Origin of the sequence: Paracoccus beibuensis (assembly GCF_026162625.1) — a bacterium.
In the GTDB taxonomy this organism is placed as follows: Bacteria; Pseudomonadota; Alphaproteobacteria; order Rhodobacterales; family Rhodobacteraceae; genus Paracoccus; species Paracoccus beibuensis.
Genome location: NZ_JAOTBD010000002.1, coordinates 165,904 through 215,517, shown reverse-complemented (window position 1 = coordinate 215,517; position 49,614 = coordinate 165,904). Strand labels below are relative to the sequence as shown.

Below are 49,614 nucleotides of genomic sequence, written 5' to 3'. Positions count from 1 at the left end.
ATTCGCGCCGCCGTGCTTAACGGCTACACGGCGCTCGGCATACCTGTCACAGAGCTCGTGGGATAAGTCCGCCCGGGGAAAGGGGAAGTCCGGCCTTCAAGCTCTTTGCGCAACAAAGCTGGTCCGTATCCGTCCCGCTGCTACCATTGGAACATCACCGGTCGTCTCTCTCCACGCCGGAAAAGCATCAGCTTTTCCGAACAGTCCAGGCTTGTCTCTGAAAAGGACCCGGCCGCCATTCCTCTCTCGCGACCGGGTCCCCTCCGGCCAATAGCCCCTGCATGCCCGGAGTATTCCCATGTCCAGCATCCCGTTAATCGAGGCCCGCTCCATCCATCCGAACGAAGGTCGGGTCGACCCCGATCTGATCACAGGGGCACGTTGCCAATGAACATCCTGATCACCGCCGACCTGCACCTGGATCTCTGGGCCGACGCCGGGCGCGATCCGTTCGCCGGCATCCTGCCGGTGTTGCGCGACCTCGACGCGCTGATCTTCGCCGGGGATCTTGCTAATGATCCGCAGCGGAACTGGCCCCGGGCGCTCGCGCGGCTTGATCGATTGGTCTCGCCCGCACGGATCTGGGTCATTCCCGGCAACCATGACTATTATGGTGCCACGCTCGACGACGGTGTTCTGGCCCAGATCACAACGGAAACCGGGGCGCACCTTGCCCAGAAGTCGGTTCTGACCTTCGGCAGCTGCCGCCTCCTGTGCTGCACGCTCTGGACGCATTTTGCGCTGCTCGGCGATCCGGGGGCAGCTATGGAGCGCGCCGTGATGGCGATGGCGGATTACGGCCGGATCCGCCGGGAGGATGGGGATCCCGTCCTGCCCGAGGATACCGCAGCGATTCATCGTGATCATCTCGACTGGTTGACCCACGAGATCGCAAAGCCTTGGCGGGGACAAACCATTGTCGTCACCCATCATGCCCCGAGCGCGGCGGTGGCCGGTCAGATGTCTAGCCTCAGCCCGGCCTTTGCCTCGGATCTTGATGGCTGGATCGACGCACACCGGCCGGATTCCTGGTTCTTCGGCCATACCCACCGGCCTCTCTCAACCCGCATCCGCGGCGCGCCATTTGTCAACGTGTCGCTCGGCTATCCCGATGAGGTGCCCGACGGCGGTGAGGCCGAAGCGATGCTGCGCGGCCTGATCTTCACCGACGCCTGATCCCCATCCCCCAACGATTCTAATCCGGCGGGGTTATCCCGGCCGACGGTCCCCTCATGCCCGGAGTATTCCCATGTCCAGCACCATCGCCGTCATCGAGGCCCGCTTCTTCAGCGCAAGCGAGGGCCGAATTGAAATCGAAACTCGCTTCATGCGGCATTTGCGCAAGCTGCGCTGCAGGAGGATCCCTCCAGACCGTGTGGCCCCGCCCGACGGGATCGACGCACTAGGCGAGATGTCGGACACGGATCTGATGGGGATCATCAGGTTCACGCCACTCCGTCCTTTGGTCGCTTCAATCTGCCATTGAACGGGTTTAGAAGCACATGAACGGGCAGCTTCATTGTCCTGATATCCAATCCTGACCCAGAGGCGCATCTCATGGCCGACGATCTGCTGAACAGCTTCACCTCCGGTCCCGATGAACAGGGACGCTTCGGCATCTATGGCGGCCGCTTCGTCAGCGAAACGCTCATGCCGCTGATCCTGGACCTCGAGGCCGAATACGAACGCGCCAAGACCGATCCTGAGTTCTGGGCCCAGATGGATGACCTTTGGACGCATTATGTCGGGCGCCCCAGCCCGCTCTATTTCGCGGAGCGCCTGACGCAGCACCTTGGCGGCGCCAAGATCTACATGAAGCGCGACGAGTTGAACCATACCGGCGCCCACAAGATCAACAACGTGCTGGGCCAGATCCTGCTGGCGATCCGCATGGGCAAGACCCGCATCATCGCGGAAACCGGCGCGGGCCAGCACGGCGTGGCCACCGCAACGGTCTGCGCGCGATTCGGCCTGAAATGCATCGTCTACATGGGCGCGCATGACGTGGAACGCCAGGCCCCCAACGTCTTCCGCATGCGCCTGCTGGGGGCCGAGGTCGTGCCGGTGACGTCCGGCCGCGGCACATTGAAGGATGCGATGAACGACGCGCTGCGCGACTGGGTCACTAACGTCCGCGACACGTTCTATTGCATCGGGACGGTCGCGGGGCCGCATCCTTATCCGGCGATGGTACGCGACTTCCAGTCGATCATCGGAAAAGAGGTGCGCGAACAGATCATGCCGCGCGAGGGTCGACTGCCAGACACGATCGTCGCGGCCATCGGCGGCGGATCGAACGCGATGGGGCTGTTCTATCCCTTCCTCGACGACAAGGAGGTCCGCATCATCGGCGTCGAGGCCGGGGGCAAGGGCGTCGACGACCGCATGCAGCATTGCGCCAGCCTCTCGGGCGGTCGCGCTGGTGTGCTTCACGGCAACCGGACCTATCTGCTGCAGGACGATGACGGCCAGATCCTTGAAGGGCACTCGATCAGCGCGGGCCTGGATTATCCCGGCATCGGGCCGGAACACGCCTGGCTGAAGGACATGGGCCGGGCCGAGTATGTCAGCATCACCGATGCGGAGGCGCTTGAGGCGTTCCAGCTGTGCTGCGCCACCGAAGGCATCATCCCCGCGCTGGAACCCAGCCACGCGCTGGCCCACGTGATGAAGATCGCCCCGAACCTGCCCGCCGACCACATCATCGTGATGAACATGTGCGGGCGCGGCGACAAGGACATCTTCACCGTGGCCAAGCACCTCGGCTTCGACATCAAGACCTGATCAGCGGCTGAGAAGCAGCAGGTTCATCTCGGATTCGAGGACCGGCAGGGGCAGCAGGATGCGCGCCCTTGCCGGGCTGACCACCTCGACGGCTCCGACCTCTGGGACCAGTTGCGGGATCGCCGTCGGGTCGATCTCATCGGGAAGCTGGGCGTAGGGCAGGGGCTCTTGCCCGGCGACGTATCCGGTCCCCAGATAGACCTCGCGTCCCTTGATGACCCCGATCGTGCCTGTCATCCGCTGTGAGCCGGTCAGCTTTTCGAAGCTGCCGTCAGCGCCGATCCGGCAGCGGAACGGTTGATAGATCACCAGGGGCAGGTTCCGTCCCAGCTTCAGCATCCGGCACGACCAGTTGCCGGGCAGGATCGAGGCCGCCTCGCCCAAAGGCAGGGGCGTCCCCCGTAGCCCCTGGACCAGCACGTCGACATCGGCCGGATCGGCCAGCGCCGCGGCGCCGCGCAGCGTGCGGCCCGAAACCTCGTCCAGCTGCTCCAGCCGGACACGGTCGTCGTCGCGAATCATGCTGTCGATCCTGGGTCCGAAGGCCGCCGCGGGGGTCGGGATCAGCGCGACCAGCGCCAGAAGCTTAGTCCGCATCCGTCGTCGCATGGCGCTTGAGAAGGTCGAGCGGCACGATGTCCATGGCCCGCTGGTGCGTCGCCTCAAGCACGACCTTGGGCGCCGCGAATTCCTGGGTCGCTTGCAGGAAGCGGCCGGCGCAGAGGCACCAGCGGTCGCCGGCCTTCAGGCCGGGAAAGCCGAACTCGGGCCGCGGCGTGGTCAGGTCGTTGCCCAGGTATCGAGACATTGCGAGGAATTCGTCCGTCACGATCACGCAGATGGTGTGGCTGCCGCGGTCGTCGGGGCCGGTGTCGCAGCATCCGTTGCGATAGAACCCGGTCATCGGCCTTGTCGAACAGGCCTGCAAGACACCGCCGAGCACGTTGATCGACTGTTCCATCCTCAATCCTCCGCTTGCCGGTCCAGCCTATGCAACGCGGCAGCAGGTGGAAAGGGGGCAGGCGGTCACAACTGGCGGGGCTGCCAGTCGATCCAGCGGCCGTGAAAATCGGCGCGGCCAAGTGACCAGCACCGCTCGTCGCCGTCCCAGAACGTCAGGCGCAGCGCGGCGCCGTGGCCGCCATCGGCCTCCATCCCGAAATGCGCGACGGGGGCGTCGGGCGTTGCGCGGGCGCCGGCGCGGGCCAATGCCGCCTCGCAGGCCGCGACGGTCGCGCGGGGGAAATACTGCGCGGCGATGGTGTGGAAGACGGTGGTCAGGCAGCCGGGCTCTGGCCTCAGCAGCTGTTCCGACAGCCAGGCGGCGGCATCGCAGCGGTCGACGTGGGGCGGGTCAGATTGCGCGATTGTCAGGGCGGCACGCAGCCGTGACAGCCGCGCATCCTGATCCGCCCAGCAATAGGCCATCAGGCGCAGCGCATCGCGCCGGGGGTCCAGCGGATTGAGGTCCACGCCGCGCCGGCTGACGACGCGGAACGGCCCCTGCGGCACCTGGCCCGTCCATTCCGGGGTCAGCGACACCCCTTGAGGTCCGGAGCCAAGGCGATAGAGGTCGAAGTTCAGGTTCAGCCCCGCCGAAGCGCCGAGTTCGAGGAGCCGCAGCGGCAGGGGAGACAGGTCCGCCAGGAATCGTCCCGCGCCGATCAGCGCGGCAGAACGGGCGACCTCGTTCGTCTGCGGCGGGCTCTTCAGCCAGTCGAGGATCGTGGCTTCGTGGTCCTGAAGCGTCCCGATCAGCAAGTCCGCCGGCACCTCGCGGCGCGCATAGGCTTGGGCCAAATCCGGAGCATCGCCCGTCAGGACCAGCGCGTGCAGTGCCCCGCAAAGCCGCAGCGGCACGGAGTCGGCGCGGCTTGCGGGATCGCCGGGCCAACCCAGCACGCGGGCCGCGACGGCGCCCTGCGATGCCTCCAGCGCCTCGGCCAGCGTCTCGCACAGCTGCGCCGTCAGGGGCGAGCCGAGGTCGCGGCACGACCGCGCCTGGTCGCGGAAGGCCTCGCGGACCGCTTCGATCACTTGAACCGGTCCGTCAACGCGCGCAGCCGCTCCGAAAAGCTTGCAGGCTCTGCCGGCTCCGGGGCGGGCGCGGGCTTCGGTGCGGGTTTCGGCGGCGCCTCGGTGCCGCTGTTTCGGGCAGGGGCGGTGCGGGTCGCCACGGCGTTCTGGAACCGCCCGCCATCGCCCGCCGCCAGCGCCGCCGCCCCGTCCGAGATCCCCCGCAGCAAGTCGTCCAGCCAATCCTGGTCCGCCTTGGCAAAATCGGACAGCACATACGGCGCGACCTTGTCCTTGTGCCCCGGATGGCCGATCCCAAGCCGCACCCGTCCGTAATCCGGCCCGATATGCTGGTGGATCGACCGCAGCCCGTTATGCCCCGCATGGCCGCCGCCCTGCTTGACGCGGCACTTGCCCGGCGCCAGGTCCAGTTCGTCATGAAGCACGATCACGTCGGCAGGCGTCAGCTTCAGATAGCGCATCGCCTCACCGACCGACTGGCCCGAAAGGTTCATGAAGGTCTGCGGCTTCAGCAGCGTCACCCGCGTGTCGCCAAGCCGCCCTTCCGCGGTCTGGCCCTGAAAACGCGCCCGCCACGGCCCCAGATCGTGGTCCTCTGCGATGCGATCCAGCGCCATGAAGCCGATATTGTGGCGGTTCGCGGCATATTTGGTGCCCGGATTGCCCAGTCCGACGATCAGTTTCAAAAGGCTCTCCCCTATCGCCGCGCGCGGTCGCGCGGGTCGATTTGCGTTCCATCCCTTGCGGCTGACCTTGCCCGTTACTAAGACTCTGTCAACCTATCGCGGCTAAGACAGGGGTTCACGCCCGGACGAATCGCGGGGACCAGGGACAGACAGCAAGGACAGACGATGAGCGATCCGGCAGAATTCTACATGAACACCCTCGTTCCCATGGTGGTCGAACAGACCTCTCGCGGGGAACGGGCCTATGACATCTTCTCGCGCCTGCTCAAGGAACGCATCATCTTCGTCTCGGGCCCTGTCCATGACGGAATGTCAACGCTGATCTGCGCGCAGCTCTTGTTCCTCGAGGCGGAGAACCCGTCCAAGGACATCAGCATGTACATCAACAGCCCCGGCGGCGTCGTGACTTCGGGCCTGTCCATCTATGACACGATGCAGTACATCCGCCCGCGCGTGTCGACGCTGGTGGTGGGGCAGGCGGCCTCGATGGGCTCGCTGCTTCTGGCGGCGGGCGAAAAGGGCCTGCGCTATTCCCTGCCCAACAGCCGCGTGATGGTGCACCAGCCGTCCGGCGGCTATCAGGGCCAGGCGACAGACATCCTGATCCACGCGCGCGAGACCGAGAAGCTGAAGCGCCGCCTGAACGAGATCTATGTCAAGCACACCGGCCGCACCCTGGACGAGGTCGAGCAGGCGCTGGAGCGCGACCGCTTCATGTCGCCCGAAGAGGCGCAGGACTGGGGTTTGATCGACGAGGTCGTCGCGCCGCGCGGCAAGGCGGAACCCGAGAAGAAATAGACCTGTTGGGGATTGTGACGGGCCGGGCTCGTCCTTAACATGGAATGGAATACCTGCGGCGGCCGATCCGGCGCAGGCGACCCGAAGATGCGGCGCGCGGAGAGGAACCCGTCGTCGCCCGTGGCGCAACGACGCGACGGCAGCGAAGGAAATGGACGATGGCGAACCAGTCCGGCAATGACAGCAAGAACACGCTCTATTGCAGCTTCTGCGGCAAGAGCCAGCATGAGGTGCGAAAGCTGATCGCGGGTCCGACCGTGTTCATCTGCGACGAGTGCGTCGAACTGTGCATGGACATCATCCGCGAGGAGACGAAGTCGAGCGGACTGAAATCCGGCGATGGCGTGCCGACGCCGCGCGAGATCTGCGGCGTTCTTGACGATTATGTGATCGGACAGGAACACGCGAAGCGGGTTCTCTCGGTGGCCGTCCACAACCACTACAAGCGGCTTAATCACGGCTCGAAGACCGATATCGAGCTGGCGAAATCGAACATCCTGCTGATCGGGCCGACCGGCTGCGGCAAGACGCTGCTGGCGCAGACGCTGGCACGCATCCTGGACGTTCCGTTCACGATGGCCGACGCCACCACGCTGACCGAGGCCGGGTATGTTGGCGAGGACGTCGAGAACATCATCCTGAAGCTGCTTCAGTCCAGCGAGTACAACGTCGAGCGTGCGCAGCGCGGCATCGTCTATATTGACGAGGTCGACAAGATCACGCGCAAGTCCGACAACCCCTCGATCACGCGCGACGTGTCGGGCGAGGGCGTGCAGCAGGCGCTGCTGAAGATCATGGAAGGCACGGTCGCAAGCGTGCCTCCGCAGGGCGGCCGCAAGCATCCCCAGCAGGAGTTTCTGCAGGTCGACACGACGAACATCCTGTTCATATGCGGCGGCGCGTTCGCGGGCCTCGACCGGATCATTGCGCAGCGCAACAAAGGCACCGCGATGGGCTTCGGCGCCTCGGTGAAGGAAAACACGGACAAGGGCGTGGGCGAGACCTTCAAGGAGTTGGAACCCGAGGATCTGCTGAAATTCGGCCTGATCCCGGAATTCGTCGGCCGTCTGCCGGTGATCGCCACCTTGACTGACCTCGACGAGGAAGCGCTGATCATCATCCTGACCAAGCCGAAGAACGCGCTGGTCAAGCAGTACCAGCGGCTCTTCGATCTTGAGGGGGTCCAGCTGACCTTCACCGAGGACGCTCTGACGGCCATCGCCAAGCGCGCCATCAAGCGCAAGACCGGCGCGCGGGGCCTGCGTTCGATCATGGAGGAGATCCTGCTGGACACCATGTTCGAGCTTCCGGGCCTGGACAGTGTTCAAGAGGTGGTCGTCAACGAGGATGCAGTCGAAAATGCGTCGGCCAAGCCCCTGCTGATCCACGTCGACTCCAAGAAGGAAAGCGCCTCTGCCGGATGATCTGGCAGTTCCCCGGCAAGGCTGGACCTCGCCGGGGAACTGAGGCATATGCTTTGCGACACTGAACGTTGGGGAACTTGTCGATGTCGGTCATGCTGCGCCTTCTCACCTGGTGGAACAGCCAGACGCTGAACACTCAGTTCTGGACCTGGCGCAATGGCGCCAAGGTGGGCGAGGATGCCCTCGGCAATGTCTTCTACCAGACCAAGGACGGCAAGCGTCGTTGGGTGATCTACAAGGCCGAGGCCGAGGCCAGCCAGATCAGCCCCGAATGGCATGGCTGGTTGCACCACACCTGGAACGAGCCGCCGACCCAGGTTCCCCTGCCGCACAAGGCGTGGGAACAGCCGCACAAGCCGAACCTGTCCGGCACAGGGGAAGCCTATGTCCCCGCGGGATCGCTCTATCGCGCGCAGCCGGCCGTGCGCAGCGACTATGACGCGTGGCAACCGGAATAGCATGACGTCTCGGGCAGGTCTGGCTGAAGCGCGGGCTGAACTTGTTGCCGGTGCCCTTGTGGTTCTGATGGCGCTCCTCTTTCTTGCCTGGGCAGCACAGGATCGCCTGGACGGACGCAGCGGCTATGAGGTGTCCGCGTCGTTTCCCGATGTCGATGGGGTCGCCGTGGGAACCGAGGTGCGTCTGGCAGGGGTCCGGATCGGGCGCGTCAGCGAGATCCGCCTCAACCCTCAGACCTACATGGCGGATGCGGTCCTGACGATCCCCGATGATGTCGTCCTACCCGCAGACAGCGCGGCGCTGATCCAGTCGGACGGCTTGCTGGGCGGGGCCTATATCCAGCTGCAGCCCGGCGGCAGCCTCGACAACCTAGCTCCCGGCGACGAGATCGAGGATGTTCAGGGCGCCGTAAGCCTCCTGCAGCTGATGCTGAAATTCGTCGACAGCCAGTCCGACGACAGCCCCGAGGACGGCAAAGAATGAAGGCATTGATCTTCTGCCTGTTTTTCGCCTCGCAAGCGCTCGCGCAAGAGACGATGCGCGCAGATGGGGCGATGCTTCGCGGGCTCGACAAGGTCTCGGGCCAGACGACGGACCTGCCGCTGCAGGTCGGGGAAGCAGTCCGCTATGGCCGGCTTGAGGTCAGGCTGGGAGAGTGCCGATATCCTACGGGCGATCCCAGTTCGGACGCCTTCGCGCAACTGACGATTACGGACCTGCGCCAGAACGCGACGGTGTTCAGCGGCTGGATGATCGCAAGCTCACCCGCCTTGTCGGCGCTCGACGATGCGCGCTACGATGTCTGGCTGATGTCCTGCCAAAGCTGATGCGCCGAAGGCAGGAGGTGGGCGGTGAAGTCCGCCTTCCTGCGCAGGGCCGCCGCAAGCCGCACGCGATAGGCTGACCGCGGCAGTTCGGTGCCGCCCATGCGGGCCAGGTGTGGTGTCAGAAACTGCGTGTCGAACAGGGTGAAGCCGCAGCGCCTCAGGTGGTGTGACGCCCAGAGCAGCGCCATCTTCGACCCGCTCGTGCGCTGCGACACCATGGATTCGCCGAAGAAGGCAGACCCCAATGTCACGCCGAAGATGCCTCCGGCAAGATGTCCGTCGTGGAGGATGCTGATGGCGTGGGCGTGACCTGCCTCGTGCAACTTATAGTAAAGATCGGTCAGTTCGGCGTTGATCCAGGTCGTCTCGCGGTCAGCACAGGCGGCGACGACAGCGTGAAAGCCATCGGTATGTGCGGACCAGCCGCCGCGCTTCAGGTCGCGCAGCAGGGACCGCGATGCGTGGACGCCGCCCACCGGCAGAACACCGCGCAGCGGCGGGTCGAACCAGTAGAGGCGGTCGTCATCTGCGCTTTCAGCCATGGGAAAGACGCCACGCGCATAGCCTTTCAACAGTTGCGCGGGCGTCAGCACTGGCGCCTCAGCTGTAGTGTCTGTCCAGCCACCGCTCGAGCCAGTGGATCGAGTAGTTTCCGGCTTGGATGTCCGGTTCTTCCAGCAGCGCACGGAACAGCGGAACCGTCGTATCTACGCCGTCGACGATCAGCTCTCCCAAGGCGCGCGACAAGCGGGCAAGGGCCTCGGTCCGGTCGCGCCCGTGAACGATCAGCTTGCCGATCAGGCTGTCGTAGTAGGGCGGGATCGAATAGCCTTGGTAGAGGGCCGAGTCCATGCGCACGCCCAGACCACCCGGGGCGTGGTATTGCGTGATCCTGCCCGGGCAGGGAGAGAAGCTCGGCACCTTCTCCGCGTTGATGCGGACCTCGATCGAGTGGCCGTTGATGACTAGCTCGTCCTGGTGGAACTCCATCGGCAGGCCGGCTGCAACCCGGATCTGCTGGCGCACCAGATCGATGCCGAAGATCGCCTCGGTCACCGGATGTTCGACCTGCAGACGGGTGTTCATCTCGATGAAGTAGAACTCTCCGTCCTCGTAGAGGAACTCGATGGTGCCGGCACCCGCGTAGCCGATCCTGGCCACGGCATTGGCGCAGACCGCGCCGATGCGGGCCCGCTCTTCCGCGGTGATCGCCGGGCCGGGGGCTTCCTCCAACACCTTCTGGTGGCGGCGCTGCAGGGAACAGTCACGCTCGCCCAGGTGGACGGCGCGCCCCTTGCCGTCGCCGAAGACCTGGATCTCGATATGGCGGGGCCGCTGAAGATACTTCTCGATATAGACGTCGGGGTTGCCGAAGGCGGCCTTTGCCTCGGACCTGGCGGTGCGGAACGCCACCTCCAGGCCCGTCTCGTCCTGCGCGACCTTCATTCCGCGTCCGCCGCCACCGGCGGTCGCCTTGATGATCACGGGATAGCCGATGGCCGCCGCGACGCGCCTGGCATCGTCGACGTCGTTCACGCCGCCGTCACTGCCCGGCACGCAGGGCACGCCCAATGCCTTCATCGTGTCCTTGGCGGTAATCTTGTCGCCCATGATGCGGATATGTTCCGCACGTGGTCCGATGAAGGTGATGCCGTGATCTTCCAGCATCTGCACGAAGCCCGCATTTTCGGACAGGAAGCCGTAGCCGGGGTGGATCGCCTGCGCGCCGGTGATTTCGCAGGCCGAGATCAGCGCGGGCATCGACAGATAGCTCTGCGACGACGAGGGCGGACCGATGCAGACCGATTCGTCGGCCATGCGGACGTGCATCGCGTCGGCGTCGGCGGTCGAATGCACCGCGACGCTGGCGATGCCCATCTCTCGGCAGGCGCGGATCACGCGCAGCGCAATCTCGCCGCGGTTGGCGATGAGGATCTTGTCGAACATGGATGTCACTCGACGATCATCAGTGGTGCGCCGAATTCGACGGGGGTGCCGTCGTCGACCAGGATGCGACGCACGATGCCGGCGCGGGGCGCGGGAATGTGGTTCATGGTCTTCATGGCTTCGACGATCATCAGCGTGTCGCCCTCGGCCACGGACTGGCCGACGGTGACGAAGGGGGCGGTGCCGGGTTCGGCGGCCAGGTAGGCGGTCCCCACCATGGGCGAGGTCACGGCGCCGGGCAGGCTGGCCGGATCATCGTTGGCAGCGGGCGCAGCCGCGGCAACCGGCGCAGGTGCCGAAGCCGCAGCCGAGACCGGAGCTGCCGACGGGGCGGCGGCGGCATAGTGCACCTGCTTGCTCTGCTTGGTCAGGCTGACGGTCAGGCGGTCATGCTCTCCGTATTCGCGCTTGACCTGGATCTCGTTCAGTTCGCTTGCGTTCAGCAGCTCGGCCAGCGACCGGATGAAGGCCACGTCGCCATCGTGATGCTTGCCGTCTTGGGATTCGTTGCTCATGCCGTCCTCTGCCATGTTCTGGTCGGGCCGCGTCTTCGCGCGGCGATTGCGGGGCTTATAGACCCTGTGTCAGCCCAAGGGGAAGGGTCCTGTGGCTTCAGCGTCGTTCAACGGTCGCGGGATGCCTTTTCCTGGATCCCCGAAAGACCCTCGCGCCTTGCAAGTTCGCCTTCGACGTCCTGCAGCGTCACGTCGCGGGCGGCCAGCATCACCAGCAGGTGATAGATCACGTCCGCAGCCTCCGAGGTCAGGCGGTCGCGGTCGCCCTTCACCGCCTCGATGATGGCCTCGACGGCCTCTTCGCCGAATTTTTCGGCGCATTTCTCGGGGCCCTTCGCCAGAAGCTTGGCGGTCCAGCTGCCGTCGGGATCGGCCCCTTTGCGGGATTGGATCGTGGCGGCAAGACGCTCCAGCGTGGTCATGTCAGCCTCATCGGAATACCGGCCGCGGCCATGTGGGCCTTGGCCTCGGTGACGGTGAAGGTGCCGAAGTGGAAGATGCTGGCGGCAAGAACGGCGCTCGCATGGCCCTCGGTCACACCCTCGACCAGGTGGTCGAGCGTGCCGACGCCGCCCGAGGCGATGACCGGGATGTTGACGGCATCCGCGATGGCGCGCGTCAGCGGCAGGTTGAACCCAGCGCGGGTGCCGTCGCGGTCCATCGAGGTCAGCAGGATCTCTCCCGCGCCTTTGGCCTCGACGGTGCGGGCGAACTCGACCGCGTCGATGCCGGTCGGCTTGCGGCCGCCATGGGTGAAGATTTCCCACCGGCCGTCCGCGACGGTCTTGGCGTCGATGGCGACGACGATGCACTGGCTGCCGAAGCGGTCGGCAGCCGCCGCCACGACATCCGGGTCGGCCACGGCGGCCGAGTTGAAGCTGACCTTGTCGGCACCTGCCAGCAGAAGGGCGCGCACGTCGTCATGGCTGCGCACGCCGCCACCCACGGTCAGGGGCACGAAGCACTGCTCGGCCGTGCGGGTCACAAGGTCGAACATGGTGCCGCGGTTTTCATGCGTCGCATGAATGTCGAGAAAGCAGATTTCGTCGGCGCCCGCCGCGTCATAGGCGCGCGCGGCCTCGACCGGGTCGCCCGCATCCTGGAGGTCCACAAAGTTCACGCCCTTGACGACGCGGCCATCGGCGACGTCGAGGCAGGGGATGATCCGAGTCTTGAGCATCGTTTGGTGCCTTTGCTGCTGCAGTGGCGTTCTAGCGCGCGTCTTCAAGGGCGGCCAGCCCCGCCGCGAACTCTCTGCAGGGCTGGCCCTCAGGCAAGCGCGGCAAGCGCCGTCCCGAGGTCGATGGCGCCGTCATAGAGGGCACGCCCCGAGATGGCGCCGGCGATGACCCCGGTATCGGCCAGCGCGGTCAGGTCGGCCAGCGACGAGACGCCGCCGGATGCGATCACGGGAATGGTCACGGCCCGGGCCAGCGCCTCGGTGGCGGCGATGTTCGGACCGCCCATCGCGCCGTCACGGTCGATGTCGGTATAGATGATCGCCGCGACGCCCGCGTCCTGGAAGCGCCGCGCCAGGTCGGTGGCGTCGATGTCGGTTTCGGTGGCCCAGCCCCGCGTGGCGACCCGTCCGCCGCGGGCGTCGATGCCGACGGCGATGCGGCCGGGAAATGCCTCGGCCGCGTGGCGCACGAGGTCGGGGTCTTCGACGGCCACGGTGCCCAGGATCACCCGCGTCAGCCCGCGGTCGAGCCAGCTCTCGATCGTCGCCATGTCGCGGATGCCGCCGCCAAGCTGCGTGGGAATGTTCGTCGCGGCCAGGATCGCCTCGACCGCGCCGGCATTGACGGGCTTGCCTTCGAAGGCGCCGTTCAGGTCGACCAGGTGCAGCCACTGGGCACCGGCGTCCTGAAAGGCCCGTGCCTGCGCCGCCGGGTCGGTGCCGAAGACGGTCGCCGCCTCCATGTCGCCGCGCAGCAGGCGGACGCAGTTGCCGTCCTTGAGGTCGATGGCGGGGTAGAGGATCATGTTGGCGCTCCGGTCTGCGTATCGCGCTTCCTTTGCCATGAGGAGTGCGGTGACGTAAAGGCCGGGACCTCACGTCATGCTTGCGCGGATCGCCGCCGCCCGCGCAATCTCCGGCTGTCCTGAGGAGGAGACATCATGCGCCAAACCATTCTTGCCGCCGCCATGACCCTGCTGGCGGGTGCAGCCGCCGCCGACCCGATCGAGGGCGTCTGGCAGACCCAGCCTGACGAGGGCGCCTTTGCCCATGTCACCATCGCACCGTGCGGGACCGCCTTCTGCGGCACCATCAGCCAGACGTTCAAGGACGAAGCGCCGTTCCAGTCGCCGAACATCGGGCGGCAGATCGTCATCGACATGGCCCCGCGGGGAGAGGGGGCCTATGCAGGGCAGGTCTGGAGGCCCGCGAACGACAAGATCTACGCGGGCAAGGCCGAGCTTGCAGGAAACCGAATGAGCCTGTCCGGTTGCGTCGCCGGCGGGCTCTTGTGCAAGAGCCAGACCTGGGTGCGCGTGCAGTGACGCCAGCGGGAATGTGATTGGCGGCGGGTAGAGGGCGCCCGCCGACCGGCGTTCATCGACAGATAGTCAAAGAACGCAACATGCCGACCATCAAGACCGCGGACGGTGCTGAACTCGATGTAAAGGACCGGGGACAGGAGCGGCATGTTGTCCTGAAACCACGGCTGGCCGCTGAACGTGGACCACCGAGAGCAACAGGCGCTTGGCCGTCCGACGCAGCGCATCGCGTCTTAATGACCGCTGGGGCTTCGGCTGGTCGAGGCAGCCGCGGGACGAATACCACAATGACGTCACAGCCGAGGAGCTGTCCGCGTTATCGAGGGGCGCGGGCTGCAAGAGACCGCCATCATCGGCTTCTCGATGCGCGGCGGCGAGGTGGCGCTACATGTCGTGACACCACGGTCGGAACGTGCTTCGTGTCGACTGTCGCTCTGGGATGCTGAACTGCAACAAAAACTTGACGGGGCGCCTGTGCGCCCGTTCAACGGGTTGCGCAAGGACCGCCAAACAATCCTGGCGAACCTCTTCAAGGAGTTCTTCCCCCAGTGTACGTCGAAAAGGCGATGTCAGCGATGAGGTGCTGGACTGAGCCTGTGGAACGGCCACAGTTCAGCCCGCGCGACGCTGGAATGCGTCACCGCTTTCGGGACAGCCGACTTCACCGGCGGCGTGGCGCAGATCAAGGCGGCGAGCCTGGTGATCCAGGGGACGGGCGACAAGATCGTGCCGATCGAACCTTCAGCAGAACGGCTGGTTGATCTGGTCCCACAGACCAAGCTGATCGAGTACGACGGCGCGCCGCACGCGCTGTCGACCACTGTCGTCTGGATAACCTTAAGATGTTTCTTGCCTGAAGGTGCGGTGCCGGATGACCGGTATCCGCGCGCTTATTCGGCTGCGGCCGCCGCGCGCCACTGCGACACGCAGGGGATCTTGTTGCGGTCGCAGCGGTCGGCGTATTTCCGGGCAATCCCCTCGACCTCGGCCAGAAGCCCGTCGGCCAGCTTGATCGGCTGAAGGCCGAGACCCAGGAAGCGGTCGTTGACGACGTGCAGGTCGTTCTCGTCGGCTTCGTTGCGGGGGTTCTTGAGGAACGCGACCTCGGCGCCCGTCCGGTCGGCGATCATCTGCGCCAGGTCGCGGACGCGGTGCGTCTCGGTCATCTGGTTGAGAATCTGGACCCGTTCTCCCCGTGTCGGCGGGTTGATCAGCGCCAGTTCTACGCAGCGGCAGGTGTCCTGAATATGGATGAAGGCGCGGGTCTGCCCACCGGTGCCGTGCACGGTCAGCGGATAGTCGACGGCGGCCTGCATCAGGAAGCGGTTCAGCACCGTGCCGAAGTCGCCGTCATAGTCGAAGCGGTTGATCAGGCGCTCGTCCATGCGGGTCTCTTCGGTCTGGGTGCCCCAGACGATGCCCTGGTGCAGGTCGGTGATCCGCAGCGCGTCGTTCTTGTTGTAGTAGAAGAAGAACAGCTGATCCTGCGTCTTCGTCATGTGGTAGATGCTGCCCGGGTTCGCGGGATAGAGGATCTGCTGGCGGTGCGGCCCGTTTTCGGTGTCGACGGTCACGTCCAGATACCCCTCGGGGATCTTCATGCCGGCGGTGCCATAGCCATAGACGCCCATCGTGCCAAGGTGCACCAGGTGGATGTCCTGCCCGGATTCGACGATAGCGGCCAGGATGTCGTTCGTGGCGTTCAGGTTGTTGTTGACCGTATAGCGCTTGTGGCGGCTGGACTTCATCGAATAGGGGGCGGCGCGCTGCTCGGCGAAGTGGACGACGGCATCGGGACGTTCGCTCTGCAGCAGTGCCAGAAGGCGGTCATAGTCCTGCCCGACGGTCAGATCCTCGACCTGGATGTGCCGACCCGTGATCTCGTGCCAGGCACGTACCCGTTCTCCCAATGGGCGAATCGGGGTCAGCGACGCGACCTCCAGTTCCACGTCGATCTTGCGACGCGAGAGGTTGTCAACGATGACGACGTCGTGGCCGCGGGCCGACAGGTGCAGGGCGGTGGGCCAGCCGCAGAAACCGTCTCCGCCCAGAACGATGATCTTCATGCTTCGCCTTCGATGAAAATAGCTGTCATCGCTGTGTAATGCGGCACAGGCGGGCGCGCCAGAGTTGCCGCATCAGCGACACAATTCCGTCATGGGGGTGGCGATATTCAGCCGGTCTGCTGCTGCGCCACTCGCATGTTGGCCATGTGCATCTGAATCGCGTCTTCGATATTGTCGAAGAATGTCAGCCTGCCGCGTTCAAGAACGGCGCCCATGTGGCAGATCTGGCGCAGAAGCGGCATCGAATGGGCTACCACGATGGCGCCGGCATTCGACATGCGTTCGTTGAAGACGCGGTTCGACTTGGCCTTGAAGGCGGCATCGCCAACGGCCGAAACCTCATCGACAAGATAGGTGTCGAAGGGCACGGCCATCGACAGCCCGAAGGCCAGCCGCGACCGCATGCCCGACGAATAGGTGCGGATGGGCAGGCGGAAGTGGTCGCCAAGCTCGGCGAAGTCCTCGACGAAATGCAGCAGCTCGTCCGTGTTGACGCCATAGATGCGTGCGACGAAGCGGCAGTTCTGCTCTCCGGTCAACTCGCCACTGAACGACCCGGCAAAGCCCACGGGCCAGCTGATCGTGCCGGTCGACAGGATCTTGCCCGAGGTCGGCAGCATCGCCCCCGAGATCATGCGCAGAAGCGATGACTTGCCCGCACCGTTCCGCCCCAGCAACGCCACCGAGACCCCGGACGGAAAGGTGGCGGTGATGTCGTCGGCCACCACCTTCTGCTTGCCGTTCAGCCTATAGATCTTGGACAGGTTCTGAAGGTGGATCATCGCCGGTCGCGCAAGCTGTAGAAGATCAGGCTGCCGATGATCCAGATGACGGTCAGAAAGCCTGCGATCATCAACATGAGCTTCGCCCGCTGCGGGAACTCTGCCTCTTGAGCCAGGGTGGGGCGGATGTAAGGTGCAAGGTAACGCGACTGCCGGACGGCTTCCGCGCGCGCGGCCTCGTAGCTGGCAAGCGCGGCGGTATAGCTCGTCTCGGCGAAATGGCGGTCCACGGCCAAAATCTCATACTGCCCAACGACATCGGACAGCGCGACCTCGTCGCTGTTGGAACCGAACTTCTGACGCTCGACCTCGATCTGTTCGCGGATGATCTGGACGCGCAGTTCGGTCTGCGAGATGCGGGGGTCTTCGGGCTGAGCGTTGGCCCGCAGCAGGCCGAGCGAGACGAGCTGTTCCGCCAGCTGCTGTTGAAGCGAGCTGACGACGCCGACCTGCCCCTGCACGTCGGCCGTCGGATCGACCAGCTGATAGCGGTTGCGGAATTCGGTGACCTCCTGCCGTGCTTCGCGCAGACGTTCCTGCGCGCGCTCCAGCTCGTCACGGGAATAGCGCAGCGCGTCTTCGCGGGCGATGTCGTTCAACTGGTTGATCAGCTGTCCGCCCTCGTCGAGAATCGCCTCGGTGATGTTCTGGGCATCGACCGGGTCGAATGCCAGGACGCGCAGATCGATCATTCCGGTGTCATAGTGGATCCGGACCTTCCGCTCCCACTCGTCTACCAGGTCTTCGACCGAATTGCCGCCGCGGAACGAGAAGATCGGATCCCCGGGGGCCTTCGACCAGATTTCGCGCAGGCCCAGCCGGGCATCCACGCGTTCGACCAGATCGCGGCTCTGGATGAACTTGTAGAGGACGTCGGTGTCGGTGGTCGAGCTTGCCCCCACCAGCGACCCCAGGCCGCCCAGCATGTCGACCGGCATGGACGAGGTTTCGCTGCGCACCGAAAAGCCGACATAGGAGGCATACTGATCCGCCGCCCGAGTATAGAGGTAGGACGCGCTGAGGATGACGGGCAGCACCACGAGCAGCACGAAGCTGATACCCATGCCATAGTGCCGCCGCTCGAGCTTGGCGGGGCTTGCCGGCGGAAGAACCGGGGCCTGCATCGCAGCGTCGATGCGGGCCTGCATCTGCGGGTTCGGTGCAGCCGGTCCGGGCTGGCCGGTCCGCATTCCGGGGCCTTGGCCGGGGCCGCCCGGGCGCTGACCGGCGTGGCCCTGTCCGGGCCGCTGACCAGAGTTCTGATCGGCCTGCCCTCCCTGGGCTTGGGGCTTTGCCGCCGGCGCCTGGCCCGCACCGCCGCCGTGGTTCGGACCCTTGGCGGCAGAACCCGCAGGGGAAGCGGCTGGTGCGGCGCCTTGGGCTTCGGGGGTGGCTGCGGGTTTCGGAGGCTGGGCCGCTGCGCCGGCCTGCGATCCGAGTTTCTGGTCCTGGGCGGACATGCGCTTACCCCGCCTGTCATGTTGATCTTATGCAGGCTCTCATACATAAGCGCCGTGAACAGTTCCAGCACCGATCCCGTGCCGGTTTCGTGAACGACGCAAAGGCGCTCCCGGGCACGATCCTGTTCATGGAGACGCGGACGGACCGGCAGATGGACCTGATCGCAATCTGCTTCATCATGGTCGTCGTCACCGCGTCGGCCATTGGAATGATGAACTGGTTCATGTTCGCCGCGTTTTCGTGGCGGCAGCCAAGGTGGTGCATCCTGATGCGGCCGATCTTCCCGGGTTCTTCATCTTCGACAACATTCCTCAGCCCTACCACGGCTGGCTGTGGTGGAACCCGTTGGTCCACGTCGTCGGGCAGATGCGGCGCGCGTTCCATCCCAGTCATGTCGGCGATTACGTCAGCTATGCCTGTGTCTTCGACATGCGCCTCGGGCTCATTGCGCTGGGGCTGACGCTGCTGATCCAGTATCGCCGCGACCTGCAGAACAGCCGACCGCGTCAGCCGCGCGGGTCGATCAGTCGCGCCAGGACCGCCTCGCGCGTGACGCGTCTGCCGCCTTCAACCGGCAGGGCCGGGCGGTCGGCCAGAAGGTCCATGACCTTTCGCACCGGCATGTCCCGCGGCACGGGCGTCCCCTCGGCCGCGCCGGGCTCGGCCACGTCCTCGGCCGTCAGGACCCCAAGCGGGTTCATGTGCGCCACGAAGTCGGCGACGTATTCGTTCACAGGCTTTGCGATGATCTGCCGCGCGGTGCCGACCTGGACAATCCGCCCGCCCTCCATCAGCGCGATCCGGTTGCCCAGCTTGAAGGCCTCGTCGAGGTCGTGGCTCACGAAGATGATCGTCCGCCCGGTCCTGGCCTGAAGCTCCAGCAATTCGTCCTGCAGCCTTGCGCGGATCAGCGGGTCGAGCGCGCTGAACGGCTCGTCCATCAGCAGGATCGGCGCTTCGGTCGCAAAGGCCCGCGCCAGGCCCACGCGTTGCTGCATGCCGCCCGAGAGCTCACCCACCTTGCGGTCCGCCCACTCGACCAGGCCCACGGTATCGAGGTGCTTCTCGACCTTTGCACCTCGTTCGGCGGGGGACATGCCCGCCAGCTCCAGCCCCAGGCCCACGTTTTCGCGGACGGTGCGCCAGGGCAGCAGGCCGAACTGCTGGAAGACCATCGCGACGTCGCGCAGGCGGATGTCACGCAGCTTGCGCGTGTCCGCGCCCGTGACGCTGACCATCTGGTCGCCCCTGCGGATGCGGACCTCTCCGCGGCAGACGTGGTTCAGCGCGTTGACCGCCCGCAGCAGCGTGGACTTGCCGGACCCGGAGAGACCCATGAGGACCAGGATCTCTCCATCCGCGACCGATAGGGTGCAGTCGTGGACGCCCAGAACCTGGCCGGTCTCGTCCTTGATCGGACCACGTTCAAGGCCTTCATCCATCAGCGGCAGAGCGCGTTCGGGATGATCGCCGAAGACGATGCAGACGTTGTCGAACTCGACGGCATTGGTCATTTCGGGCCCTCCATGCGCAGCATCCGGTCCAGAAGAATGGCAACCACCACGATGACGAAGCCCGATTCGAATCCCAGCGCCGTGTTCACGCTGTTCAGCGCCCTGACAACCGGCACCCCCAGGCCAGATGCGCCGACAAGCGCGGCGATCACCACCATCGACAGCGACAGCATGATTGTCTGGTTCAGGCCCGCCATGATCTGCGGCAGCGCACTTGGAAGTTCCACCTTCCACAGAAGCTGGCGTGGCGTTGCGCCGAAGGCCGTTGCGGCCTCGACCAGCGACGGCGGGGTCGAGGCGATGCCCAGCTGCGTCAGCCGGATGGGCGCGGGCAGCACGAAGATGACCGTCGCCAGCAATCCCGGCACCATGCCGATGCCGAAGAAGACAATGGCCGGGATCAGGTAGACGAAGGTCGGCAGGGTCTGCATCAGGTCCAGCACCGGTCGCATCCAAGCGTAAAGCTTCGGCCTGTGGGCGGCGGCGATGCCGACCGGCACGCCCACCGCCATGCAGACGATGCAGGCCGACAGGACCAGGGTCAGCGACTGCAGCATTTCCTCCCAATAGCCCTGGTTCAGCACGAACAACAGTCCGGCCGCCATCAGCAGGCAGACCGACAGCCGCCGCTGCAGCGCCCACGTCAGCGCCATGGCCAGCGCGATGAACAGGAAAGGGTGCGGCGCCTCAAGGGCCGCAAGGATACCGCCGATCAGCGCCTCCATCCCGACCGAGATCGTGTCGAAGACGCCCGAGGCGTTTGCGGTCAGCCAGTCGAAGGCCGACCTGGCCGAACTTCCGACCGGGATCTTGTTGTCGGTGACCCATGCGGTCAGATGTTCCATTCCTGTTCCCCTGCCTGCCCTGGTTGATCCGTGCGCGCGACGATCAGCCCGCCAGCGCCTGTTTCAGCGCCGTTTCGGGATCGTTGCCGTCGACCGTGGTGACACCTGACAGCCAGGGCGTCGCGGCATCCGCGTTGTCCGACAGCCATTCACGCGCCGCGTTCATTGGCGCCATGCCGTCGTTCAGGATCTTGCCCATGACCTCGTTTTCCATCGGCAGCGTGAATTCGAGGTTCTGCAGGAACTGGCCGACATTCGGGCATTCCTCGACGTAACCGGTGCGGGTGTTCGTGCGGACCTCGGCACCGCCGAGGTTCGGACCGAAGATCTCGTCGCCGCCGGTCAGGTAGGTCATGTCGAACTGCGCGTTCATGGGATGCGGCTCCCATCCCAGGAAGACAACCGGCTGTTCGCGACCGACGGCGCGGCCGACCTGTGCCAGCATTCCCTGTTCCGAAGATTCGACGACTTCGAAGGTGCCAAGCCCGAACTTGTCCATGGCAACCATCTCCAGCAGCAGGCGGTTGCCGTCGTTGCCGGGCTCGATCCCGTAGATCTTGCCGTCAAGGGCGTCCTTGTTCGGAGCGATGTCCGAGAAGTCCGCGATGCCCAGGTCGGCCCCGGCCTGATTCGTGGCCAGCGTGTATTTCGCGCCCGTCAGGTTGGTGCGCACCGTGTCCACCGTGCCTTCCTCGCGATAGGGCGCGATATCGGCCTCCATCGTTGGCATCCAGTTGCCCAGGAACACGTCGACATCGTCGGTCGACAGCGCGGTATAGGTTACCGGAACCGACAGGATCCGCGTCTCGGTCTCATAACCCAGGGCCTGAAGGACGGTTGTCGCCAGGGCCGTGGTCGCCGTGATGTCGGACCAGCCGACATCGGAAAAGACCACCGTCCGGCATTCCTCGGGTTCGGCTGCGGCGGCGGGCATGGCCGTGGCGGCGGCGATCGCGAAGGATGCAGCGATGCGGGAAAGGGTCATGTCAGGCTCCCTGTTCTTGATTGGTCACTCAATTAACGTTACACCAGCTCGGCAAGGCAACCATTTTTCCATGGGCAGGACGGACATGCCGAAACTTGGCGCAGAGCCTATCCGAAAAGCCGCGTTAATCAACGCCGCCATCTTCGAGGTCGGCCGGGCAGGCTCTCTGGACGTCACCGTTGCGCAGATCGCCCGGCGGGCAGGGATGTCGCCGGCCCTGGCGCATCATTATTTCGGGTCGAAAGAGCAGATCTTTCTGGCCGCCATGCGCTATATCCTGCGGACCTACGGTCAGTCCGTCCGTGATGCTCTGCCGGGGCGGGGCCCGCGGGGGCGGCTGGACGCCATCGTCCGGGCCAGCTTTGCCCCTCAGAACTTCCAACGAGAGACCGTCAGCGCCTGGCTGAACTTCTATGCCCTGTCATTCGTCAGCTCGGATGCGGCGCGGCTGCTGCGGATCTATCACTGCCGGCTGCGGTCGAACCTGATCGTCGCCCTGCGCGGTCTGAGCGATCATCCGGAGCAGACCGCCGACACGCTCGGCGCGCTGATTGACGGGGTCTACCTGCGCACGGTGCTGACACCGGGTCCGACCGATGCCGACGCTGCCTTGACTACCGTCCTGTCCTACCTCGAGGAGGCCCTGTCATGAGCCTGTCAGCCCAACCGCCTGCAAGCCTGTTCATCGGCGGGATGCCGGTCGAAGGTCAGGGTGCGGAACTTTCCGTCCGCTATCCCTTCACGGGCGAGGAAATCGCCACCCTCCGCGAAGCGTCGGCGGATCAGGTCGCCACCGCCTGCGCCGTCGCCCGCGCCGCGCAACCCGCATGGGCCGCCCTTGCCCCGGTCGAGCGGGGGCGGATCCTTGGCCGCGCCGCGGCGATCATCCTGTCCCGCAATGAGGACCTCGCGCGGCTGGAAACTCTGGACACCGGCAAGCCGATCCAGGAAACGCGCGTCGCAGACTGGCCGTCGGGGGCGGCGGCGCTGGAGTATTTCGCGGGACTGGCGGCCACGCTGACGGGCCAGATGATCCCGCTGGGTCAGGATTGGGCCTATACCCGTCGCGAGCCGCTAGGGGTTTGCGCTGGCATCGGGGCCTGGAACTATCCCAGCCAGATCGCCTGCTGGAAAGCCGCGCCCGCGCTGGTCATGGGCAACACGATGGTCTTCAAGCCGTCCGAGGAAACGCCCTTGGGTGCGTTGAAACTGGCCGAAATCTTCATCGAGGCCGGGATGCCGCCGGGGGTCTTCAACGTGGTCCAGGGCCGGGGCGAGGTCGGGGCCGCGCTGGTCACCAATCCCGACGTCGCCAAGGTATCGCTGACCGGCTCGGTCCCCACGGGCCGCCGCGTCTATGCCGCCGCAGCCGAGGGCATGCGCCACGTCACGATGGAACTGGGCGGCAAGTCGCCGCTGATCGTCTTCGACGATGCGAACCTGGAAGATGCCGTCGGCGCCGCGATCCTGGCAAACTTCTACAGTTCAGGGCAGATCTGCTCGAACGGGACGCGGGTGTTTCTGCAAGAGGGCATCAAGGAGGACTTCCTGGCCCGCCTGGCCGAACGGGCGAAGTCCGTCCGAATGGGCGATCCGCTGGACCCCGGCATCAACCACGGGCCGATCATCAGCCCCGCACAGGCCGCGAAGATCCGGTCCGCGATCAAGGCCGGACAGGCAGCGGGGGCGCGGCTGGTCTGCGGCGGTCCGGGCGAGGGGGCCTTCATCCCGCCGACCGTCTTTGCGGACGCAACCGACGACATGAGCATCGCCACGGACGAGATCTTCGGTCCGGTGATGACCGCGCTCAGCTTCGTCGACGAGGCCGAGGTCATCAGTCGGGCGAACGGCACCGGATTCGGGCTGGCGGCGGGTGTCTTCACGCAGGATCTTGCGCGGGCGCACCGGGTCGTCGCCGCGCTGGAGGCCGGAACCTGCTGGATCAACGCCTATAACCTGACGCCGGTCGAGATGCCTTTCGGCGGCGTGAAGCTGTCCGGGCTGGGACGAGAGAATTCGGCCGCCGCCATTGAACATTATTCGCAACTGAAGTCCGTCTATGTCGGAATGGGAGGCGTCGATGCCCCCTACTGAACGCGGCGCCGCGCCGTCCGACTATGTCATCGTCGGGGCAGGCAGTGCCGGCTGTGCGCTGGCCTACCGTCTGACCGAGGCCGGTCGGACGGTGACGCTGATCGAATACGGCGGCAGCGACGCGGGTGTCTATATCCAGATGCCCGGGGCGCTGTCCTATCCGATGAACATGCCGCGTTATGACTGGGGATTTTCCAGCCAACCAGAGCCGCATCTGGGCGGGCGACGACTGGTGACGCCGCGGGGCAAGGTGCTGGGCGGGTCGTCCTCGATCAACGGGATGGTATTCGTACGCGGCAACCCGATGGACTTCCAGCACTGGGCCGACAGCGGGGCGACGGGCTGGGACTATGCCGGCGTCCTGCCCTATTTCAAGCGGATGGAGACCTGGCACGGCGATCCGACCGGCGCGCAGACCTCGCCCTGGCGGGGCAGCGATGGACCGCTGCACGTCACCCGCGGCAAGCGCAAGAACCCGCTCTTCAACACCTTCATCGAGGCGGGCCAGCAGGCCGGCTGGCCCCGCAACGACGACTATAACGGAGAGCGTCAGGAAGGCTTCGGCCCGATGGAGGCCACGATCTGGAAAGGCCGCCGCTGGTCGGCCGCCAACGCCTATCTGCGCCCTGCCCGCAAGAGCGGCCGCCTGACGCTGGTCCACGGCCTTGCGCAGCGTATCCTGTTTCAAGGAAACCGGGCCTACGGCGTTGAGGTGGCGACAAAACGGGGAATTGTGACGGTCGAGGCAACGCGCGAGGTGATCGTCTCGGCCAGCTCGATCAACACGCCGAAGTTGCTGATGCTGTCGGGGATCGGTCCATCGGATCACCTGCGCCAGCACGGGATCACGCCCCAGGTCGACAGACCCGGCGTCGGTGCGAACCTGCAGGATCACCTGGAAATCTACATGCAGTACAAGTCGCTGAAGCCGGTGACGCTCTACACCTACTACAACCTTTTGGGGAAGGGGCGGGTGGGCCTGGAATGGCTGCTGCAGAAGACCGGCTTGGGCGCGTCGAACCAGTTCGAAAGCTGCGGGTTCATCCGGTCGTCCGACAGCGTGGCCTATCCCGACATCCAATACCACTTCCTGCCGTTGGCAGTGCGATACGATGGCAAGGCGGCGGCGCAGGGGCACGGGTTCCAGGCGCATGTCGGCCCGATGCGGTCCAAATCGCGCGGCACGGTGCGGCTGGCCAGTGCCGATCCGGCGGCGGCGCCCCTGATCCGCTTCAACTACATGTCGCACGAGGACGACTGGAGGGAGTTTCGGGCCTGCGTCCGCCATACCCGCCGCATCTTCGATGCGCCCGCCTTCAAGGACTATCGCGGCGACGAGATCCAGCCCGGCAATGCTGTCAAGACGGACGCGCAGATCGACGCCTTCATCCGGGAACATGCCGAATCCGCCTATCACCCCTGCGGGACGGCGCGGATGGGTTCGGCGCGCGATCCCATGGCGGTGGTCGACCCCGAACTGCGGGTGATCGGGGTCGAGGGGCTGCGGGTGGCCGACAGCTCGATCTTCCCGCGCATCACCAACGGCAACCTGAACGGGCCCTCGATCATGACCGGCGAAAAGGCCGCCGATCACATCCTGGGCCGCCAGATGCTGCGCGAGAACCCCGCCTGAGGGCTAGGCGGCGTCCGACGCCGCCTCTTTCCGGATATAGTTCAGCACCGGGGCCAACCAGCGCTCCGTCTCGGCCAAGGTCATGCCCTTCCTCGCGGCATAGTCACGGGCCTGGTCTTCCTCGATCCGGGCGACGCCGAAATAATAGCTGTCGGGATGGCCGATATAGAGACCCGAAACCGACGAGCCCGGCCACATCGCCATGCTTTCGGTCAGTTGCACCCCTGTCGCAGCTTCCGCGTTCAGCAGCTTGAAAAGCGTCGTCTTTTCGGTGTGATCTGGCTGCGCCGGATAGCCAGGCGCGGGGCGGATGCCCTTGTAGGGTTCGGCGATCAGCTGCTCTGGCGTGAATGTCTCGTCGGCGGCATAGCCCCAGAACTCGCGCCGGACGCGTTCGTGCAGCATCTCGGCCATGGCCTCGGCGATGCGGTCCGCCAGCGCCTTGACCATGATCGCGCCATAGTCGTCATTCGCACGCTCGTATCGGGCCGAAATCTCGGCCTCTTCGGGGCCGGCTGTCACGACGAATCCGCCGACATGGTCGGGAATGCCCCCGGGTGCCACGAAGTCCGACAGGGCCACATTCGGGCGACCGTTCCGCTTGGTGACCTGCTGGCGCAGCGTGTGCAGCATCGCCAGTTCCTTGCCCCGATCGGGACCCGTGAACAGGCGGATGTCGTCGCCCACGGCATTCGCAGGCCAGAAGCCCACGACCGCGCGCGGCTTGAACCACTGGCCGTCGATGATCCAGGCCAGCATCTCCTGCGCCTCGGCGAACAATTGGCGCGCGGCCTCGCCCTGCTTTTCGTCGTCCAGGATGCGCGGATAGACGCCCTTCAGCTCCCATGTCTGGAAGAACGGCGTCCAGTCGATATAGCGCGCGATCTGCGCCAGGTCCCAATCCTCGATGACCCGCGCGCCGGTAAAGCTGGGCGCGGTGGGGGCATAGGCGGACCAGTCGATCTTGAGCGCATTGGCGCGGGCGGCGGCAAGGGGCAGGCGCGTCTTGGCGGCCTCGGCCCGCTCGTGCCGCTCGGCCACCTCGGCATATTCGGCGCGGATGCCCTCGACATAGGCGGTCTTCTGGCTGGCGCTCAGCAGCGACGAGGCGACGCCGACCGCGCGGCTGGCATCCGTGACATAGACCGCCTGCCCACGCACGAACCGGGGCGAGATCTTCACCGCCGTGTGGATCTTCGAGGTCGTGGCACCCCCGATCAGCAGCGGGATGTCAAAACCCTCGCGCTCCATCTCCGAGGCGACATGCACCATCTCGTCCAGGGAAGGGGTGATCAGGCCGGACAAGCCGATGATGTCGACGTTTTCGTCGCGGGCCACCTGCAGGATCTTCTGTGCGGGCACCATGACGCCCAGGTCGATGACCTCGAAATTGTTGCAGGCCAGCACGACGCCGACGATGTTCTTCCCGATGTCGTGGACGTCGCCCTTGACGGTGGCCATCAGGATCTTGCCCGCCGTTTCACGCTCTGTCCCGCCATTCAGGCGCTTTTCCTCTTCCATATAGGGCAGAAGGACGGCCACGGCCTGCTTCATCACGCGGGCGGATTTCACCACCTGCGGCAGGAACATCTTGCCCGCGCCGAACAGGTCGCCCACCACGTTCATCCCTGCCATGAGCGGCCCTTCGATCACGTGCAGCGGGCGTTCGGCAGCCTGACGCGCCTCTTCGGTGTCGGCCTCGATGAACTCAGTGATGCCGTTGACCAGCGCATGTTCCAAGCGCTTGTCCAGCGGCCATTCGCGCCAGGACAGGTCCTTTTCGCGTTTCGCGCCCTGGCCGTCGCCCCGGAACCGCTCGGCGATCTCCAGCAGGCGCTCCGTGGCGTCGGGGCGGCGGTTCAGGACGACATCCTCGCAGGCCTCGCGCAGGTCCGGGTCGATTTGGTCATAGAGCGCCAGCTGCCCTGCGTTGACGATGCCCATGTCCATTCCCGCCTGAATGGCGTGGTAAAGGAACACGGCATGCATCGCCTCGCGCACGGGTTCGTTGCCGCGAAAGGAGAAGGACAGGTTCGACACGCCGCCGGACACGTGGGCGTGCGGCAGGTTCTGGCGGATCCAGCGCGTCGCCTCGATGAAGTCGACGCCGTAGTTGTTGTGCTCCTCGATCCCCGTGGCGACGGCGAAAATGTTGGGATCGAAGATGATGTCCTCGGGCGGAAAGCCGACCTCGTCCACCAGGATGCGATAGGCGCGCTCGCAGATCTGGATCTTGCGCGCGGCGGTGTCGGCCTGGCCCTGTTCGTCGAAGGCCATCACGACCACGGCGGCGCCATAGGCCAGGCACAGCCGCGCCTGGTGGCGGAACTGGTCTTCGCCCTCTTTCATGCTGATCGAATTCACCACCGGCTTGCCCTGCACGCATTTCAGCCCGGCTTCGATCACTTCCCATTTGGAGCTGTCGATCATCACCGGCACGCGGGCGATGTCGGGCTCGGCCGCCAGCAGGTTCAGGAACTCGACCATGGCGGCGCGGCTGTCGATCAGCCCCTCGTCCATGTTGATGTCGATGATCTGCGCGCCGTTCTCCACCTGGTCGCGGGCGACCTCCAGCGCGGCGGCGTAATCGCGGTTCTTGATCAGCTTGCGAAAGCGCGCGCTGCCCGTGACGTTCGTGCGCTCGCCCACGTTCACGAAGGGGATGTCGGGGGTCAGGACGAAGGGTTCCAGCCCCGACAGGCGCAGGTAACGATCAGGCATAGGCGGGCACCTTTCTGGGGGCGAAACCTTTGACGGCATCGGCGATTGCGCGGATATGGTCGGGCGTCGTGCCGCAACAGCCGCCGACGACATTCACCAGCCCCTCGCGCGCGAAATCGGCGACCTGGGGGGCGGTGTCGTTCGGGCCTTCGTCATACTGCCCGAAGGCGTTGGGCAGGCCCGCATTGGGATAGGCGCAGACCAGCGTGTCCGCGACCGACGACAGCTCGGCCAGGTGCGGGCGCATCGCCGCCGCGCCAAGCGCGCAGTTCAGCCCGATGGTCCAAGGGTTCGCATGGCGGACCGAGTGCCAGAAGGCCGTGGGCGTCTGCCCTGAGAGCGTGCGTCCCGAGGCATCCGTGATCGTCCCCGAGATCATCATCGGCAGGCGCTGGCCATGATCCTCCATTGCCTGGATGCAGGCAAAGATCGCGGCCTTGGCGTTCAGCGTGTCGAAGATCGTCTCGATCAGCAGAATGTCGGCCCCGCCTTCGATCAGGCCCCGCGCCTGCTGGTGATAGGCGGCGCGCAGATCCTCGAAGGTCACGGCGCGATAGCCGGGGTCGTTCACGTCCGGGCTCATGGAGGCCGTGCGGTTCGTCGGGCCGATCGCGCCCGCGACGAAACGGGGGCGGCCGTCTTGCGCAGTGGCGCGGTCCAGCGCGCGGCGCACGACGCGGGCACCCTCGAAGTTCAGGTCGTGGACGGCCTGCTGCATCCCGTAATCCGCCTGCGCGATGGTCGTGGCCGAAAACGTGTTCGTCTCGACGATGTCGGCCCCGGCGATGGCATAGCGGTAATGGATTTCCTCGACCGCTTCGGGTTGGGTCAGGATCAGCAGGTCGTTGTTGCCCGTCTGCGGATGGTCGGAATGGTGACGGCAGACATGGCCCGAACCGTGACCGGTGTAGTCGTCCTCACCCAGGCCCAGCTGCTGGATCTGCGTGCCCATCGCCCCGTCCAGGATCAGGATGCGTTCGGCGGCGGCGTCGTTCAGCGCCGCGAAGGCGGCAGAGGGGGGCAGGGGCATGGGCAGGCCTTTCCGTTGAAGCCCGTGATATAGACGCCCCGGCCCTTGGCAGCAAATTCATAGTTCGGGACAAGATCATGAATCCCGCACAAGTTCAGAGCGGAACGCCGCGTTCGTCCTTCAGCGTCTTCAGGACGATTTCCGAACGCACCTGCGCCACCTGCGGATGCGGCAGCAGGTGGCGGTGCACGAAATCTGCAAAGCCCTCCAGGTCGCGTGCGCGGATGTCCAGCACGTAGTCGGCGTCACCCGACACCGAGAATGCGGACCGGATCATCGGCTGGCTTGCGACGAAGCGGGCGAAGTCCTCCTCGCGCCCCTGGCCGTGGTCGCGCAGGTTCACGCGGATGATCGCGCGGAAGCCATAGCCCAGCCTGGTGGGTGACAGATGCGCCGAATAGCCCTCGATGATGCTCGCATCCTCCAGCGCGGCCCGCCGACGCGAGATCTGCGAGGCGGAAAGGCCCACGACCTCTGCCAGCGCGGCGTTGGTCTGGGCGCCGTCGCGCTGCAATGCGCTCAGGATGGCGGTATCGAAGCGATCCATGCGTGTTCCGTGCATAAAACCACACAAGCTGCGGCGTCGTTGCGATCATGACGGCCCGGCGACAGTTTTTGCAACCTCATTGCGGCGCAATAGGCGGACAATCAACGCAGCGAACAGGAGGAGAGACCATGGGACCGTTCCCGCACGACGCGCCGAAGGCCACGATCAGCGACGCCAACCCCGCCGGAACCGACGGGTTCGAGTTCGTGGAATACGCCCATCCCGATCCGCAGGTGCTTGACCGCATCTTCAGGCAGATGGGCTTCACGCCGGTGGCGAAGCACAAGACCAAGGACATCACGGTCTATCGCCAGGGCGACATCAATTATCTGCTGAACGCCGAAGGGGGCAGCCACGCCGCGGGTTTCGTGGCGAAACACGGACCCTGCGCCCCGTCAATGGCCTGGCGGGTCGTCGATGCGCAATCGGCGTTGAAGCGGGCGCTGGACCTGGGGGCGACGGAGTATACCGGCAGCGGCAAATCCGTCGAGGCACCTGCCGTGGTCGGGATCGGCGGTTCGCTGCTCTATTTCATCGACCGCTATGGCGACGCCGGCAGCGCATATGACGCCGATTTCGATTGGCTGGGCGAGGAGAACCCGCGACCCGAAGGCTTCGGTTTCTTCTACCTCGACCACCTGACCCACAACGTGATCCGCGGCAACATGGACACGTGGTACAAGTTCTACCACGACACGTTCAACTTTCGCGAAATCAAGTATTTCGACATCAAGGGCAAGCAAACGGGGCTGGTCAGCCGCGCGCTTACCTCGCCCGACGGCAAGATCCGCATCCCGATCAACGAGTCGACCGACGACCACAGCCAGATCGAGGAATACCTGCGCGAATACAAGGGCGAGGGCATCCAGCACATCGCCATTGCCAGCAACGACATCTATGCCGGCACCGACCAGATCGCGGCTGCCGGGATGGACTTCATGCCCGGCCCGCCCGACACCTATTACGAGATGTCGCATCGCCGCGTGAAGGGCCACGAGGAGCCGATCGACCGCATGAAGGCGCGCGGCATCCTGATCGACGGCGAAGGCGTCGTGGGCGGAGGAGAAACCCGGATTCTCTTGCAGATATTTTCGAAGACCGTGATCGGGCCGATCTTCTTCGAGTTCATCCAGCGCAAGGGCGACGACGGCTTCGGCGAAGGCAACTTCCGCGCCCTGTTCGAATCGATCGAGGAAGACCAGATCCGGCGCGGCGTGTTGTCCGCCGCCCCTGCCCAATAAGGAGGCCGCCGCGCCGATCATCATGGCCTGGACCGACTACAGCAGCGCGCCCGCCCTCGGGACGCGCATCTGCCGCGCCGCCGAGGTGACCGGCGTTCACCCGATGACCGTCCAGACCGAGCGCGGCGAGTTCCCCCTGATCCTGGTGCGCGACCGCGACGTCATCTGCGCCTTCGTGAACGCCTGCCCGCACCAGTACCTGCCGCTGGACTATCGCGGCACGACGCTGCTGTCGGCGGATGGGACGAAGCTTCTTTGCACCGCGCACGGTGCCAGCTTCGACAAGGCGACCGGTGACGTCATCGCAGGCGCCGACTGCGGCCTCGACCCGGTTCCGGTAGTGCAAGAGGGCGACCACATCGTGATCGCCCCCTGAGGTCTCGCCACAAGTCGATCGGGCGGTGCGGGATCAGAACCCGGCCTTGATCTTTTCGAACTCGGCCAGCTGGCGCTGGCGCTGCTCGGGGTCGTTGGGCGTCTGCGCCAGCACCGGCACGTCGATCTCGGACAGGCCTTCCGCGACGGCGGGTTCGTCGGCGATGGTGGCCATCGCTTCGGTCGAGGTGTGGCCATAGCCGATCGTGTCCAGCAGCGCCTTGCCGGCCGACGGCTCCAGCCAGGCGTTGATGAAATCATACGCCTTGTCTTCGCTGCCCGGACTGTCCTTGACGTTTACGAAGCCGCAGAAGAACGTCGACGATCCCTCCTCGGCCTCGCGCTGGAAGCCCACGGGATAATTGTCTTCCTGCAGGTAGACGACGCCGTCGTTCCACGACCAGGCCACGTCCACCGCGCCCGAGGCCATCAGCTGCGCCTGTTCGGACGGGTCCGCCCAATAGGCTGCGACGTTCTGATGCGCCTGGCGCAGCCACTCGGCAGCGGCCTGGAACTGTTCGTCCGTCACATTGGTCCAGTCGGTGGTACCGGTGGCGAGGTAGGCCAGCGCCCAGACATCGTCCGAGCTGTCGGGCAGCGAGGTGCGGCCCTGATATTTCGGGTCGAGGAACACGTCGAGGCTGGCGACGTCCTCGGCAGGCACCGTCTCGGTGTTGTAGGCGATGGCGGTCGCGCCCCAGTCGGTCGGGATGTACCACACGCCCTGGTCGTCGCTGAACACCTCGCTGTCCAGGAAGCGTTCATCGATCTTGTCGAAGTTCGGGATGCGCGACGTGTCCCACGGCTCGATCAGGCCGGCGTCGCGATATTTGCCGACCATCTGGCTGCACGGGTGGATCACGTCGGCGCGGAAACCCGAGGCGACCTTCTGGAAGGCCTCGTCATCGTCGCCATAGAACGCAAAGGTCGGGCTGTCGCCGTGCTTGTCGATATAGCCCTGGAAGATCGAGGGTTCCTCGAACCCGGCCCAATCGAAGACCGTCAGTTCGGGATCGGCGGCATAGGCGGGCAGGGCGGCGGCAGCCAGCAGGGTGGTTGTCAGCAAGCGCATGAAAGCGGGCCTTTCGGTCGATGAATTGCCTGCAACGCTAAGCGGCGCGTGCCGACCGCGCAAGGGTTTCGCGCGGCCGTGATGAACGGCTGCTCAGCGCATCCGCAGCGCGCCGTCGATGCGGATGGTCTCGCCATTCAGATAGTCGTTCTCGACGATGAATGCGGGCATGCGGGCGTATTCCGCCGGATCGCCGAGCCGCTTCGGAAAGGTCACCTCGGCCGCGAGGCTCTCCTGAACCTCGGTCGGAAGGCTCGTCAGCATCGGCGTGCCGAAGATGCCGGGGGCGATGGCGCAGACGCGGATGCCCTGACCCGCCAGGTCGCGCGCCAGCGGCAGGGTCATTCCCGCGATGCCTGCCTTGGACGCCGCATAGGCCGCCTGGCCCTTCTGCCCGTCGAAGGCTGCAATGGATGCCGTGTTCACGATCACGCCGTTGTCGCTCCGCCCGTTGAGCGCCATCCGTTCGGCCGCCAGCCGCAGCACGTTGAAGCTGCCGATCAAGTTGATCTCGACCGTGCGGCGAAAGCTTTCCAGCCGGTGCGGCCCGTCGCGGCCAAGGGTCTTCTCGCCCGTGGCGATGCCCGCGCAGTTCACGCAGACGTCGATGCCGCCCATCGTCCCGACGGCCAGCGAGATGGCATCGGCCACGCTTCGTTCATCTGTCACATCGGTTCGGGCATAACCGGCATCAATGGCCGCAGCAGCCTCGGCCCCGGTGTCAGCCAGATCCAGCACCACCACCTGTGCGCCGCGCTTGCGGAAATGCGCAGCCGTCGCGGCACCAAGGCCCGATGCGCCACCGGTGACGATGGCGCGGCATGTCGAAAGATCCATGTTCCCCTCCCAGTTCCTCTGGGAAGGTTCTGGCATGGTCGGGCGGCAGCGCCAAGGCTGCTTCAGTCGCGCAGCAGTTCCGGGCTTCCGGCGATCAGCGGGTCGATCTGGCCGATCGCCGCATCGTCGCGTCCGGCAAAGTCGCAGGCGCGCAGGATCGTCTGGATCGCGGCGATCCGCGCCCGGCGCTTGTCGTCGGACCGTACCACGGTCCAGGGCGCGATGGGGGAATGGGACAGGTTCAGCGTGTCGCGAATTGCGCGCGAATAGTCGTCCCACTTGGCCAGCCCTTCGACGTCGATGGGGCTGAGCTTCCACTGCTTCAGGGGGTCCTGCTCTCGGTCAAGGAACCGCCGCAACTGCTCGGCGCGGCCGACGTTCAGCCACAGCTTGACCAGGATCACGCCGTCGTCAACCAGCGTCTGTTCGAACCCCGGAAGCTGGCGAAAGAACGCGTTGCGCTGGGGTTCGGTCGTAAAGCCGAAGACGCGCTCCACGACGCCGCGGTTGTACCAGCTGCGGTCGAACAGCGCGATCTCTCCCGCGGCGGGCAGCCAGTCGACATAGCGCTGAAAATACCACTGGGCGGCCTCGCGCTCGGTCGGCTTGGGCAGCGCCACGATGTAAGCGGACCGCGGGTTCAGGTTCTCGCGCACGCGCTCGATTGTGCCGCCCTTTCCCGCGGCGTCTCGTCCCTCGAAGAGGACGACAATCCGCTTGCCGGTCGTAACGACGTCGTGCATCAACCGCACCAGTTGCAGCTGCAGCTGCGCCATCTGCGTCTCGTAGATGCCCTTGCCCATCTCCTCGCGGTAGGCAAAGTCGGGGTCCAGGATGTCCTTGCGACCGGCGTTCGTCACGATCTTGCGGATGTCGACCGGCGCGCCGGTCTTGAGGTAGTCGGTGATCCTGCCGACCAGCGGCAACGCCTCGATGCGTTTGGGGTCAGCCATTCGTCATCCCTCGCCGATGCGCGACATGTCGTAATACGTCGTCTGATAGATCTCGTTGATCCAGTTACCGTAGAGCAGATGCGCATGGCTGCGCCAGCGGTTCGTGGGCGCCTGCGTGATGTCGTCGTCGGGATAGTAGTTCGCGGGAACGGCGACGGGCTTCCCGGCGGCAAGATCGCGGTCGTGTTCCTCTTTCAGCGTCGTGCTGTCGTATTCGAAGTGGTTGAATACATAGAGCGCGCGGTGCCCCGGATCGGCCAGAAGGCAGGGGCCGACATCGCTGCTGGCCAGCAGCGTCGTCAGCGCGGGGCGGGCATCGACATCGTCCTGGCGCACCTCGGTCCAGCGGCTGACCGGAACCAGGACGTCGTCGGAAAATCCGCGCAGGTAAGGCGAGGCGGGGGACAGGTTGCGGTGCCGGAAGCAGCCGAAGGCCTTCGACGGCAGCATGTGCTTGGGCAGGCCGTGAAAATGCCACGCCATCGCCATGCCGCCCCAGCAGACGCCAAAGGTGGAATGCACATGGGTCTGTGTCCAGGCGAAGACGCGGGTCAGCTCTTCCCAGTAGGTGACCTGGTCGAAAGGCAGATGCTCGATGGGTGCGCCGGTGATGACGAGGCCGTCGAACTTCTCGCCGCTGGCCTCGATCTCCCGGAAGGGGCGGTAAAAGCTTTCGAGGTGGTCGGCGGCGGTGTTGCGGCTTTCGTGGTCGGACATGCGGATCAGCTGAAAGTCGATCTGCAGGGGCGTGGCGCCGATCAGGCGCGCGAACTGGTTCTCGGTCTGGATCTTCTTGGGCATCAGGTTCAGCAGGCCGATGCGCAAGGGGCGAATGTCCTGGGTCGCCGCACGGCCCGGCGACATCACCATCACCCCCTCGTCCGAGAGGATGCGGTAGGCGGGCAGGTTCTCGTTCAGGGTGATCGGCATATCAATCTTCCTTGCGCGCGATTGCGCGGGCGATCAGGTCGTTGAAGTCGTCGGGGGTGCGGATCTGCGCCACCTCCTCGGCCAGGATGGTGACGCCGCGCCGGGCCATCGCCTGATAGCGGGGCTGTCGGTGGGCCAGGGCGCGCGCGTAGGTCCAGCGGATGAAGTCGTCGGGATTAACCTGCGCTTCCTCCAGCCCCTTTTCAACGCGATAGGCGATCCAGGCCTGTTCCAGGAACTGCGGCTGATAGTACATGGGCTTCGGCGCCTTGTCGAAGCGGCGCACGAGTTCCGCCGTATGCGCATCGCTGCCCTTGATCCAGACCATCAGCAGGTCGTGTGAGAGGGCTTTCAACACGGGGTCCTGCGGGTCTTCGGGATCGACGACCTCGCAGATCGAGCCGCCGCTGTCGCAAACGAAGTTCGCCAGGCCATAGATGTCGCGCGCGCGGTCCATGAAGTGCCGCGTGTCCAGCAACGACGCGATCTCGGCCCGCCGGTGCTGGTTCTGGCGCAGGCAGTATTCGCCGAAGGGCAGTCCGCCCCGGCTGGGGCTGCCCGGCTTGCCCAGATAGGTGGACAGCGGCGCGAGGTTGTCGAAGGTGATGTTGCTGGCGATATAGACGCTGTCGGACATCAGCAGGTCGCGCAGGAACGGGACCTTCATCGCCTCGCGCTTGAAGTTGTCGGCGATGTATTCGCCCATGTAGCGCGTGCCGATGCGGTAGTCGACGGAGTAGTGAAACCAGTCCCCGGTGCCGCGCAGCATCGAGGCAAGGAAGGTCTTGCCAAGGCCCGACATGCCGAACAGCACGATCCGCCGGGCCGTTGCCGCCTGCCACTCTGCCGCGCTGCGATAGATCATCCGCCGTTCCTTTCGCCAGGTCGCCCCTAGCTAATGGCAGCGGCTGGACAAGGAAAGGGGCCGGTGCGCGAACCCCCTGTTGCGTCCCGCGACCGCCGGGGGGCCGGCCCCCCGGACCCCCCTCTGCAGGATCGTGCCGCCGATGGTCCCCGCGGGCCGGCTTCGATGATTCCGGATAAGCGGCTGCTGAAACGGCAAACGGCCCTGCTGCAGGGGCAGAGCCGTTCTTCTGGCAAGCGTGGTATCAGAAGCGGTAGCCGATCCGGACGCCGACGCCCCAGGCATCGCTGTCTTCGGTGCTGGCGCGCTGCACGTCGGGGGTTCCCGTCTCTGGGCTCGCATCGCCCAGCTTGGTATAGTTTATCCCGGTCGTGATCTTGATCGGCCCCTGGCTGTAGATCGCGGCCAGTGTAATGCCCTTGCGCCCGTTCGTGGGGGCCAGGGGCGACACGAGGTCGTCGCCTTCTTTTTCGAACGAGAACGATGCGGAGCCGGACCAGGCATCGGTGAAGGCCCGGCCGACGCCAAGCGTGTATGTCGTGGTGTTCTCGAGTTCCACGAGGCCACTGCCCGTGACATCCACGAGTTGCTGCGGGTCGACGCGGAACGCGCTCCACTCTACCCAGCGGATCGAGCCGAAGACCAGCGTGTCAGCGGCGACGCCGGTCTGGAATTCCAGGTTCCAGCTTTCGGGGGTCGAGACCGTGGTTGTGGAGTCCGCGTTCAGCAGGGGAAGCGCCGGGATGGGTCCGGGACCATCGGGATCGACAAGCGGGCCAGATTCGGTGGTATCGAACTCGTGTTCGACCTCGGAGTTGTAGGTCAGCGAGACGCGGGCGGCGATGTCGGGACGTTCCCAAGCCACGCCGGCGACGTAGCCGATACCGGTATCAGCATCCAGCTCGACATCGTAGCCGGCGAGGGGGCCATAGGCGAGGCCGTTGAGCCGCACCTCTCCGTCGGCGCGTGATCCGCGAATGCCGCCATGGACCGAGAAGTTGTTCTGGAACTTGTAGCGTCCCAATGCCGTGAAGGTGGTCGAATCGACGCGCGCCAGAGTCCCGCCCAGCATAAGCGAACCGCCATCGACCAGGGAAGGATAGCGAATGTCCGCGCCGAACGGCTGCTCTATGATGATCGCGCCCGAGAAGTTCGGCGTGAACTGGTGCTTGTAGGCCAGCCCCGCGAAGCCATAGCCCTGCGCCACGTCGCCCAGCTGGAAGCCAGCGACGTCGGTTCCTTCCACCGTGGGATCGACACCGCCGAAGCTCAGCTCGACGTAGTTTCCGTCCTCGAACAGCGGGCCAAGCGACTGCGGTGCCCGCTCGATCCCGCCGGCCATGAGCGGCGCGGCCCCCAGCATCAGCGCCGCCACGCCGGTCAATGCGATCTTCATGTTCTTCCTCCCAGGTCGGGCATATGTGCCCACTTTTCGCCACCGTATCGCACAACCGTTACGGGTCAATTAGCGTGGACGATTGACGTCACGTCGGCGTCATCATCGGCTTCGGATCGTGGCAGCCGGGCAACTGCCCGCGCCGGGCTGGACAAATCGGGTCAGGCGTGAAAGGGGAAACTGCCAAACGATCTTGCCGCAAGGACACCCCCATGCAGATTCGTGAGGCTCTCACTTTCGACGACGTTCTTCTTGTTCCGGCCGCCTCGACGGTGCTGCCGTCGACCGCTGACGTGACGACCTTCGTCACGCGCTCGATCCGGATGAACATCCCGCTTCTGTCCTCGGCCATGGACACAGTCACGGAAAGCAGGATGGCCATTGCACTGGCGCAGTCGGGCGGGATGGGCGTGATCCACCGCAACCTGACGACCGAACAGCAGGCCGCCGAGGTGCGCCGCGTGAAGCGCTTTGAATCCGGCATCGTCTATAACCCGATCACGCTGACGCCTGACCAGACGCTGGCGGACGCCAAGGCGCTGCAGGACCGCTATAGCGTCACCGGGTTTCCGGTTGTCGACGCAGACGGCCGCGTCGTCGGCATCGTGACGAACCGCGACATGCGCTTTGCCAGTGGCGACCGGACCCCCGTGCGGGCCATGATGACCGGCGACAACCTTGCGATCCTGAGAGAGCCCGCTGACCGGGCCGAGGCGATCAGCCTGATGAAGGCGCGCCGGATCGAGAAGCTGCTGGTGACCGACGGCAACGGCAAGCTGACCGGCCTGCTGACGCTGAAGGACACCGAGAAGGCCGTGCTGAACCCGCTGGCCTGCAAGGACGGCTTGGGTCGCCTGCGGGTGGCCGCCGCCTCGACGGTCGGCGAAGAAGGGTTCGAGCGCAGCCAGGCGCTGATCGACGCCGGCGTGGACATGGTGGTGATCGACACCGCCCATGGCCATTCCGCCGGCGTCGCCCGCGCAGTCGAGCGCGTGAAGGCGCTGTCCAACGACGTCCAAGTGGTCGCCGGCAACGTCGCCACGGCCGAGGGGACCCGGGCACTGATCGACGCGGGGGCCGACGCCGTGAAGGTCGGGATCGGACCGGGATCGATCTGCACGACGCGGATTGTCGCAGGCGTCGGCGTGCCGCAGCTGACGGCGATCATGGACGCGGCATCCGCCGCCGGGGACGTGCCGATCATTGCAGACGGAGGCATCAAGTTCTCGGGCGACTTTGCGAAAGCCATTGCTGCAGGTGCCAGCTGCGCCATGGTCGGCAGCGCGATCGCGGGCACGGACGAAAGCCCCGGCGACATGATCCTCTATCAGGGCCGCAGCTTCAAATCCTATCGCGGCATGGGTTCGCTTGGCGCGATGGCGCGCGGATCGGCTGACCGGTATTTCCAGAAGGACGCAGCAAGCGACAAGCTGGTCCCCGAAGGGATCGAGGGACAGGTGCCCTACAAGGGACCGGCAGGCACCGTGATCCACCAGCTGGTCGGCGGCCTGCGCGCAGCCATGGGCTATACCGGCTGCGCCACCGTCGCCGAGATGCGCAGGAACTGCCAGTTCGTGCGCATCACCGGTGCGGGCCTGAAGGAAAGCCATGTCCACGACGTTCAAATTACTCGGGAGTCCCCGAACTATAGGCTTGGTTAAACAGTGAGTTAGCCTGATATTGCTGGATTTTTGACGCTGGAACATTAGTAGAACAGAGACAGCACATACCCAGCACGGGACACTGCATCAGTTCCGGAACTGATGCAAAAAAGGATAGTCTCCCCGTCCAACTGATGCAGATGGGGAGGCTCACCAATCCCGGACCCGGCCTCTCGGGTCGCCGTCGGGAAGCTCATCGCACTCAGCATCGACGTCAGCGAGCTGCACGAGCGTCCAGACCCCGGCGCCGTCATCGCGCCAGAGCCATTCGATGCCGTCGATTTCAAACGCTGACCAGTATCTGTCTGGATGATGAACGCGGTGCCAGTTCGAGGCGATGGGGACCATCCCCCACCCCCAGCACTCAACGACCCGAATGACCCAGGGCGGGCGGATCGGCCCGTCGCTCTCGGGGTCATACATTGGAAGCTGCGTGAAATCCACGTCGAGGATTTGCAGCGGCGCAATCGGCCAGTCGTTGGGATCTATCATGGTCATATAATTGGCTGGATTTCCGGAGGGCGAAATGAAAAACCCCGGCGCGGTGGCCGGGGTCTCTGTTCACATCGAGTTGCTGAACCGACAATAATGCGGATTGCCTTTTCGACGCTCACTGAGAGTGTGGTTGTAGCCTTGAGTGACGAGCGAATTATAGACAGACATCGGGTTGCGATTTCCACTCCGAAGCTCGTCTGCCGCGATATAATAGGCCTGGCTGCGGAGTAGTGCGATGCACCGGTTGAAACTCAGATCTTCTCCGATTGGGTGGCCGTCGATAGCCGCTTCGCCGTGCATGTGACCGAGCTCCATCAGCTTTACGGCCGCGCGGTCCATCTCGACGGCCTCTCTGCATGTCACACCCTTGAGCCGACCTCCAAGAGTAGAGCGTGCAGCAGGGCGGCTGGGGTTGCCGTCGCACCGGGCTTCGATAGCATCCTCCAGCGTCATTGCTGGGGCCGGGGTTGCGATGACACCCGCCGTGAGAGCGAGGGCGATGACGACGGTAGAAATGATGGTCTTCATGATGTCTTCCTCTTCAAGGTTTGGGCGGTCGGGCGTTGAGATGACGGCGGGGGAGGGGGTCAGTCGGTGAGTTCGAGACTCTTGGCTTTCCGTCTCCTGTTATTTGAGATGGAGCCTGCAAGGTGATCCCGCATCCACATATCGCGGTCGATGTGGGCCTCGCTGACGATCGCGACAAACCCGATGGGGGTCTCATTGAGCGCCGCGACTTCTTCGTTAAGCTTAGCGCGCGATCCAGGATAATGTTTCTCGACAGCGTGCAGTCGAACGGTTCGCGCCATCCTGTCGTGATTTGAGAGGACCTGGCCGGTCGCGGCGTCCCGATTTTGATCGAGCTCGTAAGCGGCGAACAGTTCCTCGGCGGCCGAGCGCTTGTCGATCAGTTGCTCGATGTCGGGCTCTCTGGAGAGATTACGAGCAGTCGGCCCCTGAGCTTTCATCAACGCGCTGCGATAGACGAGAGCGGGCATGAGGGCTGCCCAGTCACGACCTGCGCCCTCGAAGCTGCGACCGGCGGCGGCGAGGTTATCAGCGACGACTTCCTGGGCGCGATCGACCTCGGCGTTGATTTGGGGGCCGAAAGCGGCGCCGAACGTGCGTCCGGTGGGATCGTTTTCGGGCAGTGCGGAAAAATCGAAATTGTGGTCCATGTCTATTTCCTCCTCGTTGATCAAAGGCACATCTGCGCCGGTGTCTTGCGGATGACGCGCGATGCGAGACGGCGTTCAGAGGTTTCCCGAGTGATTTCGATCAGCTTGCGGATGTTCTGGCCAGCTTTGCTGTCGACGTAGTTGTCGCGGAGCAACCGGGCTTCCTCGATCCACTCGGGCCGCAGACCGTTCACCCGCGTTGCGCGCTGGCCGGCAGTCAGCTTGGAGCCGTTGAGAGCGCTGAAGCCAGTTTCCGCTTCGTATGCGCGGCGGAGGAGGCGGAAGCCGTTTGCGCGAGCCAAGGCCTTTTTCCGTGTCGGAGCACCGGACAGCTCGGCGGCACCCGGCGCGAACGATACCCACCTGGACTCACTGACGGCGAATGCTTCCCATGCAACGAGGTCTCGGGCCGTCGGATCTGGGGAGGTGCTGCGATCTCTTGCGATGTCCGCGGCAAGAACAGCGCGGCCGCCATACATTTCTTGGAATGTTCGGGCCGGCTTCAGTGCTTTGCGCTTCTGCGCATGTGTCTCCATCTTGTGCCATGCGCCGGCGCCGATTGCGATCATCTTGTCGACGAATTCTTCAACTTCGCGATCCGGATCAATGCTCATCTCTATTCTCCCTATCGCCGGGAGCGAGTCCGGCATGTTGTTGTTCTCCCGCTCTGAATGGGAGTTAGGAATCCAGCCTGCACGCCATCAAATTGATTTCGAACGATTTTCTCAGGGTTCGGAAAAACAGACAGGAAATGCGGGGGAATATTTTTTTCGGTATGGGTTGGTATGTCGGTCGCTATACCGGCGTTTGGACATGACAAGGCCCCGGCTTTCGGTGACGCCTTTCGCGCGGTGGGAGTTAGACTGCGGCTCCGGAGGGTTCTGATGACATGTCCGGCGATTTCTGCGGCGTTTGCATCTGACAGGAGTCAGACTAACCTCGTCTAACTAAATCTAACTCACTATTTTAGACTTAGAAGGCCCCGGCTTTCGCCGAGGCCTTTGCCGCGTCTCGTGCGGCGCTCGCTCGTTCCCGGATTTGTCGCTCAATGACCCAGACCTGAGGGCGGCGGACGCGACGGCATCAACGGGCTGATTTACGGTCTGGAGAGTAGCCTGACCGGGAGATAGTCCGCCCTTCGAAAGGGTTTAGAAGGGGATCTCGTCGTCGTGGTCGGCGGCGGCGGGACGAGGCGAAGAGCGCTCAGCGGATGCGCCATGATCGCTACCGCCACCCTGACGGCCATCCAGCAGCGTCAGTTCGCCGCGATAGGGGCGCAGCACGACCTCGGTCGAATAGCGGTCGGCGCCGGACTGATCCTGCCATTTGCGGGTCTCCAGCTGGCCCTCGATATAGACCTTGCTGCCCTTCTTCAGATACTGCTCAGCGATCTTTGCCAGACCTTCGGCGAAGATCGCGACCGAGTGCCATTCGGTGCGCTCCTTGCGCTCACCCGAGTTGCGGTCCTTCCAGGTTTCCGAGGTGGCGATGCGCAGGTTGCAGACCTTGCCGCCGTTGCTGAACTCTTTGACTTCGGGATCGGCGCCCAGGTTGCCGATGAGGATGACTTTGTTGACGCTGCCTGCCATGATCAGATGTCTTTCGCTACGACGGCGCGAACGGCGGCGTCCTTGGATTCGAGGAGTTTGCGGAGTGCGATGGTGCGCTCGGGATTGTTCGGGATCGTGCTGACGATGCCCTCAGCCATCTCTCCGAAAGGTCGAGATACAGCCTGGAGATGTGGCGGGAGATGATCCCACTTGAAGAACTGAAGAATGTGCACTGCGCCCGCCTTTCATGCTTTTTGCTATGCTCTGATCAGGAATTAGGACCGAAAAACCCCCGCCCAAAACAAAGCGGGGGTTTTTCACGATCAGCCCAAACTTTCATTCAAGGCATCGACCGCGGCATTCGGATCGTTTTCCCGGTAATCCTTGGCGGCCGCCTCGAGGGCGATCAGCTGGTCATAGATGCCGGCGCCGAGTTCGTCGCGGATCGTATCCGGAACCTTTGCCCAGGCGTCCGCCACGCTGATCCCCTTGCCACCCTCAGCGACGCCGAACAGACGCTCCTTCCACTGATCGGCAGGACCCTTCTTAGCCTCCACCTTCAGCGGCTGGATCGTGGTCGGGGCGCGCTTGCCGCGGGTAGTCGTCAGGCTCAGTGTGCGGGGCTGAGAGAGGCCTTCCATCGCCGACACGCGGATGCCGCCGACGACATCTTTGCCGAAGCGGACGTTGGGATCGGTGTAGATCGTCAGCGACATGCCAACCCAGCGGTCGGGATCATCGCCCCAAATCGCAACCAAGCAGCGGAGAGCCGTTTTCGACGGCTTCCAGGGACGGCCATTGTCGCCGTCGAAGAACACATGGACGGGCTGCTCTGCGCTGCCCTCCCGGACCCCGTTGATGCGGATGGTGTGGGGTCCGGCGAGCAGGTCGTCGGCGTTGAGTTGGTCGGATTTCGGCGCGATTGCGCGGCGGATGTCGATTTTTGCCATGATGTTTTCTCCTCTCAGGCGTCTTCGTTTTCGTATTCTTCACGCCGCAGCACCCACTCGGGCAGGCTCATCGCCTCGATGTTAGGGCTGTAGGCTGGCCACTCGCCGGTGCGCTGGCACTCAGCAAAGCGAGCGAGGTCTTCGCGATATTCCCGGCGGCCGATCGCGATGTTCTGTGCGTCAAGGTGGTATACGCCGACGCCATAGGGGGCTGTTTTTTCCACGGCCACGAACAGGAAGGCCTTCGGCGCGGACATGGTGGTCGTGCCCGGCCCCTGCTTCAACGCGGCCTCAATCCCGTCGAGATAGAAGGCGGCCTGGACATGGTAGCGCCACTTCCACACAGACTTCTGGAAGCCGTCATACGACGCATCAAGGCACGTCTTGAGATCAACGACGACCCCGTCGTGGCGCCAGAAGTCGGGCCGGCAACGGCACCGGACGCCGGTCTCCTCGTCGGTCCAGTAGCAGCTCAGCTCTGGCACTCCAGAACCAGGAGCGAGAAGCTTCCCAGCCTTCGGGTGGCGCATGATCTGGCCATGCATGGCTTCGACTTCAGCCAGATCCGCGGCGGTGATGATCTGCTTGTCGCCGACAGATGCGGCGTATTCAGCACGGGCATCATCAAGCAGGATGGCGGATGGATCAGCCTCCCGGATACGGTCAGCAAGATCGGGCTTGTTGCCGCTGACAGGGAGACCGAGGGCCTTCAGGTAAGCCTTCATTTCGGGCATCGTATCGAGCGCACCCTCAGGAGCCACGAACGGCTCCGCATACCGACTCCAGAACTCCTCGGGCTCGAGCACTCGGTCGTGCGTCATTGTCCCCTTCAGGAACGCCGCGGTCTCTTTCCGCTCCGCTATCCGGGAGTGAAGGTAGTGTGCAGGACTTTTACGGATCAGGTCGGTTGAGGATTTCGACTTCTCCGGCCCCGAGTGATATTCAGCGTTCGAGAGGCCAGCATAAACACCAGCTTTGCGCTCCATCGTCATGCTCCCAGTCCCGTGCAGATCTCGGTCAGCCACTGCGCCGTTTCCGCGCGGACGACATCCTCATCAGCGGCCGCGAGACGGTCACATGCGGCGGCAAGTTCGAGACCGGAAACGAGCGTCGTGTTGCGCATACGCGCGATGATCCGGTCGATCGTCTCGCGGTATTCTGCGTCGCTGATTTCGCGCTCCGACCGGGCATTTGCGACCGCCGCGGCCGCGTCAAACAGGGCCAAGTAATCCGCATTGCCGGGCGCGTCCGCGAGCAGCAGCATCGCGTCCTTCAGGGTTGTTAGTCTCGTCGTCGGCACTGCCGCCTCCCTCGTTATTGTTTTGCTGAGGGGGAAATAGGTCCGGGGATTGGGACGCAAAAATACGGGTGGAAAAAAGTTGCCCCGGCGGTGAGGCCGGGGCGGTGAGGTCAGGAAATCCCGATCATGGAGGAGATCTCGGCCGACGTCAGTGCGAGCTCAATGCGTGTGCCGTCCGGGCGGGTGATTGTAATGCTTCGGAGGGCATCACGGGCCTCCGTCGGCGCCGCCTTCTGATGCTTCTTCATTGTCGGTTCCTTCTCTGTCTTTGATGCGGGATTTGCGCAGCCGGACTTCTCGATCCAGCGGCTGATGGTAGTCCAAGCGATGCCGTATTTCTTCGACGCTCCCGACACAGTCAGGCCGCCATTGAGGACCGCTGAAACAACCTCGTCGCGCTCCTCTTTTGTATATCTCCCGCCCTGGCCGCTCGTGCCGACGAGGCCGAGATCTTTGCGCCAGACGCTGATAGTGTCTGGCAGAACTCCGACCTCTGCCGCCACCTGAGCATTAGTCAATCTCTCGGCGGTTTGACGTTCGAGAAGGGCGCGTTTCTGATCGTTGGTCAAGCCACTCGGGCGGCATCTACGTCCCTTGTTCGGCGAGCCTTCAGAGCGCTCCTCTGCCTGTCTTTCGATGGGCGCGACCTTCTTTGCCGGCGCAGGCTTTGCAGGAGCTGAGGGCACGATCAAGGGCTTGATTTTTGAGGCGGGCGCCGCCTTCGCCGGTGCAGTTTTTTCGAATGTCGCACCCATCCGGATCGCGCGCGCAATGTCCTCCCGCCAGATTCCAATGGTCATCTCGTTGACACCAGAAACATTGCTGAGGCCCTTGATGGAAAGACCCTCTTGGACGCCGTATTCCATCAGCTCACGCTTGTCCTGGAGGGTGATTGCCGACGGGCTCTTGGTAGGGAATGAGATGGGCAGTGACAGCATGGCGAGATCCTTTCGGAAGGGATCTGGGTTCGCTGGCTCAGGGGCGGAAACGAGATCGGGGAACCTCTTTCATCCGTGCTACACTGACCGCCAAGGAGAGCCGCGCATGACCGACCCCGACGACATCAACGAGACCGCCGCAGCCTTCATCGAGCGCAAGCTAAAGCTGCTCGCGGAGGGGCAGCTTAGGCTGTCCGAGCCAATGAGCGTGGACGAGTTCGAGGCGATGTTCGAAGAGGCGATTGCGGCGGCGAAGGACAGGCACGCGAGGGAATAGCGCGGCCTGTCCCGGCTGGAACTTTGCGTCACGAACGATCGCAGGACTGATCGGGAACGCCCCCGGCAGGGCGCCTGGGAGGGGTCCAGGGGAGGGGCAGCGCGGGCGCCCCTCCACCCTGGCGGCAGGGGTTTTCAGGGGAGCGGCGGCGCGCCCCATGAACCGGCAGGCGGCCCCGTCGGAGACGCCGGAAGGGGGTCCAGGGGGAAGAGCGGCGAGCGCTTTCCCGCCTGCGTCATGGGGGTTCAAAGGGGGAGATCGAAGGCTCCCACCTTGCCTGTCGGGAGACGCCGGAAGGGTCAAGGGATGAGCGGCGAGCGGGTCCATTGCGCACCGCAGGGGCGGAGGGGTTTTGGGATGGAAGGGATGGGGCGGAGCCCCAAACCCTCCCGAACAAGAGGCAGAGGAAGCCCGCAGGGGTTTCGCAGTCTCTTAGTAAGTATGAACCCGCGAAAACTGACAAAAAGCCAGGCCTGAGAAGGAGCGAAAACTTAATCCGGGCGCGATCTCCCTTTCAAAAGGGAGGAGACCAGAAATGGCACAGAAAACCTACGCGGAGCGCCTGCGGGAACTCACATATGCGGAGCGCGTCAGGCTCGACGGAAAGTTCCCGGCAGTGCTTCGCTTCGCCAGCCTTTCACCCAAAGATGTCGCCGGGATGATCGCTCATGCGGAGCGGCGGATCGGGGATGTTTCTCACTGCGATCCAAGCCGAAAACATCTCAACCGCGTCCTCGTCGGCGACAACTCCATCGCGGACATTGTGCGGCTCGAAGAGCTGCGGATGAAGAACGCGAACCACCTCTCTAACATCAAAGGGACGAAGAAAAAGCGCGGAAAGAAAGCTGCCGCAGCGGTGATGAATGCAGGTCCGCAGAACCCCTGGACCGAGAACGCGAAATCGGGTCCTCCACTTCGTGAATTTGTCCTCACGGTTCATCGCGACAAGTTCCGGGCGGCTGACGATTGTCCGGCGGAGCATGTCCTTGAGTTTCTCGACGACGAGGGTCGGCTTGCGCGATTTGACAAGCGGAAGTGCGAGGAGTTCACGCAGGCCGGGCTGGGCTTCATGCAGAATGAGTTCGGCTCGATGCTGAAGTATTGCCGCGTCGATTTCGACGAGCAAAGCATCCACCTTCAGGGGTTGATCTACGACATCATCGAGGAGCCGGCGTCGGATCGTTATGCTGACGGACGGAAGCTTTTCCGGTCGGCGCATCACCCCCTCATCGGCGGCGAAGAGATCCCGATCGAGGGCAAGGTGGACAAGGATGGAAACCCGGTCACTTGGCGCAAGAAGGGCTACGAAATTGCGCAAGATGCGGTCGGCGCCTGGTTCCAATCGCCGGAGCATCAGCACATGAATATTGTGCGCGCTGAGCCTCGGGCGGCCGCTCTTCGGGAGGCCAAGAAGTATGCCGACAAGGCGCTCATCGAAGTCCAGGGTGACGAGTTTCTCGACGGCGCCGACAGCATCATTCCGCCGGGCTCGCCGCGGGCTCAGATGATGTTCGCATTGCGCAAAAGGATCGAGGAAGAGGCGGCGGCGAAGGGCGGCGATGCAAGTAAAATCCGCACGCATCAGGCATCCCAGATCGCGCTCGACATACTACTCACTCTCGGCGTCGTCACGCACGAAACGAGGGACGGAGCGAGGACCCGCGGCGAGATGAACGCGCTCCTGAAACCCTTCGAGGAGCGGTTCGGTTCGGCGAAAGACATGGTCGCAGATCCCGATGCCGTTATTGCCAAACTCGCGGCAGAGGCGGCCATCGAGCGCGCCCGTCAGAATGAAGCCGCAGCACTCCGCAGAGCTGAGGAAGACAGACAGGCGGCGGCGGAGAGGGCGCGTCTCGATCGCGAGGCTGAGGCGCGTCGCAAGGCGGCAGATGAGGCGGCGAAGGCGGCAAGGGAAGTGAAGCAGAAAGAGCTGGATGACCGCGACGCAGAACTCGACAAGAGGGCTGAAAAGCTCGCCGAGAAAGAGACGGCACTGAAGAAACTGGCTCGTGAACTCGGCGCCTGGCGCGACACTCTCCTGAGCTATGCTGCCGACATCACCGCCGCCGCCAGGCGGGTCGAACTTCTCAAAGATCCCGTTGTCTCCGCGGGCCTGAAGAACGTCGCCGAGGTCGAGAAGATGGGCAAGCCCAGGGGCTTCGAAATCGACGACTGAGGACACCTGTTCCGGCCGGAACAATACGTCAATCGTCGATCAGTTTTCCGGGCCGGACGCGCATCACACGCGCTAAGGCCCGGATGCTGTCGATGCGCGGATTTTCGACGCGCTTGTTCATGACGTGCTGCACGAAGTTCGCGTTCAATCCCGCCCGAAGCGACAGCGATCGCATGGTCTCCGTAGCGTGTGTGTCGAGGTGATGCTGTAGCGCAGCGCGCAGTCGATCCATCGTCACCCCCTATATCTACGCATGAATGTTTTAACATGCATATCGGGTGGGTCAAGGCTTCGAGGATACCAGAGCGATCTCAAGATCCGAGCGCGCAATCGGTTTCTCGAAGGCGTGCGCCGTGTGCTGGTTCAGCTCGTCACCGGCGGCGGAAAGACCAACCTCGCCGAAGACATTCTGCGCGACGCCGAGGCCCGCGGATCGGTCGCATGGTTCGTGGCTCACCGGGACAATCTCATCACACAAGCCGCCCGTCGTTTCCGGGGCGCAGGTCTCAATGTCGGGGTCATCAAGGCCGGCCACAAATACCAGCGCGAGATACTGATCCAGGTCGCGTCGATCCAGTCGCTCCAATCGCGGTTCGGCAGGGTTCAAGCGCCGGATCTGATCTTCATCGACGAGACGCATCACGCACTCAGCCCGTCCTACCTAAAGCTGTTCGAGGCGTTCCCGGAGGCCCGCGTCATCGGTCTCACAGGCACGCCCTGGCTACTGGATGGCCGCGGGCTGGATGAAGTCTTCGAGGTGATGGAGACGGGCCCAAAGCCCTCCTGGATGATCGAGCAAGGCTTCCTGTTGCCGAGCCGCGTCTTCGGATCTCGACGCAAGCTGGCTATGGTTTCTCCGACGAACGGCGGCGATTTCGATCTCGAACGCGCCGAGCAGATACTTTCCAAGTCAGAGGTCTGCGGAGACGCGGTCGAGATGTTCCGGGATCGGTTTCCGGAGCGGGGCAGGGGGATCACCTTCACCTGCTCGGTCGCCCATGCTCGGCAGGTTGCTAAAGCCTACATTGCCGCAGGCGTGCCAGCCGAGATCCTGACTGGCGAAACTCCCGAGCTCGAGCGTGAGGCCATCATCGAGCGTCTCGTAAGTCAAGAGACGCGTCAGCTGGTTGTGATTGACTGCGCATCAGAAGGCTTTGACTTACCTGAGCTCGATTGCGCCACGCTCATGAGGCCCAGCGCCAGCCTCACGCTGGTCCTGCAACAGATGGCCCGCGCCATCCGCCCGGTGTTTGCGCCAGGGTATGATCTCGAAACCCGTGAAGGCCGCCTGTCGGCGATCCTGGCGAGCAGCAAGACCCATGCCACGATCATCGACTGCTGCTCTAACACGCTTCGACACGGCATACCGGAGCTGGATCACGAATGGAGCCTTGAGGCTCAGGACAAGAAGACCCGCGCCGCATCCAAAACCGAAGACGGCGAGACCCTGGCAGTGCGTCAGTGTCTTGAATGCTATGCCGTTCATCCCTCGGCGCCGGTCTGTCCGATCTGCGATCATGAGCATCCGGTCGAGAGCCGCATCCCGAAAGCGCGGGCGGAGGAACTGCGCGAGATCGAGAAAGCCGAACTCGAACGCCTTCAGAAAGAAAGACAGACAAAGCGGCGTCAGGAGGAGGCCGGGCAGAAGACGCTCGAGGACTGGCTCCAGATCGCGCGCGAGAGGGGCTACAAGCCCGGTTGGGCCTATCAGCGGCACAAGCTCCGGCAAGGTCGGAGGAAGGCGGCGTGAAAGAGCGCACGAT

At 64.5% G+C, this 49,614-nt stretch carries 54 protein-coding genes (1 of these 54 only partly in view); 19 read left to right on the top strand and 35 right to left on the bottom strand.

The features are described from left to right. Window positions 1-387 precede the first annotated feature (387 nt). The 3 genes from OC159_RS02845 (at window position 388) to trpB (ending at window position 2,784) form a co-directional block, all read left to right on the top strand. Complete coding sequence (locus OC159_RS02845) at window positions 388-1,176, top strand: metallophosphoesterase (protein ID WP_265499642.1); 789 nt, start codon at window positions 388-390, stop codon at window positions 1,174-1,176. A gap of 73 nt (window positions 1,177-1,249) precedes the next feature. Then, complete coding sequence (locus tag OC159_RS02840; RefSeq protein ID WP_265499641.1) at window positions 1,250-1,486, top strand: hypothetical protein; 237 nt, start codon at window positions 1,250-1,252, stop codon at window positions 1,484-1,486. Between the two features lie 71 nt (window positions 1,487-1,557). After that, on the top strand, window positions 1,558-2,784 hold the full coding sequence (gene trpB / locus OC159_RS02835; protein WP_265499640.1) for a tryptophan synthase subunit beta: 1,227 nt from the start codon (window positions 1,558-1,560) through the stop codon (window positions 2,782-2,784). Here the strand turns inward: trpB and OC159_RS02830 are convergent, their stop codons facing one another. From OC159_RS02830 to pth, 4 genes are all read right to left on the bottom strand, one after another. Further along, complete coding sequence (locus tag OC159_RS02830) at window positions 2,785-3,381, bottom strand: DUF4893 domain-containing protein (protein ID WP_265499639.1); 597 nt, start codon at window positions 3,379-3,381, stop codon at window positions 2,785-2,787. It abuts the gene before it with no gap. Beyond that, entirely contained in the window at window positions 3,371-3,745 is a 375-nt protein-coding gene (locus OC159_RS02825) for a DUF2237 family protein (protein WP_265499638.1), read from the bottom strand. The genes OC159_RS02830 and OC159_RS02825 overlap by 11 nt, the downstream gene beginning before the upstream one ends. A gap of 65 nt (window positions 3,746-3,810) precedes the next feature. Beyond that, a complete protein-coding gene (locus OC159_RS02820; RefSeq protein WP_322626703.1) occupies window positions 3,811-4,821 on the bottom strand; it encodes a DUF2332 domain-containing protein in 1,011 nt (336 codons plus the stop codon). Beyond that, window positions 4,818-5,507 carry an aminoacyl-tRNA hydrolase gene (gene pth / locus OC159_RS02815; RefSeq protein WP_265499637.1) on the bottom strand — a complete coding sequence of 230 codons (690 nt, stop codon included), beginning with the start codon at window positions 5,505-5,507 and terminating at the stop codon, window positions 4,818-4,820. The genes OC159_RS02820 and pth overlap by 4 nt, the downstream gene beginning before the upstream one ends. 165 nt (window positions 5,508-5,672) lie before the next feature. Between pth and OC159_RS02810 the strand changes: the two genes are divergently transcribed. From OC159_RS02810 to OC159_RS02790, 5 genes are all read left to right on the top strand, one after another. After that, window positions 5,673-6,305 (top strand): ATP-dependent Clp protease proteolytic subunit, encoded by a 633-nt coding sequence (locus tag OC159_RS02810; RefSeq protein ID WP_265499636.1) that lies wholly within the window; start codon window positions 5,673-5,675, stop codon window positions 6,303-6,305. A 158-nt stretch (window positions 6,306-6,463) separates the two neighbouring features. Then, window positions 6,464-7,729 carry an ATP-dependent Clp protease ATP-binding subunit ClpX gene (gene clpX, locus OC159_RS02805; RefSeq protein WP_265499635.1) on the top strand — a complete coding sequence of 422 codons (1,266 nt, stop codon included), beginning with the start codon at window positions 6,464-6,466 and terminating at the stop codon, window positions 7,727-7,729. Window positions 7,730-7,812: 83 nt separating this feature from the next. Continuing rightward, complete coding sequence (locus tag OC159_RS02800; protein ID WP_265499634.1) at window positions 7,813-8,187, top strand: NADH:ubiquinone oxidoreductase subunit NDUFA12; 375 nt, start codon at window positions 7,813-7,815, stop codon at window positions 8,185-8,187. A gap of 67 nt (window positions 8,188-8,254) precedes the next feature. Further along, window positions 8,255-8,671, top strand: a complete 417-nt coding sequence (gene mlaD / locus OC159_RS02795; RefSeq protein WP_265499633.1) for an outer membrane lipid asymmetry maintenance protein MlaD — start codon at window positions 8,255-8,257, stop codon at window positions 8,669-8,671. Next, a complete protein-coding gene (locus OC159_RS02790) occupies window positions 8,668-9,015 on the top strand; it encodes a DUF2155 domain-containing protein (RefSeq protein WP_265499632.1) in 348 nt (115 codons plus the stop codon). Before mlaD ends, OC159_RS02790 begins: the two co-directional genes overlap by 4 nt. On the opposite strand, the gene aat is transcribed toward OC159_RS02790, so the two are convergent. From aat to hisA, 6 genes are all read right to left on the bottom strand, one after another. Then, on the bottom strand, window positions 8,982-9,608 hold the full coding sequence (gene aat, locus OC159_RS02785; RefSeq protein ID WP_265499631.1) for a leucyl/phenylalanyl-tRNA--protein transferase: 627 nt from the start codon (window positions 9,606-9,608) through the stop codon (window positions 8,982-8,984). The genes OC159_RS02790 and aat overlap by 34 nt on opposite strands. A gap of 7 nt (window positions 9,609-9,615) precedes the next feature. After that, window positions 9,616-10,962 (bottom strand): acetyl-CoA carboxylase biotin carboxylase subunit, encoded by a 1,347-nt coding sequence (gene accC, locus OC159_RS02780; protein WP_265499630.1) that lies wholly within the window; start codon window positions 10,960-10,962, stop codon window positions 9,616-9,618. A 5-nt stretch (window positions 10,963-10,967) separates the two neighbouring features. Beyond that, a complete protein-coding gene (gene accB, locus OC159_RS02775) occupies window positions 10,968-11,477 on the bottom strand; it encodes an acetyl-CoA carboxylase biotin carboxyl carrier protein (protein ID WP_265499629.1) in 510 nt (169 codons plus the stop codon). Between the two features lie 107 nt (window positions 11,478-11,584). After that, window positions 11,585-11,899, bottom strand: a complete 315-nt coding sequence (locus OC159_RS02770) for a phosphoribosyl-ATP diphosphatase (protein ID WP_265499628.1) — start codon at window positions 11,897-11,899, stop codon at window positions 11,585-11,587. Next, window positions 11,896-12,657: an imidazole glycerol phosphate synthase subunit HisF gene (gene hisF / locus OC159_RS02765; RefSeq protein ID WP_265499627.1), complete on the bottom strand. Its 762-nt coding sequence runs from the start codon at window positions 12,655-12,657 to the stop codon at window positions 11,896-11,898. Before hisF ends, OC159_RS02770 begins: the two co-directional genes overlap by 4 nt. 89 nt (window positions 12,658-12,746) lie before the next feature. After that, window positions 12,747-13,463: a 1-(5-phosphoribosyl)-5-[(5-phosphoribosylamino)methylideneamino]imidazole-4-carboxamide isomerase gene (gene hisA / locus OC159_RS02760; RefSeq protein WP_265499626.1), complete on the bottom strand. Its 717-nt coding sequence runs from the start codon at window positions 13,461-13,463 to the stop codon at window positions 12,747-12,749. 135 nt (window positions 13,464-13,598) lie between these two features. Here hisA and OC159_RS02755 point away from each other — a divergent pair, with 135 nt between their 5' ends. Beyond that, a complete protein-coding gene (locus tag OC159_RS02755) occupies window positions 13,599-13,982 on the top strand; it encodes a DUF2147 domain-containing protein (protein ID WP_265499625.1) in 384 nt (127 codons plus the stop codon). 887 nt (window positions 13,983-14,869) lie between these two features. On the opposite strand, the gene OC159_RS02750 is transcribed toward OC159_RS02755, so the two are convergent. The 6 genes from OC159_RS02750 to choX all read right to left on the bottom strand — a co-directional run bounded on the left by OC159_RS02750 (window position 14,870) and on the right by choX (window position 21,632). Continuing rightward, complete coding sequence (locus tag OC159_RS02750) at window positions 14,870-16,045, bottom strand: NAD-dependent epimerase/dehydratase family protein (RefSeq protein WP_265499624.1); 1,176 nt, start codon at window positions 16,043-16,045, stop codon at window positions 14,870-14,872. 107 nt (window positions 16,046-16,152) lie between these two features. Beyond that, complete coding sequence (locus OC159_RS02745) at window positions 16,153-16,827, bottom strand: ABC transporter ATP-binding protein (protein WP_265499623.1); 675 nt, start codon at window positions 16,825-16,827, stop codon at window positions 16,153-16,155. Further along, on the bottom strand, window positions 16,824-18,287 hold the full coding sequence (locus OC159_RS02740; protein WP_265499622.1) for a hypothetical protein: 1,464 nt from the start codon (window positions 18,285-18,287) through the stop codon (window positions 16,824-16,826). Before OC159_RS02740 ends, OC159_RS02745 begins: the two co-directional genes overlap by 4 nt. A 507-nt stretch (window positions 18,288-18,794) precedes the next feature. Beyond that, on the bottom strand, window positions 18,795-19,802 hold the full coding sequence (choV, locus tag OC159_RS02735; RefSeq protein ID WP_265499621.1) for a choline ABC transporter ATP-binding protein: 1,008 nt from the start codon (window positions 19,800-19,802) through the stop codon (window positions 18,795-18,797). Next, complete coding sequence (choW, locus tag OC159_RS02730; RefSeq protein WP_265499620.1) at window positions 19,799-20,647, bottom strand: choline ABC transporter permease subunit; 849 nt, start codon at window positions 20,645-20,647, stop codon at window positions 19,799-19,801. The genes choV and choW overlap by 4 nt, the downstream gene beginning before the upstream one ends. Window positions 20,648-20,690: 43 nt before the next feature. Continuing rightward, entirely contained in the window at window positions 20,691-21,632 is a 942-nt protein-coding gene (gene choX, locus OC159_RS02725) for a choline ABC transporter substrate-binding protein (protein WP_265499619.1), read from the bottom strand. Between the two features lie 85 nt (window positions 21,633-21,717). On the opposite strand from choX, the gene betI reads away from it, so the two are divergent. The 3 genes from betI to betA are packed head-to-tail and all read left to right on the top strand — an operon-like array spanning window position 21,718 to window position 25,359. Continuing rightward, a complete protein-coding gene (gene betI / locus OC159_RS02720) occupies window positions 21,718-22,284 on the top strand; it encodes a transcriptional regulator BetI (protein WP_265499618.1) in 567 nt (188 codons plus the stop codon). Between the two features lie 2 nt (window positions 22,285-22,286). Then, entirely contained in the window at window positions 22,287-23,726 is a 1,440-nt protein-coding gene (gene betB / locus OC159_RS02715; protein ID WP_265499650.1) for a betaine-aldehyde dehydrogenase, read from the top strand. Next, window positions 23,713-25,359: a choline dehydrogenase gene (gene betA / locus OC159_RS02710; RefSeq protein WP_265499617.1), complete on the top strand. Its 1,647-nt coding sequence runs from the start codon at window positions 23,713-23,715 to the stop codon at window positions 25,357-25,359. Before betB ends, betA begins: the two co-directional genes overlap by 14 nt. Window positions 25,360-25,362: 3 nt before the next feature. Here the strand turns inward: betA and metH are convergent, their stop codons facing one another. The 3 genes from metH to OC159_RS02695 all read right to left on the bottom strand — a co-directional run bounded on the left by metH (window position 25,363) and on the right by OC159_RS02695 (window position 29,657). Further along, window positions 25,363-28,080 carry a methionine synthase gene (gene metH, locus OC159_RS02705; RefSeq protein WP_265499616.1) on the bottom strand — a complete coding sequence of 906 codons (2,718 nt, stop codon included), beginning with the start codon at window positions 28,078-28,080 and terminating at the stop codon, window positions 25,363-25,365. Next, a complete protein-coding gene (locus OC159_RS02700; protein ID WP_265499615.1) occupies window positions 28,073-29,110 on the bottom strand; it encodes a homocysteine S-methyltransferase family protein in 1,038 nt (345 codons plus the stop codon). The genes metH and OC159_RS02700 overlap by 8 nt, the downstream gene beginning before the upstream one ends. Before the next feature lie 94 nt (window positions 29,111-29,204). Then, window positions 29,205-29,657 (bottom strand): Lrp/AsnC family transcriptional regulator, encoded by a 453-nt coding sequence (locus OC159_RS02695; protein WP_265499614.1) that lies wholly within the window; start codon window positions 29,655-29,657, stop codon window positions 29,205-29,207. 128 nt (window positions 29,658-29,785) lie between these two features. Between OC159_RS02695 and hppD the strand changes: the two genes are divergently transcribed. Together hppD and OC159_RS02685 are read left to right on the top strand one after the other, a co-directional pair. After that, complete coding sequence (gene hppD, locus OC159_RS02690) at window positions 29,786-30,898, top strand: 4-hydroxyphenylpyruvate dioxygenase (protein WP_265499613.1); 1,113 nt, start codon at window positions 29,786-29,788, stop codon at window positions 30,896-30,898. Window positions 30,899-30,920: 22 nt separating this feature from the next. After that, the gene (locus tag OC159_RS02685; RefSeq protein WP_265499612.1) at window positions 30,921-31,274 is read left to right on the top strand and encodes a Rieske (2Fe-2S) protein; all 354 of its coding nucleotides are present in this window, start codon (window positions 30,921-30,923) and stop codon (window positions 31,272-31,274) included. Between the two features lie 33 nt (window positions 31,275-31,307). Here OC159_RS02685 and OC159_RS02680 read toward each other — a convergent pair whose 3' ends face one another. The 6 genes from OC159_RS02680 to OC159_RS02655 form a co-directional block, all read right to left on the bottom strand. Next, entirely contained in the window at window positions 31,308-32,345 is a 1,038-nt protein-coding gene (locus OC159_RS02680) for an extracellular solute-binding protein (protein ID WP_265499611.1), read from the bottom strand. Between the two features lie 93 nt (window positions 32,346-32,438). Beyond that, window positions 32,439-33,182: an SDR family oxidoreductase gene (locus OC159_RS02675; RefSeq protein ID WP_265499610.1), complete on the bottom strand. Its 744-nt coding sequence runs from the start codon at window positions 33,180-33,182 to the stop codon at window positions 32,439-32,441. A 62-nt stretch (window positions 33,183-33,244) separates the two neighbouring features. After that, window positions 33,245-34,135: a polyphosphate kinase 2 gene (ppk2, locus tag OC159_RS02670; RefSeq protein ID WP_265499609.1), complete on the bottom strand. Its 891-nt coding sequence runs from the start codon at window positions 34,133-34,135 to the stop codon at window positions 33,245-33,247. A gap of 3 nt (window positions 34,136-34,138) precedes the next feature. Beyond that, window positions 34,139-35,065, bottom strand: coding sequence for a homoserine O-succinyltransferase (locus OC159_RS02665; RefSeq protein WP_265499608.1), 927 nt, complete (start codon window positions 35,063-35,065; stop codon window positions 34,139-34,141). Window position 35,066: 1 nt separating this feature from the next. After that, the gene (locus tag OC159_RS02660) at window positions 35,067-35,930 is read right to left on the bottom strand and encodes an ATPase (protein WP_265499607.1); all 864 of its coding nucleotides are present in this window, start codon (window positions 35,928-35,930) and stop codon (window positions 35,067-35,069) included. A gap of 244 nt (window positions 35,931-36,174) precedes the next feature. Then, window positions 36,175-37,326, bottom strand: a complete 1,152-nt coding sequence (locus OC159_RS02655; RefSeq protein WP_265499606.1) for an OmpP1/FadL family transporter — start codon at window positions 37,324-37,326, stop codon at window positions 36,175-36,177. 212 nt (window positions 37,327-37,538) lie between these two features. Here OC159_RS02655 and guaB point away from each other — a divergent pair, with 212 nt between their 5' ends. After that, complete coding sequence (gene guaB / locus OC159_RS02650; protein ID WP_265499605.1) at window positions 37,539-38,987, top strand: IMP dehydrogenase; 1,449 nt, start codon at window positions 37,539-37,541, stop codon at window positions 38,985-38,987. Window positions 38,988-39,137: 150 nt separating this feature from the next. Here guaB and OC159_RS02645 read toward each other — a convergent pair whose 3' ends face one another. The 9 genes from OC159_RS02645 to OC159_RS02605 form a co-directional block, all read right to left on the bottom strand. After that, entirely contained in the window at window positions 39,138-39,485 is a 348-nt protein-coding gene (locus OC159_RS02645; protein ID WP_265499604.1) for a hypothetical protein, read from the bottom strand. Window positions 39,486-39,548: 63 nt separating this feature from the next. Continuing rightward, window positions 39,549-40,010, bottom strand: coding sequence for a hypothetical protein (locus OC159_RS02640; RefSeq protein ID WP_265499603.1), 462 nt, complete (start codon window positions 40,008-40,010; stop codon window positions 39,549-39,551). 59 nt (window positions 40,011-40,069) lie between these two features. Next, a complete protein-coding gene (locus OC159_RS02635) occupies window positions 40,070-40,660 on the bottom strand; it encodes a hypothetical protein (RefSeq protein WP_265499602.1) in 591 nt (196 codons plus the stop codon). A gap of 20 nt (window positions 40,661-40,680) precedes the next feature. Beyond that, window positions 40,681-41,274: a hypothetical protein gene (locus OC159_RS02630; protein WP_265499601.1), complete on the bottom strand. Its 594-nt coding sequence runs from the start codon at window positions 41,272-41,274 to the stop codon at window positions 40,681-40,683. A 534-nt stretch (window positions 41,275-41,808) separates the two neighbouring features. Continuing rightward, the gene (gene ssb / locus OC159_RS02625; protein WP_322626702.1) at window positions 41,809-42,249 is read right to left on the bottom strand and encodes a single-stranded DNA-binding protein; all 441 of its coding nucleotides are present in this window, start codon (window positions 42,247-42,249) and stop codon (window positions 41,809-41,811) included. 284 nt (window positions 42,250-42,533) lie between these two features. Beyond that, window positions 42,534-43,160 (bottom strand): hypothetical protein, encoded by a 627-nt coding sequence (locus OC159_RS02620; protein WP_265499600.1) that lies wholly within the window; start codon window positions 43,158-43,160, stop codon window positions 42,534-42,536. Between the two features lie 14 nt (window positions 43,161-43,174). Further along, window positions 43,175-44,152 carry a PD-(D/E)XK nuclease-like domain-containing protein gene (locus OC159_RS02615; protein WP_265499599.1) on the bottom strand — a complete coding sequence of 326 codons (978 nt, stop codon included), beginning with the start codon at window positions 44,150-44,152 and terminating at the stop codon, window positions 43,175-43,177. Continuing rightward, the gene (locus OC159_RS02610; protein ID WP_265499598.1) at window positions 44,149-44,424 is read right to left on the bottom strand and encodes a hypothetical protein; all 276 of its coding nucleotides are present in this window, start codon (window positions 44,422-44,424) and stop codon (window positions 44,149-44,151) included. The genes OC159_RS02615 and OC159_RS02610 overlap by 4 nt, the downstream gene beginning before the upstream one ends. 146 nt (window positions 44,425-44,570) lie before the next feature. Next, on the bottom strand, window positions 44,571-45,398 hold the full coding sequence (locus tag OC159_RS02605; RefSeq protein WP_265499597.1) for a helix-turn-helix domain-containing protein: 828 nt from the start codon (window positions 45,396-45,398) through the stop codon (window positions 44,571-44,573). 106 nt (window positions 45,399-45,504) lie between these two features. Here OC159_RS02605 and OC159_RS02600 point away from each other — a divergent pair, with 106 nt between their 5' ends. Both OC159_RS02600 and OC159_RS02595 read left to right on the top strand, forming a co-directional pair. Next, the gene (locus tag OC159_RS02600) at window positions 45,505-45,675 is read left to right on the top strand and encodes a hypothetical protein (RefSeq protein WP_265499596.1); all 171 of its coding nucleotides are present in this window, start codon (window positions 45,505-45,507) and stop codon (window positions 45,673-45,675) included. A 535-nt stretch (window positions 45,676-46,210) separates the two neighbouring features. After that, complete coding sequence (locus OC159_RS02595; RefSeq protein WP_265499595.1) at window positions 46,211-47,851, top strand: hypothetical protein; 1,641 nt, start codon at window positions 46,211-46,213, stop codon at window positions 47,849-47,851. 28 nt (window positions 47,852-47,879) lie between these two features. Here OC159_RS02595 and OC159_RS02590 read toward each other — a convergent pair whose 3' ends face one another. Next, complete coding sequence (locus tag OC159_RS02590; protein ID WP_265499594.1) at window positions 47,880-48,083, bottom strand: helix-turn-helix domain-containing protein; 204 nt, start codon at window positions 48,081-48,083, stop codon at window positions 47,880-47,882. 21 nt (window positions 48,084-48,104) lie between these two features. Between OC159_RS02590 and OC159_RS02585 the strand changes: the two genes are divergently transcribed. Beyond that, window positions 48,105-49,601: a DEAD/DEAH box helicase gene (locus tag OC159_RS02585; RefSeq protein ID WP_265499593.1), complete on the top strand. Its 1,497-nt coding sequence runs from the start codon at window positions 48,105-48,107 to the stop codon at window positions 49,599-49,601. Beyond that, on the top strand, window positions 49,598-49,614 hold the 5' portion of the coding sequence (locus OC159_RS02580) for a VRR-NUC domain-containing protein (protein ID WP_265499592.1). The gene runs 310 nt beyond the window's last position; 17 of the gene's 327 nt are visible here — the first part of the coding sequence; it begins with the start codon at window positions 49,598-49,600; the stop codon falls past the right edge of the window. The genes OC159_RS02585 and OC159_RS02580 overlap by 4 nt, the downstream gene beginning before the upstream one ends.

Coding starts and splice junctions, on each gene's coding strand:
- OC159_RS02680 (WP_265499611.1), bottom strand. CDS start 32,345: ATGCGCTTGCTGACAACCACCCTGCTGGCTGCCGCCGCCCTGCCCGCC.
- guaB (WP_265499605.1), top strand. CDS start 37,539: ATGCAGATTCGTGAGGCTCTCACTTTCGACGACGTTCTTCTTGTTCCG.
- choX (WP_265499619.1), bottom strand. CDS start 21,632: ATGACCCTTTCCCGCATCGCTGCATCCTTCGCGATCGCCGCCGCCACG.
- mlaD (WP_265499633.1), top strand. CDS start 8,255: ATGGCGCTCCTCTTTCTTGCCTGGGCAGCACAGGATCGCCTGGACGGA.
- ssb (WP_322626702.1), bottom strand. CDS start 42,249: ATGGCAGGCAGCGTCAACAAAGTCATCCTCATCGGCAACCTGGGCGCC.
- OC159_RS02695 (WP_265499614.1), bottom strand. CDS start 29,657: ATGGATCGCTTCGATACCGCCATCCTGAGCGCATTGCAGCGCGACGGC.
- OC159_RS02745 (WP_265499623.1), bottom strand. CDS start 16,827: ATGATCCACCTTCAGAACCTGTCCAAGATCTATAGGCTGAACGGCAAG.
- OC159_RS02655 (WP_265499606.1), bottom strand. CDS start 37,326: ATGAAGATCGCATTGACCGGCGTGGCGGCGCTGATGCTGGGGGCCGCG.
- choV (WP_265499621.1), bottom strand. CDS start 19,802: ATGACCAATGCCGTCGAGTTCGACAACGTCTGCATCGTCTTCGGCGAT.
- OC159_RS02585 (WP_265499593.1), top strand. CDS start 48,105: ATGAATGTTTTAACATGCATATCGGGTGGGTCAAGGCTTCGAGGATAC.
- OC159_RS02770 (WP_265499628.1), bottom strand. CDS start 11,899: ATGACCACGCTGGAGCGTCTTGCCGCCACGATCCAATCCCGCAAAGGG.
- OC159_RS02590 (WP_265499594.1), bottom strand. CDS start 48,083: ATGGATCGACTGCGCGCTGCGCTACAGCATCACCTCGACACACACGCT.
- trpB (WP_265499640.1), top strand. CDS start 1,558: ATGGCCGACGATCTGCTGAACAGCTTCACCTCCGGTCCCGATGAACAG.
- OC159_RS02660 (WP_265499607.1), bottom strand. CDS start 35,930: ATGATCTATCGCAGCGCGGCAGAGTGGCAGGCGGCAACGGCCCGGCGG.
- hisF (WP_265499627.1), bottom strand. CDS start 12,657: ATGCTCAAGACTCGGATCATCCCCTGCCTCGACGTCGCCGATGGCCGC.
- OC159_RS02755 (WP_265499625.1), top strand. CDS start 13,599: ATGCGCCAAACCATTCTTGCCGCCGCCATGACCCTGCTGGCGGGTGCA.
- betI (WP_265499618.1), top strand. CDS start 21,718: ATGCCGAAACTTGGCGCAGAGCCTATCCGAAAAGCCGCGTTAATCAAC.
- hisA (WP_265499626.1), bottom strand. CDS start 13,463: ATGATCCTCTACCCCGCCATCGACCTCAAGGACGGCAACTGCGTCCGC.
- OC159_RS02595 (WP_265499595.1), top strand. CDS start 46,211: ATGGCACAGAAAACCTACGCGGAGCGCCTGCGGGAACTCACATATGCG.
- accB (WP_265499629.1), bottom strand. CDS start 11,477: ATGAGCAACGAATCCCAAGACGGCAAGCATCACGATGGCGACGTGGCC.
- clpX (WP_265499635.1), top strand. CDS start 6,464: ATGGCGAACCAGTCCGGCAATGACAGCAAGAACACGCTCTATTGCAGC.
- OC159_RS02610 (WP_265499598.1), bottom strand. CDS start 44,424: ATGCTGCTGCTCGCGGACGCGCCCGGCAATGCGGATTACTTGGCCCTG.
- OC159_RS02605 (WP_265499597.1), bottom strand. CDS start 45,398: ATGCTGTCACTGCCCATCTCATTCCCTACCAAGAGCCCGTCGGCAATC.
- OC159_RS02750 (WP_265499624.1), bottom strand. CDS start 16,045: ATGAAGATCATCGTTCTGGGCGGAGACGGTTTCTGCGGCTGGCCCACC.
- hppD (WP_265499613.1), top strand. CDS start 29,786: ATGGGACCGTTCCCGCACGACGCGCCGAAGGCCACGATCAGCGACGCC.
- OC159_RS02840 (WP_265499641.1), top strand. CDS start 1,250: ATGTCCAGCACCATCGCCGTCATCGAGGCCCGCTTCTTCAGCGCAAGC.
- ppk2 (WP_265499609.1), bottom strand. CDS start 34,135: ATGGCTGACCCCAAACGCATCGAGGCGTTGCCGCTGGTCGGCAGGATC.
- OC159_RS02645 (WP_265499604.1), bottom strand. CDS start 39,485: ATGACCATGATAGATCCCAACGACTGGCCGATTGCGCCGCTGCAAATC.
- betA (WP_265499617.1), top strand. CDS start 23,713: ATGCCCCCTACTGAACGCGGCGCCGCGCCGTCCGACTATGTCATCGTC.
- OC159_RS02825 (WP_265499638.1), bottom strand. CDS start 3,745: ATGGAACAGTCGATCAACGTGCTCGGCGGTGTCTTGCAGGCCTGTTCG.
- accC (WP_265499630.1), bottom strand. CDS start 10,962: ATGTTCGACAAGATCCTCATCGCCAACCGCGGCGAGATTGCGCTGCGC.
- OC159_RS02640 (WP_265499603.1), bottom strand. CDS start 40,010: ATGAAGACCATCATTTCTACCGTCGTCATCGCCCTCGCTCTCACGGCG.
- OC159_RS02615 (WP_265499599.1), bottom strand. CDS start 44,152: ATGACGATGGAGCGCAAAGCTGGTGTTTATGCTGGCCTCTCGAACGCT.
- OC159_RS02685 (WP_265499612.1), top strand. CDS start 30,921: ATGGCCTGGACCGACTACAGCAGCGCGCCCGCCCTCGGGACGCGCATC.
- OC159_RS02600 (WP_265499596.1), top strand. CDS start 45,505: ATGACCGACCCCGACGACATCAACGAGACCGCCGCAGCCTTCATCGAG.
- choW (WP_265499620.1), bottom strand. CDS start 20,647: ATGGAACATCTGACCGCATGGGTCACCGACAACAAGATCCCGGTCGGA.
- OC159_RS02630 (WP_265499601.1), bottom strand. CDS start 41,274: ATGAGCATTGATCCGGATCGCGAAGTTGAAGAATTCGTCGACAAGATG.
- metH (WP_265499616.1), bottom strand. CDS start 28,080: ATGCCTGATCGTTACCTGCGCCTGTCGGGGCTGGAACCCTTCGTCCTG.
- OC159_RS02620 (WP_265499600.1), bottom strand. CDS start 43,160: ATGGCAAAAATCGACATCCGCCGCGCAATCGCGCCGAAATCCGACCAA.
- OC159_RS02635 (WP_265499602.1), bottom strand. CDS start 40,660: ATGGACCACAATTTCGATTTTTCCGCACTGCCCGAAAACGATCCCACC.
- OC159_RS02810 (WP_265499636.1), top strand. CDS start 5,673: ATGAGCGATCCGGCAGAATTCTACATGAACACCCTCGTTCCCATGGTG.
- OC159_RS02740 (WP_265499622.1), bottom strand. CDS start 18,287: ATGTCCGCCCAGGACCAGAAACTCGGATCGCAGGCCGGCGCAGCGGCC.
- OC159_RS02665 (WP_265499608.1), bottom strand. CDS start 35,065: ATGCCGATCACCCTGAACGAGAACCTGCCCGCCTACCGCATCCTCTCG.
- OC159_RS02790 (WP_265499632.1), top strand. CDS start 8,668: ATGAAGGCATTGATCTTCTGCCTGTTTTTCGCCTCGCAAGCGCTCGCG.
- OC159_RS02845 (WP_265499642.1), top strand. CDS start 388: ATGAACATCCTGATCACCGCCGACCTGCACCTGGATCTCTGGGCCGAC.
- OC159_RS02675 (WP_265499610.1), bottom strand. CDS start 33,182: ATGGATCTTTCGACATGCCGCGCCATCGTCACCGGTGGCGCATCGGGC.
- OC159_RS02830 (WP_265499639.1), bottom strand. CDS start 3,381: ATGCGGACTAAGCTTCTGGCGCTGGTCGCGCTGATCCCGACCCCCGCG.
- OC159_RS02800 (WP_265499634.1), top strand. CDS start 7,813: ATGTCGGTCATGCTGCGCCTTCTCACCTGGTGGAACAGCCAGACGCTG.
- OC159_RS02700 (WP_265499615.1), bottom strand. CDS start 29,110: ATGCCCCTGCCCCCCTCTGCCGCCTTCGCGGCGCTGAACGACGCCGCC.